The organism is Nitrospinaceae bacterium, assembly GCA_018669005.1.
Taxonomy (GTDB): Bacteria; UBA8248; UBA8248; order UBA8248; family UBA8248; genus UBA8248.
This window is the reverse complement of record JABJAL010000049.1, coordinates 1-54,789: the sequence shown is the minus strand read 5'-3', so window position 1 is coordinate 54,789 and position 54,789 is coordinate 1. Positions and strand designations below refer to the sequence as shown.

52 protein-coding genes and 1 riboswitch are annotated in these 54,789 nt (G+C 52.1%); of the genes, 13 read left to right on the top strand and 39 right to left on the bottom strand.

The features are described 5' to 3' along the window. From umuD to HOJ95_06500, 3 genes are all read left to right on the top strand, one after another. Nucleotides 1-283, top strand: a 283-nt coding sequence (gene umuD / locus HOJ95_06510) for a translesion error-prone DNA polymerase V autoproteolytic subunit (protein ID MBT6394337.1), incomplete at its 5' end; no start/stop codon positions are given. Continuing rightward, the gene (locus HOJ95_06505) at nt 284-1,543 is read left to right on the top strand and encodes a Y-family DNA polymerase (protein ID MBT6394336.1); all 1,260 of its coding nucleotides are present in this window, start codon (nt 284-286) and stop codon (nt 1,541-1,543) included. It begins immediately after the preceding gene. Between the two features lie 253 nt (nt 1,544-1,796). After that, nucleotides 1,797-1,879, top strand: a riboswitch (cyclic di-GMP riboswitch). Nucleotides 1,880-1,936: 57 nt separating this feature from the next. Continuing rightward, nucleotides 1,937-2,209, top strand: coding sequence for a hypothetical protein (locus HOJ95_06500; GenBank protein ID MBT6394335.1), 273 nt, complete (start codon nt 1,937-1,939; stop codon nt 2,207-2,209). A gap of 64 nt (nt 2,210-2,273) precedes the next feature. Here HOJ95_06500 and HOJ95_06495 read toward each other — a convergent pair whose 3' ends face one another. The 10 genes from HOJ95_06495 to HOJ95_06450 all read right to left on the bottom strand — a co-directional run bounded on the left by HOJ95_06495 (nt 2,274) and on the right by HOJ95_06450 (nt 14,192). Then, entirely contained in the window at nt 2,274-2,732 is a 459-nt protein-coding gene (locus HOJ95_06495; GenBank protein MBT6394334.1) for a c-type cytochrome, read from the bottom strand. A 458-nt stretch (nt 2,733-3,190) separates the two neighbouring features. After that, nucleotides 3,191-4,705, bottom strand: coding sequence for a DUF4405 domain-containing protein (locus HOJ95_06490; protein MBT6394333.1), 1,515 nt, complete (start codon nt 4,703-4,705; stop codon nt 3,191-3,193). Between the two features lie 72 nt (nt 4,706-4,777). Continuing rightward, on the bottom strand, nt 4,778-5,308 hold the full coding sequence (locus tag HOJ95_06485) for a Rieske (2Fe-2S) protein (GenBank protein MBT6394332.1): 531 nt from the start codon (nt 5,306-5,308) through the stop codon (nt 4,778-4,780). 12 nt (nt 5,309-5,320) lie between these two features. After that, nucleotides 5,321-7,249 carry an FAD-dependent oxidoreductase gene (locus tag HOJ95_06480; protein ID MBT6394331.1) on the bottom strand — a complete coding sequence of 643 codons (1,929 nt, stop codon included), beginning with the start codon at nt 7,247-7,249 and terminating at the stop codon, nt 5,321-5,323. 66 nt (nt 7,250-7,315) lie between these two features. Then, nucleotides 7,316-7,681 (bottom strand): cytochrome c, encoded by a 366-nt coding sequence (locus HOJ95_06475; GenBank protein MBT6394330.1) that lies wholly within the window; start codon nt 7,679-7,681, stop codon nt 7,316-7,318. Nucleotides 7,682-7,767: 86 nt separating this feature from the next. Then, nucleotides 7,768-8,253 (bottom strand): Rrf2 family transcriptional regulator, encoded by a 486-nt coding sequence (locus tag HOJ95_06470; GenBank protein ID MBT6394329.1) that lies wholly within the window; start codon nt 8,251-8,253, stop codon nt 7,768-7,770. Between the two features lie 348 nt (nt 8,254-8,601). Next, complete coding sequence (locus tag HOJ95_06465) at nt 8,602-9,369, bottom strand: sulfite exporter TauE/SafE family protein (GenBank protein MBT6394328.1); 768 nt, start codon at nt 9,367-9,369, stop codon at nt 8,602-8,604. Nucleotides 9,370-9,505: 136 nt separating this feature from the next. After that, on the bottom strand, nt 9,506-11,221 hold the full coding sequence (locus HOJ95_06460; protein ID MBT6394327.1) for a CocE/NonD family hydrolase: 1,716 nt from the start codon (nt 11,219-11,221) through the stop codon (nt 9,506-9,508). 106 nt (nt 11,222-11,327) lie between these two features. After that, nucleotides 11,328-13,046, bottom strand: coding sequence for a CocE/NonD family hydrolase (locus tag HOJ95_06455; protein ID MBT6394326.1), 1,719 nt, complete (start codon nt 13,044-13,046; stop codon nt 11,328-11,330). A 246-nt stretch (nt 13,047-13,292) separates the two neighbouring features. Next, entirely contained in the window at nt 13,293-14,192 is a 900-nt protein-coding gene (locus HOJ95_06450; protein MBT6394325.1) for a DMT family transporter, read from the bottom strand. A gap of 192 nt (nt 14,193-14,384) precedes the next feature. Between HOJ95_06450 and HOJ95_06445 the strand changes: the two genes are divergently transcribed. Continuing rightward, nucleotides 14,385-15,281, top strand: a complete 897-nt coding sequence (locus HOJ95_06445; GenBank protein MBT6394324.1) for a fumarylacetoacetate hydrolase family protein — start codon at nt 14,385-14,387, stop codon at nt 15,279-15,281. Between the two features lie 7 nt (nt 15,282-15,288). Further along, entirely contained in the window at nt 15,289-16,422 is a 1,134-nt protein-coding gene (locus HOJ95_06440; protein ID MBT6394323.1) for a mandelate racemase/muconate lactonizing enzyme family protein, read from the top strand. A 231-nt stretch (nt 16,423-16,653) separates the two neighbouring features. On the opposite strand, the gene HOJ95_06435 is transcribed toward HOJ95_06440, so the two are convergent. The 6 genes from HOJ95_06435 to HOJ95_06410 form a co-directional block, all read right to left on the bottom strand. After that, the gene (locus HOJ95_06435; GenBank protein ID MBT6394322.1) at nt 16,654-17,808 is read right to left on the bottom strand and encodes a cupin domain-containing protein; all 1,155 of its coding nucleotides are present in this window, start codon (nt 17,806-17,808) and stop codon (nt 16,654-16,656) included. 163 nt (nt 17,809-17,971) lie between these two features. After that, nucleotides 17,972-19,651: a thiamine pyrophosphate-binding protein gene (locus tag HOJ95_06430; GenBank protein MBT6394321.1), complete on the bottom strand. Its 1,680-nt coding sequence runs from the start codon at nt 19,649-19,651 to the stop codon at nt 17,972-17,974. Nucleotides 19,652-20,026: 375 nt separating this feature from the next. Continuing rightward, nucleotides 20,027-20,872: an ABC transporter permease gene (locus tag HOJ95_06425; GenBank protein MBT6394320.1), complete on the bottom strand. Its 846-nt coding sequence runs from the start codon at nt 20,870-20,872 to the stop codon at nt 20,027-20,029. A gap of 99 nt (nt 20,873-20,971) precedes the next feature. Continuing rightward, the gene (locus HOJ95_06420; GenBank protein MBT6394319.1) at nt 20,972-21,907 is read right to left on the bottom strand and encodes an ABC transporter permease; all 936 of its coding nucleotides are present in this window, start codon (nt 21,905-21,907) and stop codon (nt 20,972-20,974) included. Between the two features lie 68 nt (nt 21,908-21,975). Further along, nucleotides 21,976-22,413 (bottom strand): DUF296 domain-containing protein, encoded by a 438-nt coding sequence (locus HOJ95_06415; protein ID MBT6394318.1) that lies wholly within the window; start codon nt 22,411-22,413, stop codon nt 21,976-21,978. Nucleotides 22,414-22,527: 114 nt separating this feature from the next. Further along, nucleotides 22,528-24,075: a hypothetical protein gene (locus tag HOJ95_06410; protein ID MBT6394317.1), complete on the bottom strand. Its 1,548-nt coding sequence runs from the start codon at nt 24,073-24,075 to the stop codon at nt 22,528-22,530. A gap of 404 nt (nt 24,076-24,479) precedes the next feature. Here HOJ95_06410 and HOJ95_06405 point away from each other — a divergent pair, with 404 nt between their 5' ends. Then, nucleotides 24,480-25,367, top strand: coding sequence for an NAD(P)-dependent oxidoreductase (locus HOJ95_06405; GenBank protein MBT6394316.1), 888 nt, complete (start codon nt 24,480-24,482; stop codon nt 25,365-25,367). Between the two features lie 127 nt (nt 25,368-25,494). Here HOJ95_06405 and HOJ95_06400 read toward each other — a convergent pair whose 3' ends face one another. The 12 genes from HOJ95_06400 to urtA all read right to left on the bottom strand — a co-directional run bounded on the left by HOJ95_06400 (nt 25,495) and on the right by urtA (nt 36,449). After that, nucleotides 25,495-26,355 (bottom strand): hypothetical protein, encoded by an 861-nt coding sequence (locus tag HOJ95_06400; GenBank protein ID MBT6394315.1) that lies wholly within the window; start codon nt 26,353-26,355, stop codon nt 25,495-25,497. Further along, nucleotides 26,352-26,966 (bottom strand): urease accessory protein UreG, encoded by a 615-nt coding sequence (ureG, locus tag HOJ95_06395; GenBank protein MBT6394314.1) that lies wholly within the window; start codon nt 26,964-26,966, stop codon nt 26,352-26,354. Before ureG ends, HOJ95_06400 begins: the two co-directional genes overlap by 4 nt. Nucleotides 26,967-26,976: 10 nt before the next feature. Further along, entirely contained in the window at nt 26,977-27,666 is a 690-nt protein-coding gene (locus tag HOJ95_06390) for an urease accessory protein UreF (GenBank protein ID MBT6394313.1), read from the bottom strand. Between the two features lie 3 nt (nt 27,667-27,669). Continuing rightward, on the bottom strand, nt 27,670-28,113 hold the full coding sequence (locus HOJ95_06385; GenBank protein ID MBT6394312.1) for an urease accessory protein UreE: 444 nt from the start codon (nt 28,111-28,113) through the stop codon (nt 27,670-27,672). Nucleotides 28,114-28,121: 8 nt separating this feature from the next. Beyond that, nucleotides 28,122-29,840: an urease subunit alpha gene (ureC, locus tag HOJ95_06380; GenBank protein ID MBT6394311.1), complete on the bottom strand. Its 1,719-nt coding sequence runs from the start codon at nt 29,838-29,840 to the stop codon at nt 28,122-28,124. Next, nucleotides 29,837-30,211, bottom strand: a complete 375-nt coding sequence (locus tag HOJ95_06375; GenBank protein MBT6394310.1) for an urease subunit beta — start codon at nt 30,209-30,211, stop codon at nt 29,837-29,839. The genes ureC and HOJ95_06375 overlap by 4 nt, the downstream gene beginning before the upstream one ends. A 12-nt stretch (nt 30,212-30,223) precedes the next feature. Further along, nucleotides 30,224-30,526 carry an urease subunit gamma gene (locus tag HOJ95_06370; GenBank protein ID MBT6394309.1) on the bottom strand — a complete coding sequence of 101 codons (303 nt, stop codon included), beginning with the start codon at nt 30,524-30,526 and terminating at the stop codon, nt 30,224-30,226. Between the two features lie 49 nt (nt 30,527-30,575). Next, nucleotides 30,576-31,271, bottom strand: a complete 696-nt coding sequence (gene urtE / locus HOJ95_06365) for an urea ABC transporter ATP-binding subunit UrtE (GenBank protein MBT6394308.1) — start codon at nt 31,269-31,271, stop codon at nt 30,576-30,578. A 5-nt stretch (nt 31,272-31,276) separates the two neighbouring features. Next, nucleotides 31,277-32,020: an urea ABC transporter ATP-binding protein UrtD gene (gene urtD, locus HOJ95_06360; GenBank protein MBT6394307.1), complete on the bottom strand. Its 744-nt coding sequence runs from the start codon at nt 32,018-32,020 to the stop codon at nt 31,277-31,279. Then, complete coding sequence (gene urtC / locus HOJ95_06355) at nt 32,021-33,109, bottom strand: urea ABC transporter permease subunit UrtC (GenBank protein MBT6394306.1); 1,089 nt, start codon at nt 33,107-33,109, stop codon at nt 32,021-32,023. It lies immediately after the preceding gene. Between the two features lie 89 nt (nt 33,110-33,198). After that, nucleotides 33,199-34,953, bottom strand: a complete 1,755-nt coding sequence (gene urtB, locus HOJ95_06350; protein ID MBT6394305.1) for an urea ABC transporter permease subunit UrtB — start codon at nt 34,951-34,953, stop codon at nt 33,199-33,201. A gap of 149 nt (nt 34,954-35,102) precedes the next feature. Beyond that, nucleotides 35,103-36,449 carry an urea ABC transporter substrate-binding protein gene (gene urtA / locus HOJ95_06345; protein ID MBT6394304.1) on the bottom strand — a complete coding sequence of 449 codons (1,347 nt, stop codon included), beginning with the start codon at nt 36,447-36,449 and terminating at the stop codon, nt 35,103-35,105. 363 nt (nt 36,450-36,812) lie between these two features. On the opposite strand from urtA, the gene HOJ95_06340 reads away from it, so the two are divergent. Together HOJ95_06340 and HOJ95_06335 are read left to right on the top strand one after the other, a co-directional pair. Beyond that, nucleotides 36,813-37,064 (top strand): hypothetical protein, encoded by a 252-nt coding sequence (locus HOJ95_06340; GenBank protein ID MBT6394303.1) that lies wholly within the window; start codon nt 36,813-36,815, stop codon nt 37,062-37,064. Nucleotides 37,065-37,142: 78 nt separating this feature from the next. Beyond that, nucleotides 37,143-38,243 (top strand): carboxymuconolactone decarboxylase family protein, encoded by a 1,101-nt coding sequence (locus HOJ95_06335; protein MBT6394302.1) that lies wholly within the window; start codon nt 37,143-37,145, stop codon nt 38,241-38,243. A gap of 122 nt (nt 38,244-38,365) precedes the next feature. Here the strand turns inward: HOJ95_06335 and HOJ95_06330 are convergent, their stop codons facing one another. Then, nucleotides 38,366-39,286 (bottom strand): TRAP transporter substrate-binding protein, encoded by a 921-nt coding sequence (locus HOJ95_06330; GenBank protein MBT6394301.1) that lies wholly within the window; start codon nt 39,284-39,286, stop codon nt 38,366-38,368. Between the two features lie 117 nt (nt 39,287-39,403). On the opposite strand from HOJ95_06330, the gene HOJ95_06325 reads away from it, so the two are divergent. After that, nucleotides 39,404-40,555 (top strand): alpha-hydroxy-acid oxidizing protein, encoded by a 1,152-nt coding sequence (locus HOJ95_06325; protein ID MBT6394300.1) that lies wholly within the window; start codon nt 39,404-39,406, stop codon nt 40,553-40,555. Nucleotides 40,556-40,861: 306 nt separating this feature from the next. On the opposite strand, the gene HOJ95_06320 is transcribed toward HOJ95_06325, so the two are convergent. The 6 genes from HOJ95_06320 to HOJ95_06295 form a co-directional block, all read right to left on the bottom strand. Next, on the bottom strand, nt 40,862-41,293 hold the full coding sequence (locus tag HOJ95_06320; protein ID MBT6394299.1) for a DNA-binding protein: 432 nt from the start codon (nt 41,291-41,293) through the stop codon (nt 40,862-40,864). A 51-nt stretch (nt 41,294-41,344) separates the two neighbouring features. Then, the gene (locus HOJ95_06315) at nt 41,345-42,214 is read right to left on the bottom strand and encodes an MBL fold metallo-hydrolase (GenBank protein MBT6394298.1); all 870 of its coding nucleotides are present in this window, start codon (nt 42,212-42,214) and stop codon (nt 41,345-41,347) included. A 138-nt stretch (nt 42,215-42,352) separates the two neighbouring features. After that, the gene (locus HOJ95_06310; GenBank protein MBT6394297.1) at nt 42,353-43,606 is read right to left on the bottom strand and encodes a hypothetical protein; all 1,254 of its coding nucleotides are present in this window, start codon (nt 43,604-43,606) and stop codon (nt 42,353-42,355) included. A 69-nt stretch (nt 43,607-43,675) separates the two neighbouring features. Continuing rightward, nucleotides 43,676-44,776 (bottom strand): ABC transporter ATP-binding protein, encoded by a 1,101-nt coding sequence (locus tag HOJ95_06305; GenBank protein MBT6394296.1) that lies wholly within the window; start codon nt 44,774-44,776, stop codon nt 43,676-43,678. Between the two features lie 12 nt (nt 44,777-44,788). After that, complete coding sequence (locus HOJ95_06300) at nt 44,789-46,561, bottom strand: iron ABC transporter permease (protein ID MBT6394295.1); 1,773 nt, start codon at nt 46,559-46,561, stop codon at nt 44,789-44,791. 243 nt (nt 46,562-46,804) lie between these two features. Then, complete coding sequence (locus HOJ95_06295) at nt 46,805-47,875, bottom strand: extracellular solute-binding protein (GenBank protein MBT6394294.1); 1,071 nt, start codon at nt 47,873-47,875, stop codon at nt 46,805-46,807. A 305-nt stretch (nt 47,876-48,180) separates the two neighbouring features. Between HOJ95_06295 and HOJ95_06290 the strand changes: the two genes are divergently transcribed. Next, on the top strand, nt 48,181-49,104 hold the full coding sequence (locus HOJ95_06290; GenBank protein MBT6394293.1) for a LysR family transcriptional regulator: 924 nt from the start codon (nt 48,181-48,183) through the stop codon (nt 49,102-49,104). Between the two features lie 262 nt (nt 49,105-49,366). Here the strand turns inward: HOJ95_06290 and tatA are convergent, their stop codons facing one another. From tatA to rsgA, 3 genes are all read right to left on the bottom strand, one after another. After that, nucleotides 49,367-49,576: a twin-arginine translocase TatA/TatE family subunit gene (gene tatA, locus HOJ95_06285; GenBank protein ID MBT6394292.1), complete on the bottom strand. Its 210-nt coding sequence runs from the start codon at nt 49,574-49,576 to the stop codon at nt 49,367-49,369. Nucleotides 49,577-49,773: 197 nt separating this feature from the next. Then, nucleotides 49,774-49,932, bottom strand: a complete 159-nt coding sequence (locus tag HOJ95_06280) for a hypothetical protein (protein MBT6394291.1) — start codon at nt 49,930-49,932, stop codon at nt 49,774-49,776. Then, complete coding sequence (rsgA, locus tag HOJ95_06275) at nt 49,922-51,010, bottom strand: ribosome small subunit-dependent GTPase A (GenBank protein ID MBT6394290.1); 1,089 nt, start codon at nt 51,008-51,010, stop codon at nt 49,922-49,924. Before rsgA ends, HOJ95_06280 begins: the two co-directional genes overlap by 11 nt. 411 nt (nt 51,011-51,421) lie before the next feature. On the opposite strand from rsgA, the gene HOJ95_06270 reads away from it, so the two are divergent. From HOJ95_06270 to HOJ95_06260, 3 genes are all read left to right on the top strand, one after another. Next, complete coding sequence (locus HOJ95_06270; protein ID MBT6394289.1) at nt 51,422-51,673, top strand: hypothetical protein; 252 nt, start codon at nt 51,422-51,424, stop codon at nt 51,671-51,673. A 78-nt stretch (nt 51,674-51,751) separates the two neighbouring features. After that, nucleotides 51,752-52,048, top strand: coding sequence for a carboxymuconolactone decarboxylase family protein (locus HOJ95_06265; GenBank protein ID MBT6394288.1), 297 nt, complete (start codon nt 51,752-51,754; stop codon nt 52,046-52,048). A gap of 741 nt (nt 52,049-52,789) precedes the next feature. After that, nucleotides 52,790-53,668, top strand: coding sequence for a DMT family transporter (locus tag HOJ95_06260; GenBank protein ID MBT6394287.1), 879 nt, complete (start codon nt 52,790-52,792; stop codon nt 53,666-53,668). A gap of 577 nt (nt 53,669-54,245) precedes the next feature. On the opposite strand, the gene HOJ95_06255 is transcribed toward HOJ95_06260, so the two are convergent. Continuing rightward, nucleotides 54,246-54,749 (bottom strand): hypothetical protein, encoded by a 504-nt coding sequence (locus HOJ95_06255; protein MBT6394286.1) that lies wholly within the window; start codon nt 54,747-54,749, stop codon nt 54,246-54,248. Nucleotides 54,750-54,789: the final 40 nt, after the last annotated feature.

Sequence of the window (54,789 nt, the reverse complement as noted above, 5' to 3'; positions counted from 1 at the left end):
GCGCCCCGCCGCCACTTTCTTTGTGCGCGCCGACGGCGATTCGATGATCGGGGCGGGTATCCATTCCGGAGATATTCTCGTGGTAGACCGCTCCCTTGAGCCCCGCGACAGAAAAATCGTCGTCGCCGTCCTCAGCGGCGAGTTCACCGTCAAGCGTCTTGAAAAGAAAGACGGCACGCTCCGTCTTCTTCCCGAAAACAACGCCTTCCCCTCGTTCGATATCATCGACGACATGGATTTCGAGATATGGGGCGTGGTGACAAGCGTAATCCACGCCCTTTGAGTGATGCGCGCATTCGCCCTGGTAGACTGCAATAATTTCTACGTTTCGTGCGAGCGGGTTTTCAATCCAAAACTAGAGGGAAGAATTGTCGTCATTCTCTCCAACAACGATGGCAACGTAATCTCCCGCTCCCCCGAGGCCAAGGCCGCAGGCATCCCGATGGGCGCCCCCTGGCACGAAGTGCGCCCAGAGCTTGAAAGGGTAAGCGGTCTCGCACTCAGCTCCAACTACGTACTCTACGGCGACATGTCGGCGCGCGTGCGCATGATTTTCGATGAGCTAGCGCCATCCGTCGAGGTCTATTCCATCGATGAATGCTTCCTCGACCTCGGCAATATCGCGGGGCTCGACTTAGAGGCACATGGAAGAGAAATCGGCCAGAGGGTGCGTCAGTGGACGGGCATTCCCGTCGGCGTCGGAATCGGCCCCACAAAAACCCTCGCCAAGGCGGCAAACCGCCTCGCCAAAAAAAACGGTGGCGTCTTCTCGCTTTTCGAGAAAGCGGCCATCCGCGCCGCACTGGCCGGCATGGACGCCCGCGATGTCTGGGGCGTGGGCTCGCGCTGGAGTAAAAAACTCGAAGAGCGGGGAATCCACTCCGCACTGGCACTGGCCGATGCCGACCCAAGATTTATTCGAAAAGGCTTCAGCGTCGTGCTCCAGCGCACCTGCTATGAGCTTCAGGGAATATCCTGCATTGCACTCGAAAAAGCGCCGCCTCCCAAAAAACAGATTATCGTCTCCCGCGCTTTCGGCAAAAAAGTCACGACACAGCAAGACCTCAAGGAGGGCGTTTCCTACTACATGACCCGCGCCGCAGAAAAACTTCGCAGTGGGCGCCTCGCGGCGCGCACCCTCTCTGTTTTCGCCCACACAAACCATTTCAGCAAAAAAGACCATCAGTACAGCAGCGCCACCTCTGTGAGCCTTGAGGTGCCAACCGACAACACCGGGGAGCTAATCCACCACGCCCTTGAGGCTATCGAGCGGGTTTATAAGCCCGGCTATCGCTACCACAAGGCGGGGGTAATGCTGCTCGACTTGAGCCCGGCGGAAAGCACACAGACAGAGCTTTTCGCCACCGATAGCTGCTGGCAGCCGGAGCTGATGCAGGCCATCGACACCATCAACGGACAGATGGGCCGGGGAACCATCCGTTACGGGTCAGAGGGATTTCGCACCACCTGGCGGCGGAAATCCAACCACTGCTCCCCCCGCTATACGACAAGATGGGATGAAATTCCGAAAGCGGGGAATTAATTCGTAGCCGCCCTGACAAAATACCCACCTCGCCAGGATCAAAAAATATTTTCAAAAATAGTATTTTACGCATCAATTTGGATGATGAGGCATCAGCCCAGTTTTATTATTGCTGTTAAATTCAATGCAAAATAAACAAAAATCTTACAGTATCCTAATGCAGAAAATGAAATCAGGTCCCATATTGGATACCAACAGGTCAGGGTTATTCGTAGCCAAGAGGGGAAACGGATAGCCGGACCAAACAGTTCTTTCGCGATAACGGCAAACTCGTTGTGAAGCGGGGGCGCAAAGGCACAAGTCAGCGGATATTCGGCTGATGGTTGGCCTGCCGAACGAAAGTGAGGGGTTCTGCTCCTTGCGCGAAAGACTTTATGTGCAAGGAGTTTTTTTATGCTGAATTATCCAGAATCGCCACGTACCGAAGTGAGTTCGAATCATCCATCCTTGAGGCAGCCTTCCTTACTAGGCCTTTCTCACATTCATCGCCAGAGATCTAGTTGGATAGCCGGAGAGGAGAAACAGCCTTCCCAAGATCCAGACAAAAAAGAAAATAACGATGGGGATAAAACAGGAGAAGCGCCCCCAAAACTTCCTCAATGGATGCACTCTCTAATTCGCTCAATGAAATTCAAAGAAGAAGAGAAGAAGAAACCACGCGGCTAGATAGGCTCTCCTCATACGGAAGAGCTTACCTTCAAAACCTCGAAGAGTCCTACAAAAATCCCGCCTATTTCTTCTGCGGCTTGGTAGCTACTTTCGCCTGGATGACATTTGGTGCAGCAATAAGCCCCTCAGGGGCACTACTCAAACTCAACATATAAACGGTGAGGGCCTCTAAATCCTTCTTGGCAAGATGCTTGTATGGCGGCATCGTCGAGCCGGGAGATATACCTTGAGGATTGGCGAAATGTTTGAGATGCCATTCTGGGTCCTTACGCCGATCACCAACCCAGGTAAGTTCCGGCCCTAGCTTTCCCCCAGCGCCATGGATAGTGTGGCAAGCAATGCAACCCATCGTTAGATATAGCTGCCTTCCCCTGGCAAGTAGTGGCGCTCCCTTGAGCTTCACACCCCTGTGGCATGTACCGCAACTCGCCTGCGTAAAGGGTTTACGGCGCAGGGGCTCATCCCAAAAAGGAACTTTGCCATGCCCATCGGCTACCGTAGTGGCTCGGCCTTGGCCCATGTGACATGAAGTGCATCCAAATTTTTCAAATGAATGAGACGGAATTTTCGGATGAGTAGTCAAAGGCTGCGGCGATTTGGCGAATCTTGGATCATCCAAAGCCCTATGGCACATCTGGCACCTGTCTACGCGATTCGGTGAAACCACAATTTGATTATAGATATACCCCGGAGTTGGCAATTCCTGTTTACCCGAACCCGAAACAATAGCCCTCAACTCCGTGGCATAGGCATCCTGATATTTTCGCCACTCACGATCATAATCGCTCCAATACGAAACAATGAATAAAAATCCCGAAATAACGCCCACAATCGCGAATGCCAGATACCAATTCTTCAGACTAGCCGACTCTGATTTTATTTCAGATTTCATATCGTTCCCTATCACATGAACAATTCATCGAATGATTTGTGTAAAACCCCATCGGGCAAAAGTCTTCACTTAAAATGCACGCGCGTTTAATGGTGCACCGCACTTTGCGCCCACGGAAGAATAAAGGCCCAGTTCGCTCCGCGGAAAAACGTTCCTACAATCGTTAAAATTATCAACGCACCCAAGAACGATGAAAACAAAGAAATAGCGCCCAAACGCCGCGAGCCCGTTTTACGAACAATGCTGCTCGAGTAAATGGCAATGCCGACAAGAAGAATGGTCGCCGGATTCACAAGATCCGCCATAAATTGAGGCGACTTGGCCCAAAGAACCCGGATGCCGAACTGGGCATTGAGTATCATCAATATGGGAACCGAAAGCGCGCCCCCAACAAAACTCTTCCAGGCGATCTTTTTCCCCTCAAGCGAGGAGAACCACACACCTTCTCCCGCCGGGGTGTGGTCGATAAAAGGAATGACCATCAAGCCTAGAACAGCGAGCCCCGGAACTATGACCCCACCGACGAGCGCAGAATAGCTGACCAGTTCTTGTAAACCGAGAAAATACCAAGGCGCTTTTGAAGGGTTGGGCGGATGTATCGGATTGGCAATCTCCTCAAGAGGGGCATCAAAGAGAAGTGAAATTGCAGTAATGGTGGCCAAAGTGCCGACGAACAAGACGAGAAGCCGAAATGTCAGATGAGGCCAGGCCGTCACCTCCTCCTCGGGTGTCTGTGTCCCAACGATTGGGGTGGTGCTTCGTGAAAGCGCCATCAGCCCGTAGGTTTTAGCGGTATCCCACAATCCGCTATCGACGGCGGTCGTGGGATGCCCGTCCTCATGCTCATCCCTTGAGCGGGCAAGGCCACCATCTTTTCGAATGCGCCAAAGATGAACGGCCATGATCATGCTCATCACTATGGGCAGGATGGCCACATGCAGAACATAAAATCTCAAGAGAGCCCCTTGGCCTACCTCCTGCCCACCCAGCAGCATGAAGCGAATGGTGTCGCCCATCAGGGGCGGGTAGGCGGCGATGCTCGATCCGACTGTGATGGCCCAGAAGGCAAGCTGATCCCAGGGCAAAAGATAGCCCGTGAACGAGAGGAACATCGTAAGGACCCAGAGAATAACACCCAGCACCCAGTTGAACTCGCGCGGCGCCTTATAGGAGCCCGTATAAAACACGCGGCACATGTGAACAAAAACTACGGCCACCATTCCGTGCGCGCCCCATCGGTGCATATTTCTCAATATGACCCCGTAGGAGACGACGAACTGCAAGTCCTTCATGTCAGAATATGCGCGGTCCACCGAGGGAACGTAATAGAACATCAATAGAACGCCGGTAATGGTCAGGATGAAAAACATGAACAGCGCGATGACGCCGAGACCCAAGGTTGCCGTCGGGCGAATCGTGTGCACATTCACACGAGCAGGCATGATGTGCAAAAAGAAATTCGTGACCACCACCTGCATCCGGTCAAGATCGTTGTCCGGATATCCGTGGCGAAAGATCGAGCGCCAGACGCGCGAGCGGGTCAACTTGGCGCCCAACCGCGTTATTGTTTTTTTATCTCCCGCCCCGCTTGCTTGTGTCATTTTTTCCTCAAAACCCCCATGGCAAGGATATGCCCCGAGTAAAGATAATTGGCAAAATTTTATTCTCCGCCTTTACACCTTGAAGTAGTTATCCGATGCCACAAAATCCTGCGTGTCCACCTGAAGCCATCCGTCCGGGCTCAAACCGATCCGAAAAAAAGACAGAGGCCGGGGTGCCGGGCCCGAGAGAACATTCCCGCTTTGATCGAACACGCTGCCGTGGCAGGGGCAGCGACTCGTCGAGGCCTTGCCCTTGCTCGAGGGTGCCCCAAACGGGCCGGTCGTGCACCGCAGATGGGTGCAGACCGCCGACATTGCCCGGAACCCATGGCGGTCGCGAAAAATAAACAGCTTTCTGTCCTCGATAAATGTTATCGAGTCCGGCTGATAATTTGCGGGCTTATCCAACTTGAAAGCCGTGGGTGTTTCGTACAATACATTTGGAAATAGATAGCGAATGTTGGCTACGCCGGGCCCGATGATCGAAACGAGGGAGGCAATCCATCCTATCGACAATAAAGAGCGGCGAGAGAAGCCGCCTATCTGCTCCGGATCTTGCCCCCCTGCGCCATCAGTCTGCATTCCCTCAATCTCTTGGCTCACGTACACACTCCCCTAAACGACAGCCGGGCCAGACGCACCCGCCAAAGTTGTGGAAAACCGATATTGCTCCATCGTTATCGCTCCGGTCGGGCAGCGCATGGCGCACATGCTGCACCGGATGCAGGCCGACTCATCTTTGAGCATCGCCGCGCCGCTCATCGCCCCCGCCTCCCCATAGCGGGCCCTCGTCAAGCTATCGAGTTCCAATCCGCCCTCTAGCTGCGCAAGGGGCACGATGCGAAGACATGCCGAGGGACAAACATCCACGCAGCCCCCACACATCACACACTTATCACTGTTAAAAATCGTGTTAATCGCGCACTGAACACACCTGGAGGCCTGCTCGCTGGCATCCTCGGCAGAATAGGAAAGCTCAACCTCGGCAATCCCGATGCGGCGCTCGATGGGAAGATTGGGCGCCTCCTCGCGCTTGGAGGTGCGATAGGCTGGATTAACCACGGGGAGCGTTTTCTCAGCCTCGCCGATGCGAAGGCGCGATTGTCTGAAGAAATCGACCTTGTGCCAGCTCCCCTCCGTTTTCGCCGCGCTCGCCTCCCCCCCCAGAAACAGATGCATTGAGTTCGCCGCGCGATGACCGTTTTCAACCGCCTCGATAAAAATTCGGGGCCCAAAGGCCACGTCGCCGCCGGCATATACGCCCGGCGCGCTCGTCGCCAGCGTTTCGCGATCGATCTTGATGGTCCCTCGCGGGTCCGTTTCAATTCCGTCCTCGGGCCGAATCCACGACAACTCGGGCGCCTGCCCCACGGCGAGTATCACCGAGTCGCAATTCATTACCTCCTCAGAGTCGGGGACAAACTCGGGGCTGAATTTCCCCTGCTCATCAAACACGCGCGCAACGCCTTGCACCTCAAGCCCGCGCACCTGTCCCCCTTCCCCAAGTATCCGTTTTGGTCCCCAACGCGGATGGATCTCAATACCCTCGCCCTGTGCGCCCTCCACCTCCAAGGTGCTCGCCGGCATCTCCTCCCAGGATTCAAGACACACCATTCGAACATCGCGGGCGCCCATACGCAGAGCCTCACGGGCAACATCCACCGTCTCTGACATGGTCGACCTATCTTCGTCCCCAGGCTCGGCATTTATCTCTCGAGAAGCCGTGCGGGCGGCATCCATCGCCACATCACCGCCGCCGACGATAACCACCCTCTCGCCAAGGTCCACCTTGAAGCCCAGGTTAACGTTGAGCAAAAACTCAACCGCCCGGAAAACGCCGTCAAGCTCCACCCCCTCGATAGGCAGATTCCGGCTCTTGTGCGCGCCAATGGCAATAAACACTGCCTCGAATCCATCCCTTTTCAGGTCGGACATATTGAATTCACGTCCAATGGCGTGATCAACTTTAAGTTCAACACCCAAATCGAGAACCGCCTGAATTTCAGCCTGAACCAAATCCCGGGGCAGTCGATACTCGGGCACCCCGAGTTTGAGCATCCCGCCCGGCACGCTTTGAGCCTCGAACACAGTGGGTTTGTAGCCAAGGAGGGCCAAGTCATGCGCACAGGTGAGCCCCGCCACACCAGAGCCGACGATGGCCACCTTGCGGCCCTTGGTTTTATCCCGAATCGCCTCGCCTACTCGGCGAAGAGCCGTCATATCCCACGGCGCCTGGACATGCGGGGTCTCCGGCCCACGAACCACCAAGCGCGTGCCCGTCGCCTGGCCCAGTGGACGCTCGGCCTCCGGGCCGTAGCGATTCGTGAGAAATCGTTTTAGCGAACGAATAGAAACAGGATCATCCACCGCCCCGCGCCGACAGGCCGCCTCGCAAGGGGCCGCGCACACACGACCGCATACCGAGGCAAACGGATTGGGCTCGCGTGCTATCCGATAGGCGTCCTCAAATCGTCCCTCGGATACTGCACGGACATACCCCCTGGCATCCGTGTGAACCGGACACCTTTCACGGCACTTCACCATCTCGGACCAATAGCCGCTATCGGGAACAATAACCTTATATTTTGAATTCTCGGACATCCCGAGGCCTCACTTAGAGAGCGAACGAATAAAGGCCACTACATTATTAATATCGCCGTCGCTCAATGCGCCGCCCCATGGAGGCATGGTGGGCGATTTGCCAACCGCTGCGCCGCCCATTTTTATAATTTTAAAAATTTTCTCATCGGACAGACTTTTCATATACTTACTATCCGAGTGATCCTGAGGCTTGGGATTCAAGCTGGCCGCCGCCGGACCATCTCCCTTGCCATTTGGACCATGGCAAGCGCCGCAAAATTGCTGATACTTCGCCTTCCCTGCAGCCGCATCAGCTGCTTCCGCATCCATCCTATCGACCACCAGAACAAAAGCGGCCGCCGCACAAACTAAAATCGTGACCCACTGCTTCATCAAAGAATCTCCTTTCAAAAATTCAATGTGCCGAGAAGATAACTGCTTCTCACCATATTTAAATGATACTGAAACCTTAGAGGAGCCCGTTAAATTTCGAAAAAGTTTTGTATCCCTGAGTCTATTTTTTTCTCTGAGTCTAATTGATTCTTTTCCTCTATCATCTGCTCAACCGCGCAAACCATATCTTCAAGTTTGGTCTTTTCCATAAATTCGAGTAGCGCCATCTTAACCCCCTTCCACCTATCGTGAAGGGGACAAATATTATCCTCCGAGCAAGAGGTAAGACCCGCCATACATTCTCCGAATGGCTCCCTGCCCTCCACTGCCATGACAATTGCGCCAAGACATATTTCTTTTGCTGAGAGCGCCAGAACAAATCCCCCTCCCGGCCCTTTGCGGGAACTCAGCACACCTCTCTTTACAAGAGGCTGAACCGTTTTCGCAACCGTTGGCCCTGATACGCCCGTCTCCTTTGCAATTTCATTGACCGTTATCGGCGCGCCCCCGCCCCTCCTCGCGATAAAGGTGAGGATGGTGACCGCATTCTGAACTGACTTTGAGTACAGAGCCATAAGCTTCCTCCACAGAAAGCAAATCCTTGTAAATTTGCTTTCTGTAGAATCTCCAAAATAAGGTAGCTAGCCTCAGCAAACTGTTTGCAAAAGTAAATATGGGGGTGGAGACAGAAAAAAGCAAGATAAAAAGATAATTATATCTATATTAGATATAACACATGAACATCCGGACCTAAGTAGTTATTTATCAATCTTTTAATAAATACTTATTTTGGGAGGGAAATGACACCCTGGATACAATCAATGTTCAAAATCGTCCTAATATCGAAATTAAGCCAAACTTGGGTGCCGCATGCCACCAATTTAGGAGCATTTGCCCTGCGGCGGAAATATCAATCAAATGATTCAAATATTTTTATAGATGAGAAACATAGCCACCAATAACAACACGGCGGCGAAAAGTCGGGAAAGCATCCGTTCATTCAGGTGGTTGCCGGTCTTTTGTCCGACCCACATCCCGGCGAGACCACCCGCGACAAAAATGCCGGCAACCGAATAATCGATCGCTCTTCCCTGGGCGGCATAGCTGATAACCCCTACCGCGCCGTTGAAAGAGATAACAAGAAGCGAGGTCGCGACCGCAGCGTCCATCGACAGACCGACCACGAGCACGAGAGCGGGGACAACGATAAAACCACCGCCGATGCCGAAAAATCCCGATGCGAACCCACATCCAATCGCGGTCGCCACCAACGGAATCGGCTGAAATCTCTTTTCCTCATTGCGCTCTCCCACAACACAGCTATTCTTTTCCCTCGAGGCGCGGCACCACATACGCACGGCCAGTAAAACCGTGAGCCCCGCAAGCAGAATCAGCAAAACGGAACCGGGCACCCTCGCGTTCATCCGTGTGCCAATGTAGGTGCCCACTGAGCCGAGCACCGCGAATAGGAGCCCTGCCCGCACCTCCACCCGCCCTTCCATCATCCGGCGAACGGCGCCACTGAACGCTGTAGCACCCACCGAGGCGAGCGAGGTTCCAAGTGCCATATGAGGAGATTGGCCCACTGCGTAGACAAGGAGGGGAATGGCAAGCAGGGAACCGCCGCCGCCCGTCAGTCCGAGCGACACGCCCACCGTAAAACCACTAAGAATAATAGCTATCAAGTTCACAAAAAAAACTCCCGTATACTATGTCGAGTATACGGGAGGTGTGCCTCCATTAAAAGAGACTCCGCTCTGAAATCCAATAAGTACTTCATCCCCAGCCAGTGGGCGCTCGACAGGATCCGAGCGAGGGCTGCTAATTCTACTTCGGCGGTATTACCGGGAGCAACAAATAGGGCTCATGGCCCGGCACCGTGTGGAGCGTTACCTTTTTACCGTAAATCTCAACCGGGCGGTCCCGCGGGTCGTTATGAAGAAACGGGCCGCAACCCTTGAACTCATTTTTCATGGTAGCAAGTCCCTCACCCGTCGCCCCGGCGTACTCATAATCTTTTCCGCGAACACTCAAGGCAACCCGGTAGCCTACCGGAACAACAATACTCGTCACCCATATTTCAACATCGAGTTCGACCACCTCGCCAGGGGTGAGCGGCTGTTTTTCATCGCGCGTGTGATAGGGCCTGTAGGGCTCGCTCAACTCGGGGTCCAGCTTTCTGTGCGACGCACGCAGCCAGCCCTGGCCAATGGGCGTGTTGGGATCGAGCGCCCCCTGGAACACCTCCTCTTTCAGGTCGCCCGTGAACAGGCGAACCACCAAGAAGAGATCGGCATCCTCGGTCTCAGAGGAAACGAACAGCTTGGCCGCCATGGGGCCGGTTAACTCGGTTTCCGCCTCAAAGGGCGCTGTAATGAATGTGACCCCGTCGCCGAGGGCATCGTATGTAACACTTCCCTTCGCCGAGGGGGGATTGAGATCGAGATTGTGGTCCTCGGTATGAAGGTAGAATTTTGTCCACTGGGTCCGCGCCAGCGGCCATTCGTTTTCGGTCCGCTCAACGAATTTCTCGCCCACATGTCGGACTTGAAGCAGAACAGGTGCCTGCTCCTTCCAACCCGTATCCTCACCTTTTAGGAAATGGCCAAAAAATTTCTTTTGGAGGCCCACGCCGTAGTCTGTATAAAATTCTGTCCAATGCTCGATGCCGTGCATCTCGAACCATTTCTCGTTTGAGGCGGCACGCACAAAGCCCTCGGAGTTGCCCCGGGGATGGATTCCCTGGCCACCCCAATTGCCCGACGAGAAAAGAGGAACCTTGACCTCCGACCAATCCGGCATCCGGCATTCCCAATATTCGTCGGTGGACAGAGGATTCGCCAAAACATCCGCACCAAAATCCGAGCGATTCGCACCAAGCTCCTCATCGGTCAGCGTCTCCGGCCCCGCCACCCAATCGGGGGCGATGCGGCTGCGGTAGCCCTTTGACCCAACGCCATGCTGGACGGTTTTCACCTGCATGTCGTACCAGTTCTCACAAAAGGTGTTTACGATGCCGCCATGGTGACTCAGATCGCGGTAAAAATCAGCTCCGCCCTCCCAGATGCATATCGCCGCCAGATGGGGCGGCTGAGAGGCCGCCACCTGCCATTGGTTCATGGCATAGTAGGAGATGCCGTTGATGCCAATTTTGCCATTGCACCAAGTTTGCTCGGCGGTCCACTCGATGCAGTCGTGAAAATCTTTCGTCTCGCGCGGGGACCACAGCTCGATAAATCCCGGTGAGCGCCCCGTGCCGCGTGAATCGACCCGGACGATGACATAGCCGTCGGGCACCCACTTCTCGGGGTCTGCAACCTCCCAGTTCTGATATTTATTGGTCGAGCCGGCGGCGACATCGGGATGAAGCTCAACCATACGGTCCCACTGGTCCTCGTAGCCGTCCTGAAAAGCCAGATACTTCCCATAGGGGCCATAGGTCACCAGGGCCGGGTAGTTCCCCTCCTCGATTGGCCGGTAGATGTCGGCCCGCAGAACGAGGCCATCGTCCATCTTGAGCGGAACGTCCCAATCAATGCGCATACCGTCTCTGATTTCAGATCTAAATTTCTCTTCACTCATTACTCTCTCCTAGAGGAGCCGTCTTGGAGGGGCGACCCCTTTCTTTATCCGTATACGAGCGTCTTGCCTATTTCTCCGGAATTACCGGAAGAAGGACATAGGCAGGCTCCTCGGGGGAGGTGTGGAGCGTCACGTTGCCGCCGTAAATATGGGCTGGGCGATCACCTGGATCGTTGTGAATGAAACACCCGCAGCCCGTGAACGCATTCTTCATGTTCGATAGCCCGGCGCCCGCGCCGCCAGTGAACTCGTAGTCCTTCCCGCGCACGGTGAGCCCGATGCGGTGGCCAGCCGGAACGACGATGCTCGTGTCCCAAATCTCGACATCACACTCGACCCTCTCGCCCGGCTTAAGCGGCTGAATCTCATCGTGGGTGTGATAGGGGCGAATCTCTGTCGTGAGATTCGGGTCGAGCTTTCTGTGCGAGGCGCGCAGCCAGCCCTGTGCAATCGGTGTGTGGGGATCGAGCGCCCCTTGGAAAACCACTTCCTTTAAATCGCCGGTAAATATCCGAACCACCAAGAAAAGATCGGCGTCCTCAGTCTCAGAGGAAACAAACAACTTGGCCGCCGAGGGGCCGGTGAGTTCGGTCGCCGCCTCAAGCGGCGGGGTGAGGAACGTTACGCCGTCACCAAAGCCAGCATAGGTGGCGCTTCCGGCCTGGGCGGGAGGCTCTTTGCCCAAAGTCTGCCGCGCCGGGTCGAGATAGAACTTTGTCCACTCGGTCCTCGCCAGCGGCCACTCGTTCTCCTCGCGCTCAACAAACACCTCGCCCGGATGACGCACCTGGAGGCGAACCTTGGGCTCATCCTTCCACCCCGTGTCCTCACCTTTTAGGAAATGGCCAAAAAATTTCTTCTGTATATTCACGCCATAGTCGGTATAAAATTCCGTCCAATGCTCGATGCCGTGCACCTCAAGCCATTTTTGATTCGAGGCCGAGCGCTCATAGCCCTCAAAATTGCCTCGCGGGTGGAGACCCTGGCCGCCCCAGTTGGCGGACGAGAGAAGCGGCACATTAATTTTCGAGTAATCGGGCATGCGCGAGGTCCAAAATTCATCGGTCGCAAGCTTGTTCGAGAAAACGTCCTGGCCAAAATCATTTCGATTCGAGCCAAGCTCCTCCTCGGTCAGCGTCTCAGGCCCCGACACCATGTCGCCGTTCATGCGGCTGCGAAATCCCCTGGTGCCGCGACCGTTCTGCACCGTATAGACCTGCATCTCCGGCCACCCGCGGGCGAAACCGTTACAGAAGATACCGCCGTGGTGGCCCATGTCGCGATAGTAGTCGGCCGCCCCCTCCCAGATGCACATCGCCGTCAGATGCGGCGGCTGCAGGGAACTCACCTGCCACTGGTTCATTCCGTAGTAGGAAATTCCGTTCAGGCCGACCTTGCCTGTGCTCCAGGGCTGCTCAGCCGACCACTCGATGCAGTGATAAAAATCCTTGGCCTCGCGTGCAGACCAAATATCCATATGGCCCGGAGAGCGGCCCGCACCCCGAGAATCCACGCGCACAATGGCATAACCATCGGGCACCCACTTTTCGGGATCTACGACCTCCCAGTTCTGATATTTATTCGTCGAGCCCGCGGGGACGTCGGGATGCTGCTCGACCATGCGAGTCCAGCAAGTCTCATAAAGATCCTCAAAGTGAAGATACTTGCCATATGGGCCATAGGTCATGATTACCGGATACTTGCCATCGTCGATGGGCCGGTAAACATCGGCTCTGAGGATGAGCCCATCTTCCATTTTGATCGGCACATCCCAGTCAATCCGCATACCGTCTCTGATATCACTTTTCATCTGCTCCATTTTTTCGCCCCTATTGTGCTCGCTCCGGCAAACCAAAACCTCACATAATTGAGGTCAGGCCCGCCGGGGAATGAAATTATTTCGATAGCTGTATTATAGCGGCCTTGGGCTAGCGGTCCAAGCGGGAGGGACCCTTCAATCTCTATATGAATTTTTTGGGGGGGGGAACCTTACCGCCCCCTGACTAATCGCGATGAAGAACCTTATCAATCCCTACTTGAATGCCATGATAAAACCGCCGCCAGAAACAATGAGGAAGGCTGAGAAAAATATCCGAGGCGTAACACGCTCAATATGACCAAGGAAAAGGTAGGTCCACAACACGGCCCATAGCGGCCCCAGCCGACTCAAGGGCATCATGATGGAAACATCCCCCATCGAAAGAGATGTCCAGAAAAAACCGGCCGAGAGAGTTGTGCTCAACCCCGCGAGGATGAACCAGCGCAAAGAGCGCCTATCGAATCGAATTTCCCCGCCAATTCCCAACCCGAAGCGTGAGACACAAAGAAACACCACCGCCGAGCTAAATGCCACCCCAACGGCCACAAACGGGGTGTTCTGGAGAGCAAACCCGAACTTGGCCACAACCGGCATGATGGCAAACATCAAAGAGGCGCCAAGGGGAAAAATCAAGGAGCCCTGAAACCAGTCCTTTATGCTCCCCCCCTCGCCTTCTTTGGGCTTAGAGAGCAAACCAACGCCGGTGACGACACACGCCGCCCCCACCCAAACAAAAAGACCGGGCTTTTCTCCCAAAATGAGCACAGCAAGCAAAATGGCCCAAATCGGGGCCGACCCCTGTATCGGCGCAGCGCGACTGACGCCCATACGCTGAATGCCGGTGAACGAGGCCATCTGTCCAACTCCCTGCCCCACACAACCCGCCAAGGCAAACCAGAGTATTGGTGTAAGCGTCGATGTCTGGAGCGTGCCCCGAGAGGCGGCGGCAATCAGGCCCACGGAACCAACAATGGCGCCCATGGTTAAAACACCGGCCAGGGGAGAGCCGCTGCGAAGTCCCTGGCGCAAGAAAATAAATGTGAATGAGTACGTCAGCGAGGAGCTGAGTGCGAGAATTTCCGCCAGACCGATTGAAGAAAATAAATTAGACATTGGCGGAATATATACCGATTTGCCCGGCATAAGCGAGGACACGACCGAATATAAACGAGCTTTGCCAATCGAGCTTATTTTGCCAATCGAGCTTGTATAGAGCCGCCCCGCATCTTAGGATGAACCCCGACATTTATCACAACTTTTCATTACTATTAATCCGCGCAGTCTCACTTTTCACGGAGAGCTTTCATGAAGCTTGTAACGATGGATATCCCGGAAAACGGAACAACGAGAGAAACTATCGGTGTGGTTTTAAGTTCAGACAGGATTCTCGATCTGGCCTCTGCCTCGCTCGACATCCCCTCCGACATGGTGCTCTTCATCGAAAAAGGTAAGGCGGGTCTTGAGATTGCACGCAAACTTGCCAGCGAGGCAGAATCGGGAGGCCACACGGCGTCCACCCACCCGCTCGCCTCTGTACACCTCAGGGCGCCGGTCCCGCGGCCGCGTAAGTTTGTCCACGCCGGGCGAAATTTCCATAAACATCTAGCAGAATCGGGAAGCGCCATGCCGGCTCAAATTCCTCTGGCCCCCCGCTTCACCTCGACCATGATCGGACCCGATGAACCAATCATCTACCCACCACTGACGAGCAAACTCGACTCCGAGGCTGAAATCGTCATGATAATTGGCGAGCGGTGCAAGAACGTGCCCCGCGAAAATGCTTTCGATGTCATCATGGGCTACACCCTCTACAACGATGTGACGGCTCGCGACATTCAGGATGACGATGCCAGAGGCGGGCTTTTCTTGTGCAAAAGTCTTGATGCAACGAACGCCATCGGGCCCTGGATCGTCACCTCCGATGAGATCGACGATCCCCAGAACATGGATATTATTGGTCGGGTGGATGGCTTCGAGCTTCAGCGCCAGAGCCTCTCGAACATGATTTTCGATATTCCGCATATCATCTCTCACCTTTCGAAGATGACTCTAGAGCCGGGCGATCTCGTCTCGACGGGGACCCCGGAGGGCTGCGCCATTTTCAGGGAAGGCGGCGAGGCGCACCTGCTCAAAGTAGGGGGTGTGGCGGAAGTGGAATCGCCCCTTCTCGGCATTTTGCGCAATCCTGTAGTAGCCGAGTGAAATTGATATGAAGATAACGAGCGTTGAAGTTTATTTTCTCTCGGCCCCCCAGCCCGAACGCGAATTCTGGCTAAGCCTCAGGCCAGTCCTCTCGGTGAACGAGCTTGTCGTCAAAATCATGACCGACGAGGGCATCACCGGCGTCGGTCTCGGCACCGCCTCGGGACGCGTAAGCGAGGTGGCCGAAATATTCAAGCGGGGCTTTGGCGACCTCATTCTGGGAGAAGACCCCCTTCGCCCCGAGCGGGTGCTGAAGAAAACCCTTGGCACCACCTACCACCGGATTTCCCACGACAGCGGCTGGCCGCGCGACCATATCATCACGGCCGCAGCGACCATCGACAATGCGCTGTGGGACATCATGGGGAAGGCGGCGGGCCTTCCACTCTACAAGCTCCTGGGGGGATTGGAAGGCCGTGCCCGCACCTATGCCGGTGGCGGCTACTACCGCGATGGAAAAGACGTCGCCGAGCTTGTCGATGAGGTCGGCCGTTATTATGAAATGGGACATCGGGGCTTCAAGATGAAAATTGGCGCAATGACGCTTGAAGAAGATATGTCTCGCGTTGCTGGTGTAAGGAAGGCAATCGGGCCCGAGTGTCTGCTCGCCGTAGATGTAAACGGCGCCTGGGACTATGCCGCGGCCAAGGAAGGCGTACAGCATCTGACTGATTTCGATTTGGCGTGGATTGAGGAGCCAATCTGTTGGCGCGAGGCGAAACACACCCTGCCCCGCCTCAAGGCTGATTGTCCGATTCCGATTGCGGATGGGCACGGTGAAATGAACCTGTACGATTGCCTTCGCTTGATCGATGACAATTCGGTGGACATTATCCAGTTTGACGCAACGAAATTCGAGGGCGTCACAGGAAGTCGAAAAATCATGACGGCCGCCGAGTTGGCACACATCCAGTTCATGCCGCACCACGACCCGCAAATTCATGCCCACTGCATAGCCGCCAGCCCGGCGGGCTATATTTGCGAGAGCCATGCCGACCCCGAGCGCGATCCGGTCTGGTTCGAGCTTTTCGACGGAACGCCCGAGCTTAAAGAAGGCTGGCTTACGCTTTCAGACAGACCCGGTTTTGGAGTTGAATTGAACGAGGCGGCGATGAACAAGTGGGCCGAGCGGGTCTGCTAGAGAAGGTTTGTTGGTTTAGACGAAAGTTAGCTTAACAAACTAATTTTCCCGTCCTTAAGACTCGAAATCGCATCTCTGAAATTTGTAAAACCAAATCGGCCATCCATCTTTCTTCGAAAACCAGTGAAACTAAAAGGCCCCGAGAATCACCCCAGAGCCTTTTAGTATTCATCTAACTATCTGAGCGAATTTCAAGAAAACGAAAATCAAATAATCTGCACACTAATCCATCTACTTCCCATCATGAGACGAAATCGTCATGACTGCCGGGCTGCCGGAACGGTTGCTCCAGGCATGGTTACTCCCGCGCAGTATCACGACGTCACCCGCCTTCAAGGACACCTCTTCGGTGTCGAGCACCAATACGATTTCACCCTCGTGGATAAAACAAAATTCTAGGGTTTGCGTCTTCTGCATGTACGGATGAGGCGCAGAGTCCGAATACGTGGAGGCGCCAGGCGAGCCCATTGCGCTGAAATACGCCTCAACTTCGGCGGCGCCGACGTTATCTTTCCAAACATCATCCGGCGGAAAAGTAACTACCCGGCAGACCGTTCCGTTCTTCGGAGGCTCGATAGTGTGCGGCAAATGAAGCGTCTCCATAACAATCGTCGCCGGATCGCTATCGGTGACCCACAGCCGCGCCGATGCAAAACCGGGCCGTGCGGGATCAAAACGTACATCGGGCGCCGGACCATCGGCGAGCAATGTGGATTTTCCCGGCTCTTTATCTATGGTCACTATCCGCCGCGCTGGCTTCACGCCATCTGGTAGCTTGAGATCGGGCTCGACGATCTTATCGTTGCCCTGCGCCAGACCCACGGGCCCATCTGTAAAGCGCGCTGCGATCATGTCGAACGCCATCTGGCAACCCAGACGGGGGCTGGCCCACTGATGCCACGCGCCCACCTGAACGACGATATCGCCCGGCTTCATCACAAGCGTGTGATCATCGAGAATTAATTCGCGCTCGCCCGTCAACATGATTCCGTAATCCACCGTCTCGGTTTTGTGCATACCCGAGGAGAAGGAATTATCGCCGCCTCGATCCCATCGCCTTCTTGAGGGCATGTCCTTGGGCTCATGAAACGGAATGCCTTCGGTATCCTTGGCCGGATCGTAATCGTCGGGGCGGTTTCGCGCCTGGATGACTCGAAGATGTCCACCAGCGGCGGAGCCGGGAAAATCGTAGGGCAAATCTCCATCATCACGCTCGCCGGAGAGGGGGGGAGGCGTTTCCCACCATGTCCAAAGGTCGGTGTGACCTTTGCCGGGTATCGGCGCCGGATGGGTGTCCGGAGCGGGGCCATCCCAAACAACTTTTGATTTACCACTCTCATCGTTGCCGGTAACTACTCTCCTGATCGGTATCAGTCCTTCGGTCATAGTCTCTTGCTCCCTTCTTTTAAATATCGTTCCCATAGATGTAGTTCTTAAAATTCAGGCTTACACCTTTTTAGAAATTTGACGCAAAATCAAAAAACCGAGAGGGATTCAAACACCCGCCTCATCTGGCGCTCTTGCCAAATGCGCCAGAGAAAACTTCTCGTCATCCGATAGCAAGTGGGGCCATGGCCATGACTTCGGTCGCAACATCCACCACTACGGGCCGGTTCGCCGAGAAAGCCTGATCGAGGGCACTATCAATTTCAGAGGGCTTATCCACCCGAATACCGAGGGCGCCCATCGATTCGGCCACCTTTGCAAGATCGGTGTCATTATAATGCCAAATAAATTCATGCTTGGCATTCAGCTCGCCGCCTGCGATCTGGGTCAACCCTTGGAGTCCATGGCTCAAGACATGGTTGTTGTTGACCACCATGACAGCATTAATATTTCGTCGCACAGCCGTTTCGATTTCGGAGAGGTGGTACCAGAACCCTCCGTCTCCGGTAAACAGAACAACGGGCCTATCGGGAAGCGCACACTTTGCCCCCAGTACGGCAGGCAAACCCCATCCCAGCGAGCCCGCACAACGAATAAAACCCTGGCCCGGCTCGGTAAGATCGACCATACCGCCCGTCCACATACCCGCATGGCCGGTATCCGAAACGAGGAGCGCATCCGAGGGGAGGTGCTCGGTAAGCTCCTTGCAAATGCGCTCGGGGCGAATGGGAACGGCATCCGAGTTCAGAAGAGGCTCGAATTCCTCGTACCACGCCTTCATGGATTTTTTTTGTTGTTCAGTCCAATCCTTGCGGGAGGCGGCAGAGGAAGCATCGGCCGCATCAATAAGTTTGCGTAGGCTAACCTTTGCATCCCCCATGATGCCCACTTCCAGCGGATAGTTTCGCCCAATTTCCTCGGGGTTAATGTCGAGCTGGATGACAGGCGTCCCAATCTGGGGGAGGCGCCAGCGATTCGTCACCTGGCCGCCGGTCTTGCTCCCGATAAAGAAGACCAGGTCGGAATCCAGCACCGCCTGGTTCGCTGTCTCGCGGGAGTAAACACCCACAACACCAACCGAAAGCGGGTGCTGGGGCGGAACAGTGTCCTTGGCGTTGAGGGCTGTAGCAATGGGAATAGAGAGTTTCTCGGCAAGCTCCACCAACTCGGCCCCCGCCCCCGATGCGCGAACGCCGCCGCCCGCAACGATGATTGGCCTTTTCGCCGCCGCCAGGAGCCTGGCCGCCTCTTGAATACTCCCGGGCTCTGGCTCTGGCCGATAAGCGGGAACCCGGGTAGTGGCCTCATCCACGAAAACTTCCAGGTCCCCCTCCGCATCGTCTGTAATTTGACCTCCTTGCCCCTTAAGTTCCAGATGGACAGGTCCCGGAGTCCCTGAGGTGGCGCACCGAAAGGCCTCCCGTAGCAGGTCGGGGTATCGCTCGACCTGCTCCACCCGAACGTTGAACTTAGTAACCGGATCAAACATGGAGAGGTCTTCGACTTCCTGATAAACATTACGATACTGGGTATCGGTCTCGGTTCCACCCGTGATGGCAATCACTGGAGAGCACCCAAGATATGGGTCCCTGAGGCCCGCAGCCAGGTTGGATGCGCCCACCGTCTGGGCCATACAAATTCCGGGGCGGCCGCTGGCACGCGCATAGCCATCGGCCATGTAAACCGCCGATTTTTCTCCATGGGTTAGGATACGATCTATATTTGTTCGCTCGTCCATCTCAAAGAGAGCACGTTTGACTATTCCTGGCATGAAGAAAATATGGGTCACACCGTAGGCCTGAAGCGTATCAGCGAGAAAGCGTGCTCCTGTCATCTTGGGCATAATTATTTCTCCTCAAAAAAAGCCGAGTTATGAAATTAGTGGCCGCGACTTACCGGCACACTCCTCATACACACATTTGCAAATTCTCAAGCCTCTCGATTTTGCTATGGCAAGACGACAGTTCTTTATGTGAAAAGGTCGAACGAAATTTCAAAACATACTCATGAGCTAACAAGCATTACTAGAAGTTTTATGAATTGAAAAAGATCCATGGAGCCGCAAGCCCGGAGGCTAAAATTCAGCAGGTAGCAGGCAAATCAATGAAGACGGGGCTCGTCAGCTATCAAAAGTGAATTTACAGGGGCCCTCATCCATCCCATCTAAGGGTTGTTTGTCCTCATCTTGGACGGTCTTGCCGTTAGAAATTTATTGGCACTAATCGGCCAGCCGCTTCATTCTTGGATCAAGTGCGTCTCTAATCCAGTCCCCGAAAAGATTTATCCCCAATACGATCAGCATGAGCGCCAGCCCCGGAAAGACAGCAATCCACCAGGCGGTATCGAGATAGGAGCGCCCATCTGCGAGCATACCGCCCCAAGCGGGAGTTGGCGGTGGCACACCCACCCCGAGGAAAGACAAAGATGCCTCAATGATAATCATCCGTCCGAGATAGAGCGTGGCTATCACGATGGCGGTGGAAAGAACATTTGGAAGTAGATGACGAATAAGTATCCGGGGGGTGCGGCAACCGTTGGCCCTCGCCCCTACGATATACTCGTATTCTTTTGCCGAAAGAACGGCTCCACGAATCGGACGCGCATATACGATCCACGTGCGAACGGCCATGGCGAGTATTACATTTTGAAGGCTCGTCCCCAGGATGGCGATAATACTCATCGCCAGCAGGATGAACGGAACTGAAAGCGCTATATCAATAATCCGGCTAATGACGGTATCGACTATTCCGCCATAGAAGCCCGCAACCAACCCCAGCGTTATCCCTATTGCCCCGCTCAAAAGGACTGCGACAAACCCGACGATAAGTGAAATCCGGGAGCCCCAGATTATACGGCTCAATAAATCGCGGCCCAACTGATCCGTTCCGGCCCAGTACGTGAATCCGTCAGAATTGACATACCCGGGAGGTTTCAAAGTGAGATCAAGATTTTGCAAGTACGGATCCATTGGAGCGAACAATTGGGGTACCAAAGCCCACACAATCACAAAAACGACACAGAGCAATCCGAACATCGCAGGCGGACGACGCGACAAATCACGCATCGCTAGAGAAAAATCAGAAGGTCCCCGGGTGTCCTCCTCCCAGGTTTCCAATGCTATTTCAGTCGCTTCGATTTGCTCCGTCGCCATTGTCCTGTCTTTCTATTTGTATGCGATACGTGGATCGAGCCATGCATAAAGAAGATCTACGCTGAGATTAACGACAACAAAACAGGTGGCGAGTAATGCCACAGCCGCCTGCACTACAGGGTAATCCTGGTTGCGAATGGAATCCACCACGAGAAACCCCACACCCGGCCAGGAGAAAACCACCTCCACAACAACCGTTCCGCCGAGCAGGATGCCCAGCTCAAGTCCAATCAAGGTAACGACCGGGATGGACGCATTTTTCAACGCATGTCGAAATACGATGACATTCTCAACGAGGCCCTTGGAGCGGGCCGTTTGAATATAGTCGCTTCCAAGCACTTCAAGCATACCCGAACGCACGAGACGGGTAAGGCGCGCCGTCGCGTACAGCCCCGCTGTCATAGCGGGAAGAACAAGGTACTCAATTCCATCGGCGCCCGACGTTGGCAGCCATTCCAATTTCACTGCAAAAAACATAATAAACAAAAGACCCAGCCAGAATCCTGGCACCGACTGGCCCAACATCGCCCCCACAGTAGCGAAGTAGTCAATCCATGTATTCCGGTAAACGGCGGAAAGCACACCTGCAGGAATGGATATCAAAGACGCTAAAATCACCGACGTGAAGGCAAGAAGGGCGGTAGCCGGAAAATGCCCTAAAACGAGACCCAGAGCAGGTAGTTCCTGATGGAAAGAAAAACCAAAATCACCTCGGAGAACACCCTTACTCTCGTTATAACCAAAAAGGAAATTGAAGTATTGGATATGCATCGGCAGGTCAAAACCCATTTCCTTTTTAAATTGTGCAATATCTTCTTTATCGGCGTCCTCAGGCATCAGAATTCCTGCCGGATCGCCTGTCATTTGCAACATGAAAAAGACGATCAAAAGAACGCCCTTGATGACAATAAAGCTTTGCAAGAGCCGACGAATTATATATCCACGCAATGGGCTATCCCCGAGACCTACACTTTTAAAAAATAAAAAAAGTACTTAAAATAAGTAAATAGCTCCTTTTACAACAACTCGATGATATCCATCATCATTCCCTTGAGCCTGCCATCGCACAGATGACCAGCATAAACTTCCCTTGGCTTACTTGGGCCACCGCTTACCGTCACATGAAGATGAATGTACGGATCCGGATCGTCGGTCCATGCGTGTTGGTCAAGATGGACAGGAGGCGAAGAGTCAGGCCAGGTAATAATCCCCTGCCCCTGAACATCTACCCATTGATCGATATGAAGACGGGTTTCATCGGGAGGCGGCATCGGGGGAGACGGGAGCAGAACACCAGGTATGATATCGAGTTCATAAAACGCGCCCATAAAAAAAACCGAACCGGCCCGGATATTTTTCTCTTTGACGAATTTAACCACGTTGCCGTAAAAATCTTCTTCAGGCTTAAAATTAAGACTGAATATACGGCCTATTTTTCTTTCGACGACATCCATGCAACGCCCCTATCAGATTCAGAATGAAAAAATTACATGAATTTCCAAACATACCGCAGGGAACGAACGTCCCCTGCGGTATGAGAAAAAATGTAGAGAGGTGTTCGGGTCAACCTACTTTCTGACCACCTCCCAAACGTTCAGAGTACCGTTGCCTTGCGGATTAAATGAAATATTTTTCTGTAATCCGAACGTTTGTTTAAGTTTATAAAGTATCTTGTGCATAGCATTTTCTTTCATTTTGGCCGTAACCGCTTTAAAAGCCTTATCTTGCGCTTTGGGATCGGCCATCGCACTTGCAGCCTTGTCCATCTTATCTACTTCCTTGTTGCAGACCACACTCCAAGGGCCGGTGCAAGAGCCCGTTGCGGAAACCACGCTGCTGGTATCAAAGAAAGTATTGCCCCAGCTCCGCATAACGATACCGGCACGCTTTTGCTTCTTCTTCCCATAAGAAACAACTGTTTTCTTATATAGCGGGAAGTTCACGGCTTTTATTTTCACGTCGATACCGAGTTTAGCAACCATCTGGCCAATCGCCTCGGTTACCTTCGCATCATAAGCGAACCTGCCTCGGGTATTCACTATTTCAACTTTGAAACCATTCGGGTAGGCCGATTTTTTCAAGTATTCCTTGGCCTTGGCTAAATCGTAGCCATACCACCTATGGTCGGGGTCATAGCCTGAATGCGTCCAAGGATGATACATCGAATGGTATGGGTCCACATTACCTTTCATAATCGTCGTACGAATTTTATCAGCGTCGATGGCATAATTAAGAGCCTTACGAACGTTGATATCCGTCATTGGGCCGCCAAAGCGGTCGGCAAAGCTCACAAAGAAAATTCTTGTGGCTGGCACAATCGCAACTTTTGTATTTGGGTGACTACTAATTTGCGGCAGGAGGTGAGCCTCCACTGCAGAAACAATGTCCACTTCGCCCTTCAACAACGCTTTCACCTTGGTGGTCTGCTCGGTGATGCGACGCATCACAACCGTTTTTGGGCGATTAGGGTAATCTTTATTTCCCCACCATTTAGGATTCGCCTCAAAAACCATTTTCGTGCCTTTGCTCCACGACTTGAGAAGGTAGGGGCCGCTGCCCATCGTGTTCCGGGCAAGATATCTCTTCCCTTCCCCTTTTCCTTTAGCCGCTGCTTTGGGATTCGTTATCGAAAAGACACGGCTAAGCATTCCGAACATGCCGTTGTTCGGATACTTTAGGTGCAAGATGAAGTTTTTAGCATCGACGATTTCAATTTTTTTCCAGGACTTGTAGTAAACACGCTGACGGCTCTTTAGCTTTGGATTATGAACACGGTTATACGAAAAGACGACGGCTTGAGATGTAACGGGACTGCCATCAGCGAATACGGCGTCTTCTCTAATGTGGAACTTAACCGTAGTCGGATTAACTTTCTCCCACTTATCGACGAGCCAAGGCTTCACTGTCTTCGTTAACATGTCGTATTTAACGAGCGTGTCATACGACCAGCTCCACAACATGAATCCAATCGCGTTGGTCGTGATATTTGGATCCATGGTAGGAGGTTCTTGAGGTAAAGCGACTGCAATGGAGCCTTTGTAAGCATTAGTTACCGGAACGATGGAAACCCCCAAAAAGAGGACAACCAGAAGAAAAAGACCAATTTTTTTAACCATTACTCATTCCTCCTCATTCAAAATTTACAGCCCGATTGGCTAGGCATCGTCTGCCTTCGCCTGGGCCCCAGTCCTGCCCAAAAATCAAATGCCTATCAATTCAATACTTCCGCTATTCAAATCCTGAGAGTCGGCAAAACACCACTCGCCCCTGCAAGAAATATTCGACTCGCCTCGCTACCCAAAACACTTAAAGACGACTCACCTAGCTGTTCCGCAACAAGTTGTAATGTAATGACAACATTATATACTTTTTGGGCACCCCAAGCAACGACATTCAACATGCGCCTTTTGTCTTATTGAGGGAACATCAATGGGTTCCAGAAATTTATGGCGCGCAGTTAAAATAATAAGAGTTTCGTCGAACTCTCAATAAACAATTTCATTAAACAAGGAGAGACAAAATGGCTGAAAAAGTAGGCATCGTGGGCATTGGCCTGATGGGGTCTGCCCTCTCGGGAGGGTTGCTACAAGAAGGGTTTGAAGTCCAGGGATTTGATACCGATGGCCGCAGGCTGGATGAGTTCACCGAGCGGGGAGGCACTGCGGTGGATTCTCCTGCAGCAGCGGCCCAGGGCGTCAACTGGATGATAACGTCGCTACCCCATGGAGAAATAGTCAGAGAAGTCGCACTCGGGGCCAACGGAATTATCGAAGGGGCCGAAAAAGGTCTAATACTCTGCGATGCATCGACCACCAGCCCCGAGGATACCGAAAAACTTGGGAGCGACCTCGCCGAGCGCGGCATTCGATTTCTCGACACCTGCGTAAGCGGCACGAGCGCCATGGCTTGGGAAAAAGATCTCATCGTTATCGCCGGCGGCGAGAAAAGTGATTTTGAAGCATGCCGCCCATACTTAGAGTCCTTCAGCCGGGCGGCCTACCACATGGGACCCGTTGGGTCCGGCGCCTTGACGAAACTCATCATCAATCTTGTTCTCGCCGGAAATCGGCTGGCGCTGGGAGAGGGCCTGACGCTCGGAACAAAAGCGGGGATGGACGTGAACAACTTGCTTGCCGTGCTTCAGGACGGTGCCTGCCACTCAAAGACAATGCTCGACAAGGGGCCGAAGATGGTCGAGGGCAACTACGAGCCCGAGGGAAGAATGTCTACGGAAACTCCTCGGCTCATGATCGAGCAAGGAAGCCGCTTCGGCGCGCCAACGATGGTGGCGAGCATGTGGCTGCAGCTTGTACAGGCGGGCTGCGAGATGGGTCTCGCCGAGCAGGACCCCGTCGCCTTCCATGAGGCGCAGCGCGTGCTGGCCGGTCTGCCCGGAAGAGTCGAATAAAAAAAATTAAGGAGAGACCAGGCACTTACAACAAAAAATAAAAATGCGAATTAGCCGGAGCACTTAATATTAAAGCAGAAAAAGTTGCGGCACCCTATTTCTGCATACCTACATTCGCCATCAATAATTAAAATTTTCTTAATCGAACCGCCTTGCGGCCCAATGTAGAAAGGCGTGCAATATTCCAAACCTCATCGAACACCCGCCTCAAACCGATAGGAGACTCCGCCAGCCAGCGAACTATTAGCCCGGGACCTTCCAGACTGCTGACACCACCCGCAATCCCCTCAGCGCCCGAGAGAAGGCTCTCCACTTCCTCTGCGGCACGCTCCAGCGCCGCCCCTCCTCCGCCGAGCACATAGAACGATCCCAGATAGGGATAAGGCTCGAACAAGCCCAGCGACTCGGGCACCAGCCTTTGCGGAAAAATTTCCATGGCATCTGTTAACAAAGGCGCGCCATCAAGCCGTGCGGTGAAGGATAGCGCCACCTCCGAGTAATCGAAAAACTCACCCATCGCTACCCTGCCCGGATAAAGGATCTCGCCATAAAGCACCCGCGCACCCTTGGCTAGATCGAGCACGACCTCCTGCCGGTATCGGGCTTCCGAAAACGGAATGATTGGATCAGGGATATATTCAAGAACCGAATCTTTTTCCATTCGGATGCTCGTCCGGGAAACTACCGGCTCGCTCGCTGTCCGGTAGATACGGGTCGCCCCTTGCGTGGTGCAAAGAACCTGCGCCCCCTCGCCAAGAGAAAACGCCGCCTCCAGATGATCGCCGCCCACCGAGCCACCCGTCGGATTAATCAAGGTGAGATGAGCAGGGTCCTCCCCCTCCGGGTAAAGCGGTCTGATGATCTTAAGAGGCATTCGGGAGAAACTGTCTTTCAGGATGGTGCGCCCGCGCGAGAGTTCAAAATCGGCACACACGTAGCCATGCCGCCCAACCTGGGAAAGCTCTGGCGCCGCCGCCACGATGTTCATGCCCCCACGAACAGGACGTCTGATTCGATCCAGCGAATCACCTTGTCCAACCCTTCTTCCGACTTCAGATTACTAAAGAAGAAAGGCCTTTCACCGCGCATTTTCTTTGCGTCACGATCCATCACCTCAAGGCTCGCGCCAACCAGCGGCGCAAGATCAATTTTATTAATCAACAACAATTCCGAGCGCGTAATGCCGGGGCCTCCTTTTCGGGGAATCTTGTCACCCGCCGACACATCGATGACATAGATCGAAGTGTCGACCAACTCGGGGCTGAACGTCGCGGCCAGATTGTCTCCGCCACTCTCGATGAAAATAATGTCGAGAGGAACATGCTCCCGCATCAAGTTTTCCATGGCCTCGCGGTTGAGAGAGATATCCTCCCGAATGGCGGTATGGGGACAACCACCCGTCTCGACCCCCCGTATTCGCTCAGGAGGGAGCGCACCACTTCGGGTGAGAAACTGGGCGTCCTCTTTCGTGTAAATGTCATTCGTAACGACAGCAATAGAATATTTATCGCGAAGCGATTGGCAGAGCTTGTCCACCAGCGCCGTCTTTCCCGAACCAACGGGACCACCCACCCCAATTTTCACGGGTTCTTTAGACATTTTTTATCTCCTATGACACAAATAGCCGGGTATATAGCCGTTGATGCGCCATCGCCCGAATCTCGTGGCCGGGCCCTAGCGAGCAGGCCGCCTCAAGCGGGCGCACCAACGCCTCCTCAACCGTGCCAGCAACTACATCTTCAAGAGAAGCCGTCACCCGTTGGCCATCCGTTTGCCCGAGCGGCACCAAGCGCACCGCAGCACCCACCAGCCCCGACACGACCCCGTAGCAATATGATTCAAGCGCCTGCTCACATGAAAACCCCAGCGCAGAAGTTGCCACACCAAAGGCAAGAGCATAGTGGCCGGGAGAGTTACCGGCTCGCACCTCGTCCTCATATCGACAAACGAACTCGCTCTCCATATAACCAATCGCAGTCCTTAGAAACTGCCTCCCAACGCTTTTACTCGCATCCCGAAGAGAGGCCACCGGCCTGGCGGCAGAAAACGAGGAATCAATCGCCATCAATCCCTCAAGATCCTTATTTTTTGAAAAATTCCAGGCCTCACGAAGGTACACACCATCAAGCGTGGCCACGCTTGCGGAAAGAACATTTCCAATAAATTCGGCAAGTGAATCTGCATTAGAAATTTTTTCTTCCTGAACAAAGGTTTCCAGCCCCAGCGAATGTGCGAATGCACCACGTGGAAAGGCCGAATCGGAGATTTGCAGTAGTCGAAATAGAGTATTAGAGGTCATTGGTTAATGGTGATGATTGTGATGAACGCCGAACTCGTGAGTGAAGGGCTCGGTCACACGCTCGCAGCGCACGCCGATTTTCCTGAAATATTCCTCAATGACACTGTCATAGGGCGTCAAAACCCGCTCTTTCCCAACAGACACTGGCGCGTGTCTGTTCCCGACCTGATAGGCGATACGGGCAAGCTCCTCGGCCGAATCGGCATAGAGCGCCAGCACATCCTCCGGAACGGCACTTACAACAACTACCCGTTCATCGTCCTCAAAAAGAACATCCCCCTCGGCGAGCGGCTGTCCCGTCGGCAGCGCAATTCCAATCTCTGTTCCGGCATCGGACTTCACCCGCTGGCGGCTTCTTAACCGATCCTCCCAGCCGAGGACCACCCGCTCTACACGGCGCGCCTCCTCCCCGGCCAGCTTTCCAACAAGCTCTTCAACGACAATCATTTACTCACCTAAAAGAGGAAATACCGCTGGGCCATCGGGAGGACCTCGGCAGGCTCACAGGCGAGAACCTCTCCATCCGCTTTAACGACATAAGTCTCAGGGTCCACCTCTATATTCGGAAGATAATCGTTCAAGCGCATATCCTTTTTTCCGATTGCACGGCAATTTGAAACGGGAGCGACTATTTTCTTGAGGCCAAGGTTTCCGCCTAATCCTCGCTCGGCGGCTGCTTTCGAAACGAACGCATATGAAGTCGCCCCAACCGCACCACCCATTGCCCCGAACATCGGCCTTCCAAGAACCGGTTGCGGCGTCGGAATGGAGGCGTTGGCATCTCCCATCGCGGCATGGGCAATGAATCCGCCCTTCACGATGACCTCGGGCTTCACGCCAAAAAAGGCGGGGTTCCAAAGAACGAGATCCGCCATCTTTCCCACCTCAACCGAGCCGACATAATCCGAAATACCATGCGCGATGGCCGGGTTAATCGTGTACTTGGCCACAAAGCGCTTGGCGCGGAAGTTATCGTTTTCTCCCGTTTCCTCGGAGAGCCGACCGCGCTGGCGCCTCATCTTGTCAGCGGTTTGCCAAGTGCGGATGATCACCTCGCCCACCCGCCCCATCGCCTGGGAATCCGATCCCATCATCGAGAAGGCACCCAGATCGTGAAGAATATCCTCGGCAGCAATGGTTTCCGCCCGGATACGGGACTCGGCAAAGGCCACATCCTCGGGGATTTTGCTATCAAGGTGGTGGCAAACCATGAGCATATCCAAATGCTCGTCTATTGTGTTGATGGTGAACGGGCGCGTCGGATTCGTTGATGAGGGAAGTACATTCGCCTCGCCGCACACACGAATAATGTCCGGTGCATGGCCGCCGCCCGCGCCCTCGGTGTGGTAGGTGTGAATTGTTCTACCCTTGAACGCGGCGATGGACGCCTCGACAAATCCCGACTCGTTCAGCGTATCGGTATGAATACAAACCTGGATGTCCATGTCGTCGGCAACACCAAGGCAACAATCTATTGCGGCAGGAGTCGTTCCCCAGTCCTCATGAAGCTTGAGCCCCAGCGCTCCGGCCTGAACCTGCTCAACCAACGATTCGGGCCGCGAGGAATTTCCCTTTCCAAGAAAACCAATGTTCATCGGATAGGCTTCTGCAGCCTGGAGCATACGCGCAATATTCCAGGCCCCCGGGGTGCAGGTGGTGGCGTTGGTTCCTGTCGCCGGGCCAGTGCCGCCGCCGAGCATCGTGGTGATGCCAGAGGAGATCGCCTCGTCTATCTGCTGGGGGCAAATGAAGTGGATATGGGAGTCGATGCCGCCCGCCGTGAGAATTTTTCCCTCACCGGCAAGCACCTCGGTGGAGGCGCCCACGACCATGTTGTCGTCCACACCATCCATTAAATGGGGATTGCCGGATTTACCTATCCCGACAATTTTACCGTCCTTGATTCCGACATCCGCCTTAACGATGCCCCAATGATCGAGAATAAGGGCATTCGTGATGAGCAGATCGAGCGCGGCGCCATCCCGCGTTTCCGTCGGTGACTGCCCGAGGCCATCTCGCAGTACCTTGCCGCCGCCGAACTTCGACTCATCCCCGTATACCGTGCGGTCCTCTTCGACCTCGATGAAAAGCTCGGTGTCGGCAAGGCGAACCTTGTCCCCTTTCGTGGGGCCAAACATATCGGCATAGGCACGCCGATCCATACGAAAGCTCATGAATTAGCCCCCCTGTAGCCTTCTCTATTAGCATTCTTAAGGGCCTGCTCTTTTACGCCAGCATCGTCAATCTCTCCATCCGTCAGCGCGTTCAGGCCCAAGACCCGGCGTGCGCCGCCGAACTCGACCAGTTCGGCCTCCTTCTCGTCCCCTGGCTCGAATCGCACGGCCGTTCCAGCCGGAATATCCAGACGCATGCCGAAAGCAGCATCCCGGTCGAAATCCAAAAACTGATTCACCTCGAAGAAATGAAAATGCGAGCCAACCTGAATAGGCCGGTCGCCCCTGTTGGCAACGACAAGTGTCGTGGACCGCCTTCCCTCGTTCAGGACGATCTCGCCCTCGCCAACAACATATTCACCGGGAATCATTTCTGCTCCTTCTTAGCGAATCGGATCGTGAACGGTTACGAGCTTTGTCCCATCGGGAAACGTTCCCTCGACTTGAACTTCGTGGATCATCTCGGGAACGCCTTCCATCACATCGTCACGGGTGAGGATCGTTGTGCCAAATTGCATGAGCTCGGCGACGGATCTTCCGTCCCGTGCGCCCTCGAGAACCTCCGCCGTGATCAAGCTAACCGCCTCGGGGTAGTTGAGTTTGACGCCCCTGTCTTTCCTTTTCCTGGAAAGCTCGGCCGCAACAAAGATGAGAAGTTTTTCTTGCTCTCTTGGGGTTAGATGCATAGTCCCTCCCCTGACTTTAAAAAGTTGCTAAAAAATTTATCGTCATGAATCATGCCGTCAAACGCTCAAGAACCGTATCGTCACACTCGCCTTCCGCCGCCCCTTCTGCCGTGAATTCACCTTTTTCTATGACGTAATAACGATCCGAGAGCCGCCAGGCGAATTCAAGATACTGCTCGACAAGAAGAATACCGACATCCCCGCGCTCCTTGAGCTTCCAGAGGATTTTTTCAATTTCAATTATTATGGAGGGCTGAATTCCCTCAGTGGGCTCATCGAGCAAAAGGAGTTTCGGTTTCCCAACCATCGCCCGGGCAATGGCAAGCTGCTGTTGCTGGCCACCGCTCAAAACCCCGCCTTTTCGTTTGAGCATATCCTTTAAGACAGGAAAGAGTTCGAACACATCCTCTTCATATTTCTTCGGGCGCTCGGGATGGGCCTCAAGCCCCAGGAGAAGATTTTCGTGAACCGAGAGTTGTGGAAAAATCTCTCGACCCTGCGGGACATAGGCGATACCGAGCCTGGCGCGTGCCTCGGGGCGCAGGCGGGTGATGTCGACTCCATTGAAATGAATACTTCCCTCGCGCGGCTTCAGGAGACCGACAACCGACTTGAGAAACGTCGTCTTTCCCATCCCGTTGCGGCCAATAAGTCCGGCTATCTCGCCGGGTTCCACCCTGAAATTCAACCCGCGCAAAATATGACTCTCGCCATAATATGTATTGAGATTTTCTACCTGAAGCACTTACCTCACCCCCTGCCCAGATAAAGCTCGATGACCTGTGCATCTGCGTGTACGTGATCGATAGACCCCTCGCAGATAACAGCACCTTCATGAAGTACGGTCACTCGCTTTGCTATTTCGCGCACAAAATTCATATCATGTTCAATCACCAACACGGAACGCTCCTCGGCAATTCGTTTTAACAAAATTGCGGTATTTTCCGTCTCGCTCTCAGACATTCCCGCAACCGGCTCATCAACAAGGAGGAGATCTGGATCCTGCACAACCACCATACCAATTTCAAGCCACTGTTTTTCGCCGTGCGCCAGAAGACCGGCCCGCCAATACTGTTTATCCTCAAGACCGATAACATCAAGCACCTCGTTCACCTTGCCGCCAACAGAGCCAGACATGCCACCAAAGAGCATGGACTTCACCGTTTTGTCCTGTTTCGCCGATAGCTCAAGATTATCCCTAACCGTCAGGTTTTCATAAATCGTGGGCGTCTGGAATTTTCGGCCAATTCCGGCATTGGCTATTTCCTCTTGCTGCATCCGATCGAGATGCGTGGTTTCTTTAAAAATAACACTCCCCGTATCAGGCCTGATTTTTCCAGTCACCACATCGAGCATAGTCGATTTGCCCGCCCCGTTCGGCCCGATAACACAGCGCAACTCGCCATAATCGACAGAAAAATTAAGCTTATTCAGCGCCTTGAACCCATCGAAGCTAACTGAAACATCTTCCATAAAAAGAATAGTATTGGCCATTTAATTTCGCTCCCAGTCCCTTGCCGCCGCAGGATCGCCCGGGGGCACCTGCGTGGCGAGGCTTCGCTTGGAGATCAGCTTTTTCACGAACTCCGAAAACCTACGAGCCAACCCGACAATGCCATCGGGCATATAGTGAACCACTAAAATAAACATGCCGCCCTGGAAATAAAGCCAATAGTCCGGAACATTGGATGTCAGGTAGCTCCGGGCCCAGTTCACGCTGATCGCACCAATGATGGCCCCAATCAAAGTGCCCCGGCCGCCGACAGCCACCCAGATAACCATTTCAATCGAGGGAAGAACACCAATGCGGCCCGGTGTGATAATCCCCACCTGGGGGGCATAGAGCGCCCCGGCAACTCCAGCAAGCGCGGCTGAAACCGTGAATACGAATAGTTTGTAGTTCGAGGGCGTATATCCCGAATAAAGCACCCGGCTCTCTGCATCGCGAATGGCGAGAAGTATCCTTCCCGCCCGCGAGTTCACAATCCACCGGCATAAAAGATAGGCCGCGCAGAGCACAACCGCCGTAACGATATAGAGCCCTCGCTGTGTCCCCGCGCTACCAAGCTCAAATCCCAATATTTTTTTGAACCCGGTCAGACCGTTGGTTCCGCCCAGATTCATTTCGTTTCGGTTAAAAACGAGCCATGCCGAAAGAGCTAGCGCCTGGGTAATAATGGCAAAATAAACGCCTCGGATCCGGGTCCGAAACACCAGGAATCCGAACCCCGCCGCGAATATTGCGGGAACGACAACAACGGCGACCAAGGTAAAAGAAAATGAATGAAACGGCTTCCAGAAAAAAGGCAACTCCTTCACCTGATTCCAAACCATGAAATCCGGCAGAGCACTCTTGTAAACACCCTCGGCGCCGATAGCCAGGGCAAGATACATCCCCATGCAGTAAGCACCCAGACCGAAGAAAATCCCATGGCCCAGGCTCAGGATGCCCGTGTAGCCCCATATGAGATCCAGGCCTAGCGCGAGGATGGCATAGGCAAGATACTTCCCGAAAAGATTAAGCGTAAATCCCGAGATGTGCAGCATTGAATCGGGCGCGGTAAAGGCGTTTAGAGAAGGCATAATCACCACAAAGAACAGCGCAACTGCGATGAGAAGCACGCCCCCTAATTTTTGCTCCAGTCTTTCGCTTATCAACTCTCTTTGCACGCTTAAGCCCCCCGCGCTCTGGTGGCGAACAAACCCTCGGGCCGCCGCTGTAGAAATAATATGATCAGCATCAAAATCATGACCTTGCTGAACACGGCGCCCATCGCGGGCTCAAGCAACTTGTTCATCCCGCCAAGGCCAAGGCCAGCGACGATGCTCCCCATCAACTTGCCCACGCCTCCCGTGACGACGACCATGAAAGAGTCAACAATGTAGTTTTGCCCGAGGTCGGGCCCCACGTTGCCCACCTGGCTTAACGCCGCCCCGGCGAGACCGGCAAGGCCGGCGCCAAAGGCAAATGTCCAGGCATCCACCCGCCTCGAGGAGACACCTAAACAGGTGCTCATCTCCCGGTTTTGAGTAACTGCCCTGATGCGCATACCCGCCCAGGTTCGGAACAGGAATGTATACGTCCCCACGACACAGACAAGGGCCAACAAAACTATAAAAAGTCGATTATAGGGAAACTGAACACCAATCATTAGGTGATAGCCGCCACTCAGCCATGAGGGGGCTTTCACATCAACATTCTGCGCCCCGAATACTTGTCGGACCGCCTGCTGTAGAACCAGGCTGATGCCCCAGGTTGTCAGGAGCGTCTCTGACGGCCTCCCGTAGAGATGCCGGATGATGGAAACTTCCATGAGATAGCCCACAAGAGCCGCCGCCGCGAAAGCCGCCGGGAGGGCCATAATAAAGTAGAAGCCAAATAAATTTTCCGGGAGATAGGATATGAAAAGACCTTGAACAACAAATGTCGCGTAGGCGCCGATCATCATCAACTCGCCGTGGGCCATGTTAATAACGCCCATGAGTCCAAAAACAATCGCCAGCCCCAGAGCCATTAAAAGAAGGATAGAGCCGAGGCTCATCCCCCGAAACAGCGTGTCGATAAACGATGTCCAGCTCTGGTAATATTCTATTTCATTGACCGCATTTTTCGCCTCAGCCCGAACGGCGGGGACCGCGTCTCCTTTATTCCCATCGGCCAGCCCTGCGGCGGTTTTCAAGTCGCCGACCGCGTTCAGGGCCTTTATCTCTCCAAGTTTTTTCGCCGCAGCCTGGCGGATTTTAGCATCAGCGTCCTTCATTTCGATTAGGGCAATGGCCGCCTCAAGGGCATTACGGCTGAGCCAGTGAGATTCTGAGGCCGCGGATTTTCGTAAAATGGGGATGAGTTTCGGATCGCCGAGCCGGGCCATACGCGTCGCGGCGGCCCGCCTGACATTTGGATCCGGAGAAAGAAGCTGGGCGGAATTCTTTAAGCGACTGATGTAGGGACGTATCGCCCGCCGAATTCGCCGGCCTGCTCGAATTTCCTGAAGTTGACTTGTGGGGATGAGAAGCGGCTTGCCGCTAGAGTCCTTCAACGGTGCTTTCGAGTAGGCCTCAAAGAGGGGAACGAATTCCTCATCCCCTTTTTTAAGAACGTCACCGCCGATGACGACCTTTATACCCCCCCCACTAGGCTTCCAAGCATAGAGGCTGCCCTCGCGAAGCGCTAAGAGGAGGGACAACAACATTGGGTCACCACGCCTCGCGAGGGAAAGCGCAGCCTCTTTTCTTTTTTTTCGGCTTTTCGTTATAAGTTCGGCAATCTCTGCCTGAGTATCTGAGGGTGCCTGCGCGGCCCTGGCATCACCCACCTCCTGGATTCCCAAAAAACAAAATACCAAGAGTAAAATGAGCAATACTTTTATCCGCGCCAAATAGCCCTTCAGCATCAGGCGAGATGCCATATATCCGGCTTGTTTCACTGCTCCCTCCTCCAAGGGTTATTCGGCACCGAAATATTCCCGGTGACCCTTCCATCAAATCGCTACTGCAGCCGGCAGTGGCAAATATTCAATTTTTTCGGCGGGAAGAGGTCGCACGCGGCCCCTCCCCGCCGAATCGAATGTAATTACTAAGCTTTTTTATAGGTCCCCTTATGATTCACCCAGTCGCAACCCTTGTCCGGGCTCGTGTACTTGCTCCAGGGAGCAGGCCTAACGAGCCCTTTCGTCTGATTGATAATGCGGAACTGACCGTTCTTCATAATTTCACCGATGAGAACTGGCTTGTGGAGATGGTGATTTTCCTTATCGATTTTCTTGTACCCACCCGGCGCTTCGAACCCGGTTCCATAAACCGCTTTGCGGACGGCATCCACTTTAGCGGTGCCCGCTTTCTCAACCGCTTTTTTCCAGATATGAACACCCAGGTAGGCCGCCTCAATCGGATCGTCCGTCACGCGGCTCGACCCGCCGGGAAGACCTTTCTTTTTGCAGTACGCTTTGAAATCTTTAACGAATTTTTTATTTTGCGGCGTGTCAATTGACTGGTAATAGTTCCAGGCAGCGAGGTGGCCCACGAGGGATTTAGCATCCATACCGCGAAGTTCATCCTCGGCCACACTGAATGCCATGATGGGCACATCCTCGGAGCGAAGCCCCTGGTTGGAGAACTCCTTATAGAAAGGAACGTTGCTGTCGCCGTTGATGGTACTCAAAACAGCGGCGTCGCCGCCTGATGCGAATGCCTTCACCTTGCCGACGATGGTCTGATAATCCTGATGATGGAACGGGGTGTATTCCTCCATAATATTCTTGGCAGGAACACCTTTCGCCAAAAGGAATGCGCGCAGAATCTTGTTCGCCGTCCTCGGGAAAACATAATCTGTCCCAAGGAGATAGAATTTTTTGAAGCCGCCGCCATCCTCGCTCATGAGATATTCAGCTGCGGGAATAAGCTGCTGGTTGGGTGTAGCACCCGTGTAAAATACATTTCTCGAGCACTCCTCGCCCTCATACTGGACAGGATAGAAGAGCAGTCCGTTATTTTTCTCGAACACCGGCAGAACCGATTTGCGGCTCACCGAGGTCCAGCAACCAAATGTGACATCGACTTTGTCTTTAAGTAGAAGCTGCTTTGCCTTCTCGGCAAAAAGATCCCAGTCTGAGGCCGGGTCGACTATCACAGGTTTAATGGGTCGTCCCAGGATGCCACCCGCCGAGTTAATCTCATCAAATGCCATCAGCACCACATCACGGAGCGACACCTCACTGATCGCCATGGTGCCGCTGAGCGAATGCAGAATACCGGCCTTAATTGGCTCGGCCGCCCGGAGCACGTTCGGAAAAGACAAGGAGCTCGCCGCAACCGCGCCCAAACCAAAGGCCCCAGCTTTCTGAAAAAAATCCCGGCGGGAAAGTGTTTTGCTCTTTTGTGCCTCTAGCTTCTTTCCTGCCTTCAACGTTTTCTTCTTGTCCATAATCCACCATCCTCCTGATTCAAAATTTAAATAAACCGCCGGGCAATCCGGCAAAACATAATTCATTGGTTATTAACTGTTGAGTGAATATATATGAGGTGAATTACAGAAACGTTACTTTAAGATTAAATTTTTGTTGCTGAAATGTTTCGGGTATATTTCGGGGCAAATCTACCATTTCGATGAATAATGCCACTACGCTTTGAAATAACTACACATCGTGAATTCTTTCAGTGTGAACTTTAATGCCGAACTAACTCAGCGTGGCTTATTTCCTCTGATACGATAAACTATTAATCTGAATGAATACTTAGGAACTTTGTAAGTTGAATGTAGGCTTTCGACCTTAATGGAGAATAATTAATGCCAAGAATACAACTGGTCGATATCGAGACTGCCCAGGGGGAGACCGCGCGTTTCTTCGAGGCGACCACGAGGATGCGGGGCCGGATACCCAACGCAGCGCGCTCGTGGGCGAACATACCCTACATCGTGAAGTTCAACCTGCCCTTCGGGGTGGCGCTCCACCGGGAGGCGGCAGGAGGAGTCCTCTCGAACAAGCTCAAGGAAATAGCGATTATCAAGACGAGCCACCTCAACGGCTGCTCCTACTGACTGGCTCACAACACGGCCCTTGGTCAAGCGGCCGGCATCACGGACGATCAGGTAACTGACATTTGCATGGACACATACATGGAGTCCCCTATCCTCTCCCCGAGGGAGCGGGCGGCGGTGCTGTGGGCGGAGCATGTCACCCGCAACACGGCGGGAGACCGGGATGACGTGTACGAGGAGGTGCGCAAGCACTATAGCGACGCCGAGTTCGTGGAGCTGACGGGAATTATCGGCTTCTTCAACCGCTCGAACCGGGGGCAGGACTCCCTCCATCTCCCGCTAGAGCACCAAGATGAGGTGAACAAGATCAAGACCTCGGTGCGGGCGGACACGAACAAGATCCGCGCCTACCTCGATCTGCTGGTGGAGATGTGGCCGGATGATTTCCCCCAACCCAACGGGGACGGGGAGCCCGAGGCAGGAAGAAACGGCAGCGAAAATGGAGCGGGGCCCCGCTTCGATGAAATCCTCATGCCCGGGGCGGCGGAGGGCCTCTCCGCGCAGGGGCCGAGGGTGCCGCTCATCGATACAGCTACGAGCGACCCCGATGCCGCCTTCTACTTCCGGGCGGCGAAGCAGTTCCTGGGAGGGAAGACGAACGCGGCGCGCATGTGGGCCCACATTCCCCACGTCGCCAAACTGATGGTGCCCTTTATGGTGGCAATTCTGCACGAGGGACTTGGGGGGCGGCTCTCCACGCGCCTGAAACTCATGGCGGCTCTCAAGACGAGCCGGGTGAACGAGTCGGCCTATTGTCTGGCGCAGATGACGGCGCTTGGGCGGACCGCGGGCATCACGGACGATTTGGCGCACGCCATTGGCGGTGGGGATTACATGATCTCACCCCTTCTCTCCCCGAGGGAGCGGGCGGCGGTGCTGTGGGCGGAACATGTGGCCATGTATACCGCGAAGACGCGGGACGACATTTTCGAGGAGGTTCGCAAGCACTACAGCGACCCTGAGATAGTGGAGCTTACGGCGTTGTGTACTCTCTACAACATGATGAACCGGGTCTATAAATCGCTCCGCATCCCGATTGAGACGGGAGATGCTTTCCCCGCGAAAGGGCTTACCGTCCGCGTGGAGCCGGACTCCATTCGGAACTACATCCAGGAGCTGACGGCCTCCTGGCCTGCATCCTTCCCGGTGCCGAATGAAGAGGCGCCCGCCCTGCTCTAGGCACAGACATCCTCTTCCATGAGAGTCAAAGAACTCTCCGAAAAAATTCTCAATCTAAACGGGAACCGGTTTGAAAGAAAGGAAACAGTCGGCGGCCTATCCACCTTGGGGAGGCAAACGGGCTAGCTGTCTAAAAGCGAGAACAACTCTGCGCCAAATTTACTGCGATAGCTTTCCACTAGGGGAGCTACTGACTTTTCAAAAGCGCTCCGCTCATCCGAGTTAAGCGTAATCACCTCATTGCCTTCGGCCTCAAGCTTAGACAAAACGAGCTCGTCTTGCTCGGTTGCCATTTTTCGTTGAAGCGTTGTCGCCTTGCCTGCGGCCTGGATCACTGATTCTTGAACTTCAGCGGGCCAGCTTTCAAACACCTGGCGATTACATATGAACAAGCTCACACCAAAAAAATGACTGCTCAAAGTGATGTAGTGGTGATGTTTGTGAATATCAAAAATATAAATGCTTGTGAGTGGGTTATCCTGAGCTTGAACGCGATCCGTTTCAATGGTTTCGAGAAATGTCTTAATATCGATGGGACTTGGCTCAAACCCAAAAGCTCGAAACACTTCACCGTGAAGATCACTTATTTGCGTTCGTATCGCTATGCCTTTGCAATCTGCTGGAGTGCGAATCGGCCTGACCTTATTGGATATATTACGAAAACCATTGTCCCAAAACCCTAATATCTTAAATGGCGTTGCCTCTTCAATACGAGCCTTAAAATAGTCGCCAAGCGCACCTTCCAATGCCTCAAACAACGAAACCCTGTCTTTAATAAGGAACGGCAATTCGAATACCGCTAATTCAGGAACGTCTTTAGAAAAACGCACAGTCGACATGTAGCAAAGATTCAATTCACCTGACGCAACCATACCAGGCAGCTCACCAGAATTTAAACCGCGAGCTATGATGCTTTCCTCGAAATCAAATTCAATAGACAAATCTTCCCGGCTCGTCAGTTCCGAGCCAAATAAACGACCCGCAGCCGTATGGATTGAATCCGGTCCCTGATATCCACCAAACTTCATTTTGAAATTTTCCATTCCCCCTTATAGACATTCAGCGCAATTATCGCCAGCACCAGCTTGCGAACCACCTTTTCCCAGAATGATATAGACTACTGCGTTCAAATAAATTTTTTAACATTTGGAGAGAATTAAATGTCCATCCCATACAACCTTCGCCGCGTCATGGTCTTAGAAGATTTGGCACCGCTTGCCCATTCGTTTCTACCTCGCGCCTTATGGGAGTTTGGATCAAAGGGCACAGAGGCAAATCTGTCCCGCGAAGGTAACCGTCAGGCCTTCGATGAAATTTGGCTTCGCCCCCGGGTTCTTAACGATGTAACCAAACGGACGATGAAGAAAGTCTTATTTGGAAAATCCTTCGATGCCCCTTTCGGCATTTCGCCCATGGGGGCCTCTGCGATGTTCGGCTTCGAGGCCGATCTGAATTTTGCCCGTGCGGCTCGGGCTGCAAACATTCCTTATGTAATGAGTGCCAGCGCCCTAATCCCGATGGAAAAAATTGCCGAGGCTTATCCTGATGTCTGGTTCCAGGCCTATGTGACTGCAGAGCGAGACGCCATCAGCGAACTTGCTGATCGGGTTTGGCAGGCTGGCATCCGCCATCTGGTCATCACGGTAGACGTTCCGGTCCCGGGCAACCGACGAGCCGGCTTGCGAGCGGGCTTTGAATATCCGATTCGGCCTGGTTTGCGAATCGCGCTAGACGGATTGACGCACCCTCGTTGGTTAATAGGCACTTTTCTGCGCACTCTTATGAGCAGTGGTATGCCGCATATCGAAAATTATGGGAAAGAGCGCGGCATCCCAATTATCTCTAGCAGCGCACCACAGCGGCCTCATGTTCGCGACGCCTTGGACTGGGACGATATGAAATGGCTACGGGACAAATGGAAGGGCAAACTCTTGATCAAGGGAGTGCTGTCACCGGAGGACACCAAAATCGCTGCGAGCATTGGCCTCGATGGGCTTTTCGTCTCAAACCATGGCGGGCGGCAACTCGACACCGCAATCCCCCCCCTGAAAGCACTCTCGTCAATTGCCGCCGAAAAAGGAAATATGGCGATACTCTTTGACAGCGGCATCCGCCGCGGCACCGATGTCGTAAAGGCTTTGGCTTTGGGCGCTGACTTTATCTTCGCTGGCCGGCCTTTTCTATATGCGGCGGCCCTCGGCGAGGAGGCGGGCGTCACCCACGCCATTACCCTGCTCAGCCAGGAGGTCTATCGCAATATAGCTCTACTGGGATGCAACAATTTAGACGAGCTTGCCTCGCGCCTCGCTTAACCATAGAACGAGCACTCAGGCATTCTTACCGCAGTGCCGACCATATAAAGAATCTTCTGTTCATTGACGGGACACTCACGTGGACATAGGACACAAAAAGGGCTACGGCCTAGACCGTAACCCTTTTGAATTTATTGGTAACGGGGCACGAATCAAGACTTATTTAATAATCGTGCCGTGGATTGATACAGTCGCTTAAACATTGCCTTGTACAATCCAAATTTCTGAAATTTCTCAGACAAACGACTTCAATAACCCATACGCATTTAGGAGAATCATTTTTTCGGGGTGCTAGACTGTCTACACCTATTCCACAAGTTCGAAAATTTGAACCAGCATCGCGCCCTTGAGCGTTCCATCGCTCAAATGTCCGACCAGCACTTCATCGTTCTTGCCGGGACCGCCGCTCAGAGACATATGGATATGGACATAAGGCTCGGGCTCATCCCAAGTCACATCTCCCAGCGCCGCAGGGGGCTCTTCGGGCCATGTAATATTTCCGTAGGCTACGAGTTCTCGCCAGTCCTTAAAGTGGTGACGATTTACGTCATAGCCGTTCATACTGTTAAATCCCGAGATCATAAATGTCTCGGTGAGCGCTCCCATGAGGAAAACCGAGCCCGCTCGAATATTCTTCTCCTTCACGAACTTGTTGAGTTCCGGGTAGAATTCATCTCCGGCCTCATATCTTATTTCAAATACACGCCCAATCTTCATTTCCTTTACTGTAATTGCCATGTCAATATCCTCGCTAAATTAGAGCGAATCGAAATTTATCGGGTATCTGTGTTACCCGATATCTGCTTTAACTTCGTCGTAAACTCTTTCTATACCAATTCGGAAAGTTTCCTTTCGCTGCTGGAGCCAGTATTCCCCTCGGGATGTGTCCGCCCGAAAGAACTTCTGGAATGATTCATCCGCTACCGTTTCATCTTTGGTCAATCCCTTCTTTAAAACCTCTTCCATCGTTCCCTTGATGGAAACCATGCGTTCCTTTTGGCGGGTGGCCACATCTTTCCCGCATATATCTCCATGACCGGGCACAATCGTTTTGATTGGCAGGCTCTCTATCCACTCAAGGGCCCGAATCCATTCACCCAGGTTCGCATCCCGCATTCCGCCCCCGGTATGGCTCACAACATCGCTTGAAAACAAAACACCTTCCTCGGGCACAAAAATTGCCGATGTAGCCGGGGAGTGACCGCCCATGCGCCGAATCTCAAACGTAAGCGGTGGCAGGTGCAAAACCATGGTGTCCTCAAAACAAAATTGAGGATGCGGAACTGCGGCCCGGGTAATGGCATCGGCCTCTTCTGTATGGCCAAGATCACGAAGTGTTTCAACGAAGATTTCTTTTGAAAAAGCGTTATCACCTTTTAAAATTTCATCGTAGGCGAACTGAGGCGCAATAAAGTTAACTTGCTCTCCAATTCCATCGATGAAAGATGAACCCGTCGTATGATCGCCATGATAATCAGTGGCGATAAGGTATCGAATTCCCTTGGGACTCAACCCTTTGACTGTGTCCTGCCAATCCTTCGAATCCGAAGGCCTTACCGGACTATCTATCAGGACCACTCCCTCATCCGTGACAGCAGCACTTACGTTAGCCCAGTCATATTTCGTTTCTACATAAAGACGTTCGCCCAGTTGTTCCACCGGCTCACCTCCTCGTCCTCGTTAACGAAAATTAGTGCACGGCTCTGTACATACACCAAACCCTACACACCAAAGACGCAACAAGCATTCTCTGAAAAAAAGCAGCGATCAAATCCTATACAACACAACAATAATAAATCAGCCGGTGAACTCCAGTATATCCATGCCCAACCCCCATCGATCGCTTATGTAAATAAGGCCAGTTTCCCGATCCACAAAGACCTCGTTGGTCTGAGGGCAGAAACGCTCCTTGTTGCCGGCTGGAATGAAGTATCCCACTTCCTTTGGCTCGAAAGGATTAGACCAGTCCAAAATACGAAGACCCGCATTGAACCACGTCAGGCAGAGCAGATCGTCGGCTTTCATCCATTGCCATGTATTATGTGCACCGTAGCGGGCACCCTGCTCGCACCAGGAAGAATCCTGAGGCCGCATGGTGATGGGATCGAGTGGATAGGGGTTGAATGTGCTGATCGAAATCGGATCCATATGGTTGCGCATGTCAAAAAAAGTCGCAAACGCTGGTGGATGAGCGCAATTAGTGGTGTGAGTCTCGGTGAGAAGAAATCCGAAATGCGAGCCTTTCGGAACCATAAAAGTGTGAGACGCAGGCGACCAATTATGAGTTTCATAAAAGTTTCGCCGCCACATGAACTCGGGCTTGGTGGGATCGGTCAGATCCATCATACCGAATCCCCCCCGCCGCCAGGCGCACGTAACATAATTGCCGTACGGAATCGCTTCGTGCAGATCGACCCCGCCCTTCGATACGAGATCCAGATCCCAGGTAGGCTCCTCGCCCGCCGCTTCATTTTGACCCGGCACCCATCCTTCGCCAATAAGAGTCGGATTCCTCGGGTCTTTCATGTCATGAATAAGAAGCGCCCGCCCATTGCAACCATCCTTCCTGCCGCCGCTGTACATCAATTTTCGGTCAAAGTCATAAACCGGGCGATGAATACCCGCCCCATCCGTCTCGACATTTTTTACGAACTTAGGATTTCGAGGATCGGTGTTGTCAAAAACCCGAAGCCCGCCAATCACATCGGGGTGCTCCATTCCCGCCCGCTCCTCGACATTGGTGATCAACACATCATCAACCAGAAGGACCTTGTGGGTTCTTCCCGCGGGATTGTCTTCCATTTGTTTAATCATTTTTGGATTGGAAGGGTCAGAGACATCAAGGACCATGAGACCGTTCGAACCGTAAAGGCCTGACCCCATGATGTAGCAAATGCCATCCCGCACACGAATCTGAAAGGCATCCCCCCAACCGTTCAGATCGGAATGCGCCACCAAGCGAACGTTTTTCGACTCCTCAGGGCGTGGCCCTGTAAGGTTACTGGGATATTCACTCTCAGGCTTGTTCTCATTAAAATAGGGCTTGGTCATTTTTTCACCTTTCAAATAAGGAGCACGACAAATTGCAAATCAAAAAAAATCTGAACTAAAAAAATGAGACTAAAGCGACTCTGCTGGCAAAACCAAGCAATTCTCTGGGGCAAACTTCAAAAAAATCTTATCCCCTTCAGCAACCTCATTCTCTATAGAAATCTTCGTTGTGATGGTTTGAGAGCCCACCAAAATTTGACACTCAATCGTCTCGCCAAGAAAAACGGTCTTCTCCACCCGTCCCTCCAATAAGTTTCCTTCTTTGTCTTCCCCGCCGGAAGAGAGACGCAAGCCTTCGGGCCGAACCGCCAATTTGGCCTTGGCCCCTTTGGTTATTCCACTGGGAATTGGGCAGCGCCAAGCACCCAGAGCCGTCTCGATGAGACCGTGCCCATCAGAAGAGTCTTCCCGTACAGTTCCGTCAAAGAAATTCACTTGTCCAACAAACTGGGCCACAAAACTGGTTTTAGGCTTCAGGTATAACTCCCTTGGGGTCGCCTCTTGAACAATCTTCCCGTTGAGCATCACCGCTATTCGATCAGACATGGCCAACGCCTCAAGTTGATCGTGGGTAACATATATCGCAGTGATTCCCAGTTCCCGGGTCAAATCTTTAATCTCCAGCCTTAAATCTTCCCGGAGCTTTGCATCAAGATTACTCAAAGGTTCATCAAGAAGGAGAACCTCGGAACTGGATACAAGCGCCCTTGCCAGCGCTACCCGTTGTTGCTGGCCTCCGCTTAAATTGGGAGCGGGCCGGTGAGCCAGGTCCTCCATCTGCATCAAAGAGAGCACTTCCATTACGCGCTTTTCTCTTTCGGCCCGAGGCACTTTTCTTTTCCCTTGCTTGAGGGGAAATGCCACGTTGTTGAACACCGTCATATGCGGCCATATCGCATACGACTGGAATACCATCCCAATGGGGCGCTCGTTCGGTGGAACAGAAACGCCTGGAGCCACTACAACTTGCTCTCCAATCCGAATCTCGCCACTGTCCGGACTCTCAAGTCCCGCGATACACCGGAGGGTCGTGCTTTTTCCGCAACCACTTGGCCCTAGCAGGGTATAAAATTCTCCCCGGTTGATCGTAAAACTCACATCCTGAAGAGCCGCAACAGGTCCATCCATCGACTCAAAGGTTTTACTTAAATTCGTGACGGTAATCTGCATAGTGCCTCCACCCTAACCTTTTTGGCCGCTAAATTGCGTGACGAATCGTCGCATGAGGAGTGTCAGAGGGATTAAGGCAATAATCAACAAAACCCCCATGGCCGCAGCCTGAGAAATATCCTCCTCCCAGTATTCCCATAACAAAACAGCAAAAACCTGGTTACGCCTTCCCGCCAACATGAGAGGAATGGAAAATGATCGGAGAGCGTGCACGGCCACCCATATCCAACCGGCGGCAAAGGCGGGAAACAGAAGAGGAAAGGTGACTTGCATCAATGTACGGAACGTTGTCGCACCGCTGACGTAGGCGGCTTCTTCAAGTTCCTTGTGCACTTGAACGATCGCACCATTCATTAGACGAGTACAAAACGGGAGATAGGCCACAGATAGTCCCAACACCAAAATCCAAACAGTTCCGTATATTCCAAGATAATTCATAGGAGGAGTTAAATAGGCCATCAGCAAAGCCATCGCGATAACGATGCCCGGAATGGCAAGGGGAAGGAACACGAGAGCGTCCAACACCCCTTTTCCTTTTCCCTTACCCTGCCCCCGAACAATCATCCATGAAACGAAAAAGGCGAGAATCATGGTAGCAGTAGCCGTAACTAACATAAGCACAATTGTATTCCAAAGAACATCATAAACGCGATCATCACTTAGGATTTCGATGAAATTATTAAGCGTAAGAAGATGCATAACTTCTAAGGATGGAATGCGGTAGCTTGGCATGAAACTGGTCCAAAGAAGGATAGTAAAGGGCAAAGCGATAGAAATGAGGAAAAATAAAATAAATAAACCCAACGCCGGGTAGCGCCATTTACCTATTGATATGATGCGGGGCCGGAAGCCTTTTCCCGTGATTGTAGAGAACCGCTCTGAGTTGCGTACCGCACGACGGTAGCCGATAAGCAGAACCATCATGATGACCATGAAAACCACGCCGAACACGGCGCCTAGCCCGTAGTCAAGCGGGGCCTGAACACGGGTCGTAAAGTAGATCAACGTGCTGAGCACGAAGACCCCACCTGGCAGCCCTACAGCTAAAGCGGCTTCAAACGATTCCATGCTCAAAATAAAGGAATACATGCCAGCCGCAAGGATAGCCGGAGAAAGCGCTGGCAGGGTCACTTTAAAAAATGTCGCGACGCCACTCGCCCCGGAAACTCTCGCGGCCTCCTCAAGAGTTGGGTCCATCATTCGAAAACATCCAACGACCATCAAGAAAATCGTTGTCACCCCCCGGATGCCGTCGAGAAAAATGAGGCCGCCCACAGAGAAAATATTGATCGGACCCTTCGCCACATGAATGCCGACCAAATCCAGCAAACTTCGCAAAAAAACGTTCAAAGCGCCGGCATTGGGCGAGAGAAGCAAAGTCCAACCCATGGCAAACAAAATATTGGGTACAGCCATCGGAATCAGAATCATCGCCCATGCGAGATTTCGAAATGGCATGTCTGTTCGCTCGACCAGCCATGCTACGAGAATCGCAAATGTCAGGGATACCGAGGTTCCAAGGCCAGCGACCCAGAACGTTCTTCCCAGGGATTCATAAAAATTAGGTGTGGAAAACGCAGAAGTATAGTTATTTATCGACCATCCTTCAGGAAGTGCGGGATGGCCAATCTGAAAACTTGTGATTAGCAAGCGTGTCACGGGAACCAGCACCAGGAACAAAACAATCGATATGACGAGAACCATCAACAGATTGTTCCTGACCCAGTTTCGCACCCGCAGAATTCGATCCTCTACATTAGGCTGTGGCAACGAAATGGACTTCATATATCTTCTCCTGCGCCAAAAGACGCTGAAGAGTGTGGTTCATTTTATCTATTTTGCTGGTGAGGCAACCGAGGAGATCACAGAAAACCCGAAGTATGCCGGTCCCATAAAAGAAAATTCCGGACCGACCGCTGGACGCTCCCGAATAGAGCGCCCAGCGGCCAAAATTTATTCCGGAAACACGATGGGCAAGGCAACATACCTTCCTAGCGCCATCTGCTTTATTTATTCCCTAGGAGGCTACTACTTCTTCTTCCTCTTTCTGCCCTTGGGGAATCCCCAGGTGGATACAACTTCTCTAGAGGCGTTGGCCTGAACCGCGCCAGCAGCCTTCCAGCCGAACCAGACAGGCTTGGCGCCGGCTTTTCTAATATAGTTATACGCATCCGTTCCCTTGATATTCGGGTTGCTTCTCCCGTACAGGCCATAACCTTTCGCACCATCCGTAGCGAGATAGGAGGCCAGCAAAATTGCTGAATTCGGGGCTTTGCCCCCCTTCATCACCGCGAGGGCCTCGCCAACCTGGTAGGGGAAAATATGGGGAACCACGAATTTAATAGGTGCGCCTGCGTCTTTCCGCAACACGTTTTTGACGGCATGATACTGAACGCCACAAAGGAGTGGGAACTCACCAGAGGCGACCTGTGCGGTTGTCCCATTCGTGCTCGACATCCAAACGGGTTTATTATTTTTCAAAGCCTTGTGGTAGGCAATGCTTTTGTCTTTCTTCCAGTAGAAGTGTAGCTGAATCCATGTAAGGGGCCGCGCGAGCACAGCCAGCTTTCCCTTCCACATCGGATTCAGACAATCCTGCCAATCTTTCGGGGCATTCGCCGCCGATACCAGCTTGGGATTGTAGGCAATCCCGAACTGATTCATCCCTGTGCCCAAGAAATAACCCTTGGGGCTGATAATATCAGCTCTTACCTTGGGGAAGAGAGAGGCATATTTAATAGGAACGATGACCCCGGCCTTGATGAACTTATCGCGCAAGGAACCGGATACGTTTACAAGATCGCTTTCGTAAATTCCGCTAAGCGCCTCGTTGAGTATCCGCTCCCTGCTGGCCAATCCGGAAACATTAGAGAAACTAAAAGAAAGCCCATATTTTTTCTTAAATCCACGCTTTTGAAACTTAATGATTTTTCCTGCCCAAGTCGTAGAAATATGAGCTCGGGGTTCCTTCTTGGCTAATTTAATAATCTCTTCGGTGGTCTTGCCAATTTTGGCCGCCATCGCGGCAGTAGAAAAAACAAGCACCACCATCACCACGAAACACGCCTTTGCAAGTTGATACAGCCAGGATTTCCTCATCTTTTAACTCCCCCCTAAAAGGTTAAAGATTCTCCTACCCGTGAAAAATTGATAATTCAACTACCTTTTACTTATCAACTCCCTCGATCAAAGCCCCAAGGAAGACAATAATCGGACCTTCTTGTGAGGCTCCCTGAAAATGGCGAAGAGGTCATGCCCTGCCTCAAGAGTTACACTAATGAAACTCCCTTAAAGAAACGGCATTTTCCGTTAATTAGAAATTACTATATTGACTTAAATTTATACCTTTGATTGAATATGTCAAATATCACCTACACGCCCCATCAATACATTTGGAGTATAATTTGACTTTGCGCCGTTTCCAGCAATTTGTAGCTGTGGCGGAAGAGAAACAATTTCTTCGTGCCGCAAAACGCTTGAATATGGCTCAGCCACCTTTGAGCAATGCCATTCAAAGCTTAGAGGAAGAACTGGGCGTACAACTTTTTATTCGCAACAGTCGCTCCGTTGAACTCTCAGATGCAGGGGTGGCTTTTTTGGCCGAGATTCGCCTGGCTTTATCACAAGTCGATTTTGCCAAAACGGTTGCTAATCGAATAGCCCAAGGATTTCTTGGTCACCTGAAAATCGCTTCCATATTTTCTTCATCGGTTTCACTAATTCCAGAAATATTGCCCCAATTTCGGAACAAATTCCCAGATATCAATTTAGAACTTCAAGTAATGCCAGGAGACGAGCAATGCACAGCTATTTCTGAAGGGATCGTAGATATTGGATTCCTTCGAAAAGACCAGCTTAATTTGACAACTTTTGATTCGGAGAAACTTACTTTCGAGCCCTTGTGGATGGATCGAATGATCGTAGCACTCCCGAAAAATCACTGCCTAACGAAATCCAAAAAGCTCAACCTCTTACAACTAAAAGACGAGTCTTTTATTTTGCCTCTCTCACGCCGAGGCCGAAATTCCACAGCATCTGTTTTTCATTCTCAGATTTTAAACGCGTGCAAGGAAAGTGGATTCATGCCTAAAATTCTTCAAGAAGCGCCTCTTCGATCAATGATTAGTCTCGTATCTGGGGAACTAGGTATCGCCCTTTTGCCTGGACCTTTAAAAAAACTTGGATGGCCAGGGATAACCTTTAAAACGCTAAGTGACGACTCTCCATTTCTTCAACTAGAATTTGGAATGGCGTGGTTGAAAAAAAATCAATCCCCCTTCTTGCCTGGAATCATTAATTTGGCAAGAAAAACGAAGTTGACCTCATAAAAACCCCCGGCTCCAGAAGAACCGGGGGTCAATTAAATCTGGTAGCGGGGGCCCGATTCGTGACTTATTTAATAACCGTTCCGCTAGTCGAAAAAGCCGCGTAACACTTCTTTATATAGATCGAAAATCTAGAGGATTTACAATTTAAGATCTCGCCAAGGCATTCACTTTGTGGGAGATTAAATATTTTCGGGGCACATTTACGTTACAGAACGTCTACGCTCGGAGGCTGGTCATATTTAGTTTTATCTAGCGCGCCGCCCTAGGAGTCACCCCTATCAACCGGTTTTTCGGTAACCGAGGCCTCGGGCTCTTCCTTCTTTTCGGGAAATTCGTCGTTGATGAGCCCCTTCTTGAAATTCTTGATCCCAGAGGCCAGGCCGGAGCCAATTTCAGGTAGGCGCTTTGCGCCGAATACAAGCACGCAGATCAGGAGAACAACAAGGATTTCCGTAACTCCAAACGGGAACAACGTAATATCTCCTTTTCACTGGTCGCTTAGGTGATGGCCTCCGCGCACACATGCGTGGCAATGATCGACGCATCGCCCACCCGGTCAGTATAACCTAACTTCTTATAAAATGGGATTATGCGACAATTCTCTCCTGTCCGGCCTCCCAAAAACCAGGCCATGCTGAAAAAGAGGTTTTTTCGGTTCTAGACCTCTCCTCAAACCTGTGGGTGGCGAATTACTAATTCGCCATGCACACGAATTGCAGCAACAATATTTCCCTCGGAAAGTTGAGCGAACGCTGCATCGTTAATAACGTTAACAGCCTCGCGATCTCCCGTATTTTCTTCTCGAATTTCTGTCATATTATCGACCATACTTATCATTCTTGGCCTTCTGGACAGATTTTATGAATTTGCCCAATTGCTTGTCCTTCTGCCGTTTTTCATAGTCCGGCATTTCGTTGTAACTCGACTCGCGCCGCATCGCTTCGTAATTCTGATAACGTTTTTCAGACAAACTACCCTCGGCAATCGCCGCCAAAATTGCGCAGCCTTTTTCATTGACGTGAGAGCAATTGTTAAATTTGCATCCACTCTCCAGCTCGACAATTTCTGGAAATGTCTCATCTAAACCAGTCTCGATGAAGAAATTACCCAGTTCACGAATACCCGGTGTATCGATCACCATTGAGGCATTCTCTAATTGGAACAGTTGACGGTTGGTCGTGGTATGCCGTCCCTTACTGTCTTTTTCTCTGACGGGATTGGTTTCAAGGTTCGCGCCACCTAACAGGCTATTAAGCAACGTCGTTTTACCCACACCCGAAGAACCCACCAGACAGTAAGTTTTTTCTGGGTGCAATAGAGCCCGAATTTGATCTAGGTTCGCGCCATTCTCATTACTGAAAGGCAAGACAGTAATATTTGGTATGATCTCTAAAATGGTGTTGATCTTCTCAGTGATTTTGTCATCTGAAATTAGATCGCTTTTACTCAACAACACGATTGGAACGATGCCGCATTCGTTAATCATCACCAAATAGCGCTCAAGTCGTCGGAGGTTGAAATTTTCATCGAGGGATTGGACAATGAAAGCGGTGTTGATATTTGCGGCGATCAATTGATAGTCAACATTTTTCCCTGCCGTTTTTCGCTTCATAAGCGTAATTCTGGGAACAACGTCGTGAATAATGGCAAGCGTATCATCGTCGTAAAAATCAGCGTAAATCCAATCGCCAACTGTCGGCAAATCCATAGTTGAATCTATGGCGTAAGCGAATTTTCCCGCCAATTTCGCAAAAACATCACCACAGCCCTTGGAAATTACATAGCGGTCTTTGCGTACAGTCATTACTCGCGCCAAGTCATGTGCGGATGCGGTTTCGCTGTCCGTATTGGCTTGTAGCGAAGAACTAAACCCCATTCGCCTTATTTTTTCTATCTCGTTTGTCATAGTTTCCATCCTTCTAGTAATCACACGACCCTCGCAATCACGCCGATAAGATCACTCTCTGGCTTCAAAGGTGTGCATGGCGAATTAGTAATATTACCTAAAATCAATCACTTCCTTACCTTGCTCTTGGATGCGACCTGCCCTAGCCTCCCCTGTGCTCCGCAATAAATTGGATCTCATACGAATTCAAGGATTTGAAGTCTGGTGAATTGCCCATTCAATCCGCAATTTAAGATTCGATTTCATATTTCGCCATAATTCTTCCCTACTAACCTGACTCCCTAACCTATTCAATCTACTTGGGATTCACTTTTTGCGGAGCACAGGTACAACTATTAGGGGCAGGTCACCTTGATGAATTAGTATGTCAAAGCTACCCTAATTTCTCACAAATCAAATTGGAGAACATTTATGGCAAGAGTACCTTTTATTCAAAATAACGCAGAGCACCCTGATATTCGAAATGCATTCGAAACTGCAGATAATATTAACGGAAGGGTCGCTAATTCGATGCGCACATTTGCTCATTCCCCGGCTATCCTGAAATTCCTTCTTCCATTACAAACTGTACTTCAAAAAGACGGACTAGGATGCAAACTCGACGGTAAGATGAGAGCTCTAGCTATGATCAAAGTATCTGCTCTTAACGAGTGCCAATATTGAATAAAGCACAATCGCCTAGTTGGGCGAACTGCTGGCTGGACAGAGGAACAACTTAACACACTAAGTGGTGACAACTATATGGAAAGTCCCCTGTTTGATGACCGTGAGAAGTCAGTTATCAAGTGGGCAGAGCTAGTCACATGGAATACTGCAAGATATGACGACAAAGCATACGAAGAACTCTCTAAACATTTTGACACTGCAGAAATCGTTGAACTTACAATGGTAGCTTGTTTTCGCGGACTAATGAATCGTTTTATGGATTCTTTACAAATCGAACTTGAGGGAGAAGAAGTACAAGCTAAGGGTGGACGAGCAAGTGCCAAACCAGAAGACTTACAGGCCTATGTTCAGAGAATGGGAATAATCAGCTGATTATTCCAGCTGACGGCCCCCCCCTTCAAACCGGTCCAAGCTGAATGAGGGGATTTTCGGCACTTGAGGGTTCCCCGAACCCCGCTACCAATTTCAACCATACCCCGGAAACCCTTGCCAGAGAGCATTTGCTACCCGATTATTCAGGTACTAATCCACGGCCCGATTCGTGACTTACTTAATATCCGTCCCTCTTGTCGAAAAAGCCGCTTAAAAAAGTCCCATGTTTAGGCCAAAATCCTAAAATTTCTCAATTTAACTGCTTTGTTAAGTCATTCATTTTATGAGGGATCTACTTTTTGCGGAGCACAGGCTACTCGGCCACAAGACAATCCAGATGACCCTAAGATATTCTCACCTTAGTGCCGACCATAAAGCGTCCGCTGTTCATCGACTGGACACCTATATGGACACCAGACAACAAAAAGGGGCTACGACCTTAGCCGTAGCCCCTTGATATTGTTGGTAGCGGGGGCCCGATTCAAGACTTATTTAATAACCGTCCCGTTAGTCGAAAAAGCCGCTTAGACACTCTTCTCAGACCAAAATCCTAAAAAAACTGAATTCAACGACGTTGTTAAGTTATTCATTTTATGGGGAATCTACTTTTTGCGGAGCACAACCCGAACTATGCTAGGCTAACGCCACTCGAACCGCTATTATCGAATTTCGATAAAGACGATTGACCGGCGGCAAGTTGAAACACCGTTTCATACTGACTCCGAATCCCTGGACATCGAATTGCTCGAGACCATCCACCCAAACATGCTTGCGCTCATCGCCGCTTTTTTAGTTGCGATTTCGCGCACGCTTTACCAAAAAGCGCTTGGCCGCATCAACCCAAACGTCATCACCGCCCTGGTGAATGGCGTGTCCGTCCTTTTCGCCGTGGTTTTCTACCAGATGGGCCCCGGGGTGGAGCAATGGCCGATACAGGGGATCCTCTGGTTCGTGGCGAACGGACTCGTCGGTTCCCTGTTTGGCCGATACATGAGTTTCGTCTCCCAACGGATTGTCGGCGTTACCCGAACCTCCATTGTGATGCAATCCATCCTCGTCTGGTCCACGGGCCTTTCTGTCATATTTCTTGGAGAACACCTGACCACCGGCATCATCGCCGGATCGCTTTTGATCATGGTCGGCGGCGCCCTTCTCGTCTGGGAGGGGGAGAAGCTACAAAAAAAAATCCCCCTGACCTATTACATCGTACCCCTTTTAACGGCCCTCACCTTTGCGCTGGCATTTATCGTTCGGCGGTACGGTCTGGCCTGGATCCCATCTTCGCCGCTCGGTATGGGGATATCCACCGGGACCGCCACCTTCCTAATGACGGGCATCCTTTGTTTCACGACGGAAGAAACCGGCAAGCGCTGGAATGGCGGTGGAATATCGATTGCCGTGGTGGGTGGGGTATTTAACGCCGCCGCCGCGCTTTGTTTCTGGGGGGCCGTTCAGATGGGGGAAATCGTCCAGGTCGTTCCCATTAACCGCCTGTCCGTTCTCTTTGTCATCATATTTTCCTGGTTCTTCTTTCGAAAGGAAGAAGCCATCACCTGGAGAGTGGTCACGGGAGGGGTGCTTTCCGTTGTGGGGGCTTATTTAATCGTTATCGGAAAATAAGAGTTTAAAGCAGAGCCGCCTGGCAATATTTCCAGAAAGATCCTGTTGGTCACCTAACAATCCTGCGATTTTTAACTCCCATAACTCGAGCCCTGTTAAATCTAAAAACACCTGATGAAGCTGCTGGGAAGAATCCACCTACCGAGTGGGGTGGGCTTGTTTTTAATTTGACGTGCCCCCCTCATGTCGGTCCATGCTGAATGAGAGGATTCTTGCTTCTTGGACATGCTCTAAAACCCGCTACCAATTTCACCATGAGCCCGGAAACCATTGCCCGTGTTGCATTCCTAACCCGATAATTCAGGTTCTTGTACCCGGCCCGATTCGTGACTTATTTAATAATCGTGCCGCTAGTTGAAGAAGCCGCTTAAAAAAACCCTTTCTTAGGCCAAAACCCTAAAATTTCTCAATTCAACGATGCTGTTAAGTCATTTATTTTATGGGGAATCTACTTTTTTCGGAGCACAGGGAAACTAGTCCAAGGTTCAAATCCCCTTGGGGTCACTAATAGATTTCGAGTTTTGGGTAGAGGCCGATTAATTTAACGGACCAAAGAACCCTTAATATTTGCTTTCTGCTAACGCACTCCTAAGAGGGAGAAGGGCGAAACGTTCACCAGCCGCACTGTGGTCGTCCCGCAATCGCAAGGAGTTCTTTGCCTTCCCTTTTCCAGCTCATCCATGATCGAAGGGCCGCTTCTTTCGGCAGTCTCGCTGTTCAATCGATCCAGTTGACCTTCGATCTCAGCCCTTTCACGTTGAAGTTCAAACAAACGTTCTTCGTTTTCCCTAATTGTCGATTCTGATGTTTCGATATGTCCTTTGAGTTCGTTCACGCGGTCTCGATATTTCTGAATATCCTCTTCCGACAAATCAGGACTGTCTCTTAAGTTTCTCACACGATCAAGATTGCGCCGTAGCCTAGGGAGGTTTTCTCTGGTAAGGCCCAAATTATATTTACTATAATTAATCCCTCCACCTATGACCCTAAGCCTTTCTTGCAACTTCCTTTTTTCTGCTTCCCGTTGCCTCCTCCTCGTTTCCAGTTCTTCCGCTTCTTTATCGGAAGGAAGTTGGTCCAAGATCGACGCCCTCTGCCGCGTGGCGCAGGGGCAGTCCTCG

Coding starts and splice junctions, on each gene's coding strand:
- HOJ95_06470 (MBT6394329.1), bottom strand. CDS start 8,253: ATGGCTCTGTACTCAAAGTCAGTTCAGAATGCGGTCACCATCCTCACC.
- HOJ95_06375 (MBT6394310.1), bottom strand. CDS start 30,211: ATGATTCCCGGTGAATATGTTGTTGGCGAGGGCGAGATCGTCCTGAAC.
- HOJ95_06330 (MBT6394301.1), bottom strand. CDS start 39,286: ATGGAAAATTTCAAAATGAAGTTTGGTGGATATCAGGGACCGGATTCA.
- HOJ95_06405 (MBT6394316.1), top strand. CDS start 24,480: ATGGCTGAAAAAGTAGGCATCGTGGGCATTGGCCTGATGGGGTCTGCC.
- HOJ95_06450 (MBT6394325.1), bottom strand. CDS start 14,192: ATGTCTAATTTATTTTCTTCAATCGGTCTGGCGGAAATTCTCGCACTC.
- HOJ95_06410 (MBT6394317.1), bottom strand. CDS start 24,075: ATGGTTAAAAAAATTGGTCTTTTTCTTCTGGTTGTCCTCTTTTTGGGG.
- HOJ95_06310 (MBT6394297.1), bottom strand. CDS start 43,606: ATGACCAAGCCCTATTTTAATGAGAACAAGCCTGAGAGTGAATATCCC.
- HOJ95_06370 (MBT6394309.1), bottom strand. CDS start 30,526: ATGCATCTAACCCCAAGAGAGCAAGAAAAACTTCTCATCTTTGTTGCG.
- HOJ95_06340 (MBT6394303.1), top strand. CDS start 36,813: ATGCCAAGAATACAACTGGTCGATATCGAGACTGCCCAGGGGGAGACC.
- HOJ95_06415 (MBT6394318.1), bottom strand. CDS start 22,413: ATGGATGTCGTCGAAAGAAAAATAGGCCGTATATTCAGTCTTAATTTT.
- HOJ95_06430 (MBT6394321.1), bottom strand. CDS start 19,651: ATGCCCAAGATGACAGGAGCACGCTTTCTCGCTGATACGCTTCAGGCC.
- HOJ95_06480 (MBT6394331.1), bottom strand. CDS start 7,249: ATGGTGAAGTGCCGTGAAAGGTGTCCGGTTCACACGGATGCCAGGGGG.
- HOJ95_06445 (MBT6394324.1), top strand. CDS start 14,385: ATGAAGCTTGTAACGATGGATATCCCGGAAAACGGAACAACGAGAGAA.
- HOJ95_06425 (MBT6394320.1), bottom strand. CDS start 20,872: ATGCGTGATTTGTCGCGTCGTCCGCCTGCGATGTTCGGATTGCTCTGT.
- HOJ95_06435 (MBT6394322.1), bottom strand. CDS start 17,808: ATGACCGAAGGACTGATACCGATCAGGAGAGTAGTTACCGGCAACGAT.
- urtC (MBT6394306.1), bottom strand. CDS start 33,109: ATGCCTTCTCTAAACGCCTTTACCGCGCCCGATTCAATGCTGCACATC.
- urtA (MBT6394304.1), bottom strand. CDS start 36,449: ATGGACAAGAAGAAAACGTTGAAGGCAGGAAAGAAGCTAGAGGCACAA.
- HOJ95_06400 (MBT6394315.1), bottom strand. CDS start 26,355: ATGAACATCGTGGCGGCGGCGCCAGAGCTTTCCCAGGTTGGGCGGCAT.
- HOJ95_06500 (MBT6394335.1), top strand. CDS start 1,937: ATGCTGAATTATCCAGAATCGCCACGTACCGAAGTGAGTTCGAATCAT.
- HOJ95_06325 (MBT6394300.1), top strand. CDS start 39,404: ATGTCCATCCCATACAACCTTCGCCGCGTCATGGTCTTAGAAGATTTG.
- HOJ95_06495 (MBT6394334.1), bottom strand. CDS start 2,732: ATGGGCCAAGGCCGAGCCACTACGGTAGCCGATGGGCATGGCAAAGTT.
- HOJ95_06265 (MBT6394288.1), top strand. CDS start 51,752: ATGGAAAGTCCCCTGTTTGATGACCGTGAGAAGTCAGTTATCAAGTGG.
- HOJ95_06390 (MBT6394313.1), bottom strand. CDS start 27,666: ATGACCTCTAATACTCTATTTCGACTACTGCAAATCTCCGATTCGGCC.
- HOJ95_06335 (MBT6394302.1), top strand. CDS start 37,143: ATGGAGTCCCCTATCCTCTCCCCGAGGGAGCGGGCGGCGGTGCTGTGG.
- HOJ95_06280 (MBT6394291.1), bottom strand. CDS start 49,932: ATGGTCGATAATATGACAGAAATTCGAGAAGAAAATACGGGAGATCGC.
- HOJ95_06460 (MBT6394327.1), bottom strand. CDS start 11,221: ATGCGCATTGATTGGGACGTTCCGCTCAAGATGGACGATGGCCTCGTT.
- HOJ95_06305 (MBT6394296.1), bottom strand. CDS start 44,776: ATGCAGATTACCGTCACGAATTTAAGTAAAACCTTTGAGTCGATGGAT.
- HOJ95_06455 (MBT6394326.1), bottom strand. CDS start 13,046: ATGCGGATTGACTGGGATGTGCCGATCAAAATGGAAGATGGGCTCATC.
- HOJ95_06295 (MBT6394294.1), bottom strand. CDS start 47,875: ATGAGGAAATCCTGGCTGTATCAACTTGCAAAGGCGTGTTTCGTGGTG.
- ureG (MBT6394314.1), bottom strand. CDS start 26,966: ATGTCTAAAGAACCCGTGAAAATTGGGGTGGGTGGTCCCGTTGGTTCG.
- rsgA (MBT6394290.1), bottom strand. CDS start 51,010: ATGACAAACGAGATAGAAAAAATAAGGCGAATGGGGTTTAGTTCTTCG.
- HOJ95_06385 (MBT6394312.1), bottom strand. CDS start 28,113: ATGATTGTCGTTGAAGAGCTTGTTGGAAAGCTGGCCGGGGAGGAGGCG.
- HOJ95_06440 (MBT6394323.1), top strand. CDS start 15,289: ATGAAGATAACGAGCGTTGAAGTTTATTTTCTCTCGGCCCCCCAGCCC.
- ureC (MBT6394311.1), bottom strand. CDS start 29,840: ATGAGCTTTCGTATGGATCGGCGTGCCTATGCCGATATGTTTGGCCCC.
- HOJ95_06300 (MBT6394295.1), bottom strand. CDS start 46,561: ATGAAGTCCATTTCGTTGCCACAGCCTAATGTAGAGGATCGAATTCTG.
- HOJ95_06270 (MBT6394289.1), top strand. CDS start 51,422: ATGGCAAGAGTACCTTTTATTCAAAATAACGCAGAGCACCCTGATATT.
- HOJ95_06490 (MBT6394333.1), bottom strand. CDS start 4,705: ATGACACAAGCAAGCGGGGCGGGAGATAAAAAAACAATAACGCGGTTG.
- HOJ95_06320 (MBT6394299.1), bottom strand. CDS start 41,293: ATGGCAATTACAGTAAAGGAAATGAAGATTGGGCGTGTATTTGAAATA.
- urtD (MBT6394307.1), bottom strand. CDS start 32,020: ATGGCCAATACTATTCTTTTTATGGAAGATGTTTCAGTTAGCTTCGAT.